Raw genomic sequence first — 54,713 nt, forward strand, 5'->3', positions numbered from 1 at the left:
GGTTTCAGCCAGCCGAAATGCTGCACAGCCTCCTGCGCGACATAGGCAAGTACGGCATAGGCCCCGCCGAAGGTGACGACCGCCATCTTGCTGAAGAACAGGCCGATCTCGGTAAAGACATTGTCAGCACCGAAGGTTACGTAGAGCGCTGCAAGTGGAGCTAGCCAAAGGGCGATCAGCACGGCCGACATACGCAGCGACCAGGCGAGATTCGGCCGCGCATGCGCCGGTATGCCTTCGCCGAGCGCCGACTCGGCATCCGACAGCACCGGGCCGCTCCCGGCCTTGTGGCCGCCGCCCGTCTGGAAGGCGGCAAGCCCGAACCTGCCGCCGAGGAAGCCCGCAATGGCGGCCGCGAGCACGATCAGCGGGAACGGGACATGGAGAAAGAAGATGGCGATGAAGGCCGCGGCCGCGATGCCGACCATGACGCGATTCTTGAGCGCACGGCCGCCGATGCGGATGACGGCCTGCGCGACGACAGCAAGCACTGCCGCCTTCAGCCCGAAGAAGAGGCCGGCGACGATGCCGACGTTGCCGTAGGCCGCGTAGATATAGCTGAGACAGAGGATCGACAGGAAGCCTGGCAACACGAACAGCAGGCCGGCGACGAGACCGCCCACTGTTCGATGCATCAGCCAACCGATATAGATGGCGAGCTGCTGCGCCTCCGGTCCGGGAAGCAGCATGCAATAGTTCAGCGCATGCAGAAAACGGTGCTCACCGATCCATCGCTTCTCATCGACGATGATCCGGTGCATGACGGCAATCTGGCCGGCGGGGCCGCCAAAACTCAGGGCGGCGACGCGCAGCCACACCCTGAAGGCCTCGCCAAACGAAACGCCGTGGTGATGCCCCTCTCCCGCGTCTTCCTCCGCCATTTTGCCGCCGGGAGCACTATCCGTCATCTCGACCATCTCACACCCTCTTCTTTGGCGCGGGCCAATTGTGGGTTTCCTCGGTCGCATCGCGGCACCAGCGGAAAAAAGCGTCGTAGAGAAGCATCCCAGCCTCGAGTTGCTCCAGATCGTCGGAATACATCCTGGAGAGGCCGAGCGATGCCGCAAGCAGGCCCGCCGCCTCAGGCGCGAGGTCGAGCCTCGCTGTATCTGCCGCCCTGACGATCCGCGCCAGGCGCAGAAGCGGTTCCGACGCCAGTCCGAACTCTTCGATCATGACGTCGAAAGTGCAGAATTCGCCGCGATGACTCCAGAACACGTCTTCGATATCGAAGGGCGTCGCCCCGAAGCGCTCGCCGACGGCCAAAACCTCGGGCGCAGGCACGAACAGGAACACGGCGTTCGGATCGACGAAGCGCCGGATCAGCCAGGGACAGGCGATGCGATCGATTTTCGGCCGCGCCCGCGTCACCCAGACGGTGCGCTCTTCAGCGTCGCGCTGCGGCAGCTTTGCATCGGGCACGGCCGGTCCGCCTGCGATCCACGCCTCGAAGCCACCTTCGAGGCTTTCCGCGTCAATCCCGGCATGGCGGAGATAGGCGGCAACACCATGACTGAGCTTGCCGCCTCTCTGGCACACCACGACGACGGCTTCGGCATCGACGCCGCCACACCAGGACGCGACGTCGGCATGAGCGCGCCGGATCGAGCCCGGCACCAATCGCGGATCGAGCGCGAAGTCCTCCTCAGTGCGAACGTCGATAATGCAGGGCGCACCGGGGGTTCCGATGAGGCGGCTCAGCTTGTCGGGAGAAATTTCGAGAAATGACGGCATGACGCGTCCCTCCGTTGATCGGTTTTACTGGACGCGATTCTTCAGCATGACGCCTCGTGGGGTGATCGCGACCCCATGCAGAAATCATGCGCAAACAGACCCCGGCGTGTCAAGCGCGCTTGCATCGAACCGGCACGCACAATGTTCGTTTCGAGACGAAATGAACTTCCGTGGAGGCCCTTCGCCTCGGGAAGCCGAGCGGCATTGGCTGCCGATTCTGGCCGGTAGCAGCCCGGAAATCCCTGATAACAACCGCTTCCCTGCACCCATATGGAACAAAAAGCCAGCTCCGCCATTATTGTTTCACCGAAAGAGGAGAAAGTACCATGACGTACGACCCCAATAATGCCAACGATCCCAACCGCCCACTGAACCCAAATCTCGATCTGCGCACCACGCCGAGCGCGCGCAGCACTAACACGTGGGTTGTCTGGGTCGCTGCATTGGCCGTGATCGCTGTCGCTGCATTCGCCTATTCGCAGTGGAGCACCCCCGGCACATCGCCGGACACGACAGCCTCCACGACCCAATCCGAGCCGGCGCCGGCCAAGCCGATCGCTCCGACCGACAACAGCGCAACGCCCGCACCGGCACCAGCACCGGCCACTCCGCCGGCTGCCCCGGCCCAGCAGTAACGCCTGCTCGGCCGAAAGAAGCCGGCCATATGCCGGCTTCCTTTCTGCTGCGAGCTCTTGAAGATGTTTAAGCAAACCCTATTTAAGGGATATTGAATCTGTCTCTGACGGCTGACCACGGAGGTACTGGCAGTCGTTATCGAGACCGGTCGAGGAAGGTCGTGCGAATTTCGCCCGGCCTTTTTTCTTGTCCTCGTCATCCATGCCGAACAGCGCTTTGGCAACGCCTGGATCGGGATATTATTTGGGAATCCTGTTATAGAAGGACTGCGGATCGTACACGCACTCGTAGTCGAGGAGGCAAAGCTTGCCATTGGCATCCCTCACCCGTGCGGTGTCGTACTTGTCGCCGAGATTGCACCTGGCCGGCGGATAACGGAAGCTGCGGCCGCCAAAGCCCATCCGCACAAAAACCGCCTTGTCCTTGCGGATGATCTGCGCAAGCTCTTCGCAACTGTGATCCCTGGCATTGACCTCCACCGCCTCGACGGCAAGAGCTGCGGACGGAAACAACACTGCGACGGCCAGAACAACGCTTTTCATGGAAACTCCTGAATGTGAGAGAGCGAAGTTAGGGCATCGCACCCCATGCCGCCAGTCCAGAAACCCTCCGAACTGTACGCCTGGGCACAGCCGCATGCACTTCCCGCTCGCTCCCCGTCTCAACCGGAAGCGCCGAGAACCCCGTGCGTCCTTTCGGACGCACAAAGCACGATGCGCTAGGGAAAATTATAAGGCGACGCAGGGTCAAAAACGCAGGCATAATCGAGCATGCACTGCTTTCCCTCGGCATCGCGAAAACTGGTCGTGGTGCGTTTTTCGCCCATGCTGCATTGGGCCGGCGGATAGCGGAAGCTGCGACCGCCGAAGCCGACGCGGACAAAGACCTTTTTATTCTGACGAATGATCTGCGCGAGCTCGCCGCAGCTATGATCGCCCGCTTTGACCTCCATTGCGCCTGCGGCAAAGGCAGGCAACGGCAGAGACAATGCGACGGCAAAAACAACGCTTCTCATGGACCCCTCCTGATACGCGAGAGGGAGATAGGGCGCGCGGATCGACGCGGCCAGTCCTGCGGATAACGCGAACCATGCCGCTTGCTTCGCGACAGTTTCCCACAGACCGGAAAATCCGGTCTGTGTTCAAATATGTCAATCTTTTCAAGAGATTTGGTGGGTGATGTAGGGCTCGAACCTACGACCCGCTGATTAAGAGTCAGCTGCTCTACCAACTGAGCTAATCACCCGTTCGCGCTTGGCTGCGCGGTGTGACGGGGCGTATAAACAGGATCGGCCGGCTTGTCCAGCGCATAGGCGAAATTTCTTTGGTTAATCGCGAAGATTTTTCGGCATGGCTGAAATGCGGCGCACAACCCCGAAAATCCGAATCCATTTTCGGAAAGGATTATGCGCCGATTCAAAGTGATAGAGCGTCCTAAGCGCGTCCTGTCGGACGCGCGGCCTATCGCACGCGCGGCGGTCTGGTGAAATCAAAGKTCGAGCGTGCCGCTGGCCAGCCGCACTGCCTGGCCGCCGATCCGCGCGTTGGAGATCGCTCCGCCGTCGACATCGATATGCAGGTGGATGAAGGACGGCCGGCCCATCTCTACGCCCTGCTCGATCATGATCGGGTGATGCCCGTCCGTCAGCCGGTCGAAATGGTGGATCGCGCCGGAGAGTGCGGCCGCCGCCGAGCCGGTGGCCGGATCTTCGACGATGCCCATGCCGCTTGCGAACATGCGCGCATGGAACTTTGCCACGTGGTTGACGCCGCCGCGGCAGTACACATAAGCCGAGGCAAGAGCGCCATCGACGAAGGGCACGATCTTTTCCCAGAGTTGCGGATCGAATTCCACCCGCTGCGTGGCTCCGACATCGTGCACCGGAATGAGCAGGAAGGGAACGCCGGCGCTCCAGATCGACGGGACGTGATTTTCGAAGCCGATCTCGGTCACCTTCAGCGATAGCGCATCGGCGATGCCGAGCTTGTCGAGCGGCATGACGGCGGGCTGCGATTTGCGCGGCAGGTCGAATTCGGCAAAGCTCGCCTCGCCCTCCCTCAGCCGCACCGCGCAACRCACCGGCCCGACATTTTCCTCGAGCACCGTGACGAGATCGCGCGTCGCGGCACCGTGCGCCCGTTCGGCCAGCGCCACCGCCGTGCCGACCGTGGGATGGCCGGCAAACGGCAGCTCGCGCCCAGGCGTGAATATCCTCAGACGCGCCGCATAGGCGGGGTTGGTTGAAGGCTGCACGAAGACCGTCTCCGAGAGATTGATCTCCCGGGTGATCGCCTGCATTGCCTCGTCGCTGAGATCGTCTCCGTCGAAGATCACCGCCAGCGGGTTGCCCGCAAGCTTTCGATCGGTGAACACGTCATAGACGCTGTAGCTTCGCGCCACATCGGCCTCCCTGAATCGTCATCGCGCCGCCAACCTGCCCGACCGGACGAGCGAGTGCAAGGCGCTAAAACGCGTCACGCCAACCGGATTCACATGTCGCGCTTTCGATCTTTACGTGATGCATGTCGTTATCCCAAAACGCTACACGGCTTTAGGCGGCATAGATCAACTCCGCTCGACCTTGCCGAAATACCAGTCGATCACGGGCAGCATGGCGATATTATAGGGGTGCGCCGAGTGATCGGCCGAGCGGATCGCCGCTGCACCCGCGATCTCCTTATCCTCGGCGACGAGCATGTGGCTTTCGATCCGTTCGACCATCTCGTCCGCCGTCATATCGAAACGGAAGAGCCGCAACACCGTCACCGTTCGGTTGGAATGACTGGCAAAGAGCCCTTGCCCCGCCACCGAACGGCCAAGATCCAATCCGGTTTCTTCATGGACCTCGCGGCGCATGTTCGCCTCGATGTCGCAACGCCCGTCGACGATATCCTCCGGCTCCAGCGAGCCGGCGGCGAAATAGACCTGGCCGGGATTGGCGGTATGGGCGCCCATACGGATCGCCACCAGCGCGCCGTCCGAGGTTTCGAGCACCGGATAGGCGAAGATGTGAACGCCGCCCTGACGCTGCGGCTGTCGGCGCCACCACATGAAGGCGGAAAAGGGAATGACATGGCCCTCGCCCGCAATCCCGTTTTCACTGAGCGAGAGCCGCTGCTGAAACACCATGCGCCCGTCGAACAGCGCCGGATTGGCGGCGGTCTCCCGCGCCCAGTTCTCGCGGATCGCTGCTTCCTCGGCGGCGACCAAAGGATGGGGGCCGGGCAGGATGCGCAGATCCACCCCGGCAATCGGGAAGACCGTCGCCTCCGGCGGCCAGCCGGCGAAATCATCGGATATATTGCTGTTGTTGAAATTCGCGTTCAAATTCGCATTCATGGGAGATCCAGTGTCATGACGACGGGGCAGTGATCGGACGCCTTCGGCCTGTCCCAGCCGGTACGCGGATAACGCTCCACCTCCTGCCCCGGCGGGAAGATGGTGCGGTAAGGCTGGCCACTGCGGATGATTTCCGGCAGGCGGCCGACATTGTGGGCGGCGAGTGCTGGCGAGAGCCAGAGATAATCGAGTTGGCAGAGCCACTGCTCCTGCGGCCCGCGTGCGTGATAGAGCGTCCAGCGGTCGAGGGCGGTGCGACGCCGCATCACATTTTCGGCAAAGCCATCGCGGCTGAAAACGTCGAGTGCGCTTTCGGCCTCATCCTGATGCTCGAAACGATAGCCAGCGCCCCGGCGGCCGATGACATCGACGCGCTCCTGATAATCGTTCATGTCGCCACAGATAGCGAAGCTCTTCGTGCCGGCTTGATCTGCCCCGAAGCGGTCCTCGATGATGCGGCGAACGGCGCGCGCCTCGGCGCGGCGGATCGGCATGGTCGATTGCCGCCCGTCCAGTCCGTCGCGCGGATTGCCCATGGACTTGAAATGCACGACGTAGAGCGAAAACGGCCGGCCGCCGATCAGAAGATCGAGCTCCAGGCAATCGCGTTTGAAGATCTTGTCGTCGATACGGTTGGTGAGCGCCAGCTCCTCGTCGAAAAGATCGAGATCGCGATAGGTCGTCATCGCATGGCTTTTGATGTCCCTGAGCTCGATCTTCTGGCCGTCGCGCGTTTCCTCGCGCATCAGGACGGCAACATCGATGCCACGGCTGTCATTGCCTTCGACAAGGTATTTCTGCCGGTAACCATTTCCGACCATCCGGAAGAGATAGCCGTATTCGAAAGCCTGAAGGGCGGCCATGTTGTCGATTTCCTGCAGGCAGAGGATATCGGCATCCGCGTCGGCAATCGCAAGCGCCGTCATCTGCCGCGTGTCGTCGGTCGCCGCGATCACGCGGGCCTGCTCGAGCTGCTGATAGACGCCCTCGCTCGACACCTGGAAAAGCTTGATGACGCGGTCCTGGCGCAGCTGGTTGCGAAAGCCGGTGAAATCGAAACGGGTCAGGAGATTTTCGACATTGAAGGTGGCGAGGCGAAGCGACATGGGAAGGATCCGGTTGCGGGGAGTACCTTAACCAGCAGAAGCCGCAGGAAAAGATGGCGAGGCCAAGAAATATGCGGACAACCACCCCTCTTGCAGCCCCGGACGCGATTGCCTGTGACTTAGGCCGCTGACATTCTCCCGCAAGCCCCGAATAATTCGTCCCGGACGACATTCACCAGTTCCGGCGGGAGGCATTTCATGAAACGGATTTCTGCATCGCTGGCGATTCTGACCGTCCTCGCCGGCGCCGGCCCGGCACTTGCCGACAGCTACGGTGCCATCGCCTATTCGCCATCAACAGGCGCTCTCGGCTGGTCCTATGCCCATGACAATCGCGGCGACGCCGAAATCGTTGCCCGGCGCAATTGCGACAGCAGCGCCAATGACTGCCGGATCGCCATCTGGTTCCGCAATGCCTGCGGCGCGGTGGCCGTCGGCCATCGCGGCGGCTGGGGCTCCGGCTGGGGTTACGACAACCGTGAGGCCCAGCGTCAGGCAATCCGCAGCTGCCGAAAACAAACCGGCAGCTGCCGCGTCATCCGCTGGCAATGTTCGGAGTAGGAATGATTCTGGTTGAGTGCGGCGCCTCAAAGCCGCCACGCCGCGCGCACCGATAGCCGGAGGCTGTCACCCGTTCGGACGGGAAAGCGGGTATAGGCCCGCAGCACCTGACTATCGGCGAGGACCAGCTTCAGCGCGTAACGCTCACCCTCGAAGAGAACGGACTCGACCGTCGCCGCGATCCCCTCGCCGGCGGCGATATTCTCGCCGGAGACGACATCCTCCGGCCGGACGAGGACATCCACCCTGTCGCCACTGGCTGCCCCGGCAGCAGCAGCAAATATCGGCTCCAGCGCAGGCCAGTCGAGCGCCCTGGCATCGCCGAAGGGACGAGGCAGCGTCACGATCGCGCCTCGCCCGATCAGCCCGCCAACGACGCGGCCTTCCGGCCGGGCATAGATTTCAGCGGGCGGGGCCACTTGCAGCAGCCGACCCTCCGACATGACGGCTACGTCGGTCGCAAGCGCCATCGCCTCGCTCTGGTCATGGGTGACGTAGATCATCGTCGCGCCCGAGCGCTGGTGGAATTCGCGGAAGGTTTCCTCCATCTCCTGTTTCAGGTGCCGGTCGAGATTGGCAAGCGGCTCGTCGAGCAGCACCACGTCGGGCGATGTCACCAGGCAGCGGGCGAGCGCCACGCGCTGACGTTGACCGCCGGAGAGATCGGCCGGCCGCCGTTCGGCATAATCGGCAAGCCGCACCGTGCCGAGCGCGTCGCGCACCTTCGCCCGGTAGACCTCGCCCGAGATGCCGCGCACCTTGAGGGGGTAGCCGACATTGTCGGCGACACTCATATGCGGCCACAGCGCATAGGACTGAAAGACCATCGCCATGTTGCGCTTTTCCGGTGGCACCGACTGCGCGGCATCGGCAAGCAACCGCTCGCCGAGATGGATCGAGCCATCGCTCGGCGTCTCGAAACCGGCGATCATGCGCAGCACCGTCGTCTTGCCGCAGCCGGAAGGCCCGAGCAGCGCGAGGAAGCCGCCCTCGCGCACCTCGAGCGAAAAGCCGCTGACGGCGGCCCGCCCGCTGCCAAAATCCTTGCCGAGCTGGTTGAGGATCAGCCTCGCCACGGGACCACTCCTTTCGGCAGTCGTTTGGCCAGAAGCTCAAGCAGCAGCATCAGCACGACGACCATGAGGACGACGAGCACCGAGAGCGCCGACGCAAGGTCGGAACTGCCGCTGTCGTCGAGATTGTAGATGGCGACGCCGAGCGTCTGGGTGCCGGCCGACCAGAGCAGCGCCGAGATCGTCAGCTCGTTGCAGGCGATCAGGAAGACCAGGATGACCGAGGCGCCGGCGGCCGGCGCAATCAGCGGCACGATGATATCGGCAAGCCGGCGGAAAAAGCCGGCGCCGGAAAGCCGCGCCGCCTCCTCGAGCGCCGGATCGAGCTGATGGAAGGCGCTGACCACCGGCTTCAGGCTGACGGCGAAGAACGATGAGAAATAGGCGATCAGGATGATCCAGATCGTGCCGTAAAGCGAGACGTGCAGGATCGGGATGGGTGCAGCGAACACCAGGATGAAGGAAACGGCCATGACGATGCCGGGCAGCGAATAGGGTATTTCGATCAGGCTGGAAACGATACGGGAAACCACATCCTTGCGCCGCGTCAGCGCATAGGCTGCAAGCACCGTCACCACAAGGAGACAAAGCGCAGTGGCACCGGCAAGCGACAGCGAATTGATAAAGGCCGTGCGCGTCACCGCCTGTCGGAACAGGATCTCCTCAAAAGCATGCAGCGACATCGTCTTGAAGGTGAGCGGCACGCCATAGGCCGGCACCAGCGCACCGGCAAGGAGCGCGAAGAACGGCGCGGCCAGCATGAAAAACAGGATCACCCAGACGAGCGGCGTGAAGGCAAACCGCCAGATGCCGAGTTCGAAGGCAGCACTCGCCCCGGATAACCCGATGACGCGGTAGTCACGGCCGCGCAGCGCCCGGTCCTGGATCATCAGCCCGACGACCGAGATGACGGCGATGATCGCCGAGAGCACGGCGACGTCGCCGAAGGTACGGCTGGTGAAGGCGGAAAACTTGGTGAAGATCAACGTCGGCAGCGTGAAGATCGAGGCCGGAATGCCGAGAATGGCGGGAATACCGAAATTGCCGGTGCAGGAGACGAAGGAGATCGCCGCTCCCGCGATGATGCCGGGCAGCGACAGCGGCAGAATGATATCGCGGAACACTCGCAAGCTGGAGGCGCCGGAAAGCCGTGCTGCCTCGACGCCGTCGCGGGGCAGCGTCATCAGCCCGGCCCGAAGCGCCAGGTAGACCAGCGGCGCATGCTGCACGCCATAAAGCAGCGCGATGCCACCCACCGAATAGAGCGGCTGCGGCGAGCCGAGCGGCGGGGCGATATGCAGCGCCTTCAACAGCGGGCTGGAGGGGCCTGACATCTGCACCCAGGCAAGCGCCGTCACCTGCGGCGGGATCATCATCGGCAGCACGAAGAAGAAGCTGAGCAGCCCCTTGGCGCGGATATCGGTCAGCGTCAGCAGGAAGGCGAAGAGGCAGCCGATAACAAGCGAGATCACCGTGCCCAGAATGGCGGTGACGACCGTGTAATAGGTCATCGACCATAGCGAGGCTTCGCCGAGAACCGTCATCACGCCGCCATCGGCAAAGGCCGCTATCCCGACCATGGCGAGGYGGGCGAGCGGCAGCACGCTGAGGATCAGGACGACGATGACGACAAAAGGAAACAGCCAGGCGGGCTGGCTGTTTCCGGTTTTGATATATCCGTGCATGAAAGGATCAGTTCGAGCCGTAGATGCCCGAGAAGGTCTTGAGATCCTGATCGGTATTCTTCAGAGCGTCTGCGGCCTTGATCGGCAGGACCTTGATGGTGTCGCGCGCGGGGAAGCCTTCCGGCAGCTTCATGCCGTTGCGGGCTGGGATGTAGCCGAGCTTCAGGAAGCCTTCCTGGCCCTTTTCGGAGAGCACGTAATCGACGAATTTCTTGGCGGCATCGGCGTTCTTCGTGCTGGCAAGGATACCGACCGGCTCGGTGACGGCCGAAACGCCTTCGCTCGGGAACACGAATTCGACCGGCGCGCCCTTGGCCTTCTCGCGGATCGGCAGGTAGTCGACGACCATACCGTAGGCCTTTTCGCCCGAGGCGACGGACTTCAGCACGGCGCCGTTGCCGCCGGCCGCGATCGCACCGTTTTCGGCAAGCGACTTGTAGAAGTCCCAACCGAGGCCGGGAACGGCGGCAAGCGTCTGGGCGTGGATCAGGGCCGCACCCGAGGCAAGCGGGCTCGGCATGGTGACGAGGCCCTTGGCTTCCGGCTTCGTCAGGTCCTTCCAGCTCGCAGGCTTCATCGCGGCCGAGGTGTTATACATGATGCCGGTGGTGATCAGCTTGGTCGAGTAGTAATAGCCGTCGGTGTCATAAAGGGCGGCGTCGTATTGGGCAGCTTCTGGCGACTTGTAGGCCAGGAGCTTGCCGTCTTCCTTGAGGCGCTCCAGCGTCACCACGTCGGCGATGAGGAGGACGTCGGCGACCGGGTTGCCGGCCTGAATCTCGGCCTGGAGCTTCGCCATGATCTTCGGCGTGCCGTCGCGTACCCAGTCGACCTTGATATCGGGATTGGCGGTCATGAAGCCGTCGACCGTCGCCTGCGCGTCCTCGTTCGGCTGGCTGGTATAGAGAACGAGGTTTGCGGCCGAAGCCGGAATGGCAAGGAGGCTCGCAGCGACAAGTGCTGCGGCGGAAACGATCGTTTTCATGGGAAGGATCCTCGATTTCGATACCCCTCCCTTATTAGGGGTCGTTGACAGAGATGTGACAGTGCGCCGCAGCCCACCAGGCTCCGGTTTCACAACCCTCCTTGATCTCTACCGGCTTTGCCGACAATCGGGGCGATCGCCTTTCCCGCAATCTCGCCGGCGTTGTCTTCAACCCTGTGAAAGAGGCGATCATCTGGTATCCTCGCGCGCAAGCGATCTCACACAGGCGTGAACACCCGGCGATTTGCCATTGCCGGGCGTTGCGCTACGTCACTCACGTTTCGATGAAGGAGGAATTTCAATGGAATATCGTCTGCTCGGCCGTTCCGGCCTGAAGATTTCGACTTTGACCATGGGCACGATGACCTTCGGAGGCGTCGGCTGGGCGAAGACCGTCGGCGACCTCGGTGTCTCCGAGGCCCGCAAGATGATCGATATATGCATCGATGCCGGCATCAACCTGATCGACACCGCCAATGCCTATTCAGCAGGCGAATGCGAAAACATCATCGGCGATGTGCTCTCCGGCAAGAGGCCGCAGGGCGTGCTGCTCGCCACCAAGGCCCGCTTCGGCATGGGCGACGGCCCGAACGACCAGGGCCTGTCGCGCTACCACCTCATCCGCGAATGCGAAGCGAGCCTCAAACGCCTGAAGACCGATGTCATCGACCTTTACCAGGTGCATGAATGGGACGGCCAGACGCCTCTGGAAGAGACGATGGAAGCGCTCGACACCCTGATCAGGCAGGGCAAGGTGCGTTACGTTGGCTGCTCGAACTATTCCGGCTGGCACATTATGAAGGCGCTCGGCATCGCCAAAGAGCACAGGTACCAGCGCTTCGTCAGCCAACAGATCCACTATACGCTGGAAGCCCGCGACGCCGAATACGAGTTGCTGCCGATCTCGATCGACCAAGGCCTCGGCGTGCTGGTCTGGAGCCCGCTCGCCGGCGGCCTGCTGTCCGGCAAGCATCGCCGCAACCAGGCAGCGCCAGAAGGCACGCGTCAGTTCGCCGGTTGGACCGAACCGCCGATCCGTGATGAGAACCGCCTCTGGAACATCGTCGAGACACTGGTCGCGATCGGCGAAGAGCGCGGTGTCTCGGCCGCCCAGGTGGCGCTCGCCTGGCTGATCGGCCGCAAGGCGGTCACCTCGGTCATCATCGGTGGCCGCACCGAAGCCCAGTTCCGCGACAACATCGCCGCCGCCGAGCTGAAACTGACGGACGAGGAGCGCAAGCGCCTCGACGCGGTCAGCCTGCCGCCGGTGATCTATCCCTATTGGCACCAGCTGAACACAGTTAGCGACCGGCTTGGTGAAGCCGATCTCGAGCTTTTCGGTCCGCATCTCCAGCAATAGCCGATCATGGATCAAGCATTGCACGGCGAAAGGCAGACGTCACAAAAGATGCACTTTCGCCGTGTTATCCTGAAACCCCGCCACCCGCTGCGAGGTTCTCCATGCTGAAGAATTACAAGGTCCTGAAGGGTACGGCGAGCGCCCTTGCCCTCGACGACGACAACGATCCCCATATCGAAATCCGCATCGAGGCGAACGGCATCAGCTACCGTATCGCGCTCAACGTCCGCTCCAAGGAATCGCCGCACGACCTGCTCTACGCCAATATCGTCGACTTCAAGCATTCGTCGCTGACGGAGGCACTCGAAGCGCTGCCGATGGGCCTGACCGACATCCGCAACGACCGTCCGGAGCTCGCCATCGATTATGTCCGCGGCGGGTTGATCGAGCGCGAGGACATGAATGTCGCGCCCTTCCAGCTCTCCGGGCCGAAGAACGACCTGCGTGACTTCATCGAGCCGATCGTCCAGGAAGGCATTGCCGATTCCGACGTGCATTTCTACGCCTTCGGCGAAGCCTGGGGTCCTGAGAACAACAAGCCGGACCAATATTTCCGTTTCGAGCCGGGCAACGGCATCCACGACATCCACATGAACCAGGGCGACGGCGGCAGCTTCAAGGCCACCAACGGGCCGAACCAGGACGGCGCCCTGCTCGTCCATTTCAACGATACCGACGAATGGGCGGCGATCTTCCTCTGCTTCCAGTCGCAGAACTGGAACACCGATGCGGCGACCGGCCATCCGGTTTCCGACAGTCGCGGCGGCCAGGGCCGCGGCGAAGGCACACGCCGGCCGCAGCCGATCGTCGCCTCGTCGCTGCGCATCGTCGCCGCGCTGATCAACCCGGTGAACGGTGAAGGCGGCACCGAGGCCGAAACGGTGACGATCATCAACCGCTCCGACATGCAGGCGTCGCTCGACGGCTGGAAGCTGGAGGACGAAAACGGCAGGACCCAGACGCTATCGGGGTCGTTGAGCGCGGGCGAGCTACGCACCATAGCGCTCGATGCCGCAGCCGGCGGCCCGCAGCTTGCCAACAGGGGCGGCGACATCATCCTGCGCAATGCCGACGGTGCCGTGGCCGACCGGGTCGGCTACGGCAAGAGCGAGACGGCGAACGAAGGCTGGACGACGATCTTCTGATCGGCGCCAGCCTGGATCAGCCGCCGATTTCGGCCGAGATCAGCGCGCCGAGGCGGCCGATGCCGTCCTCGATCATCTGCTCGTTGGCGCAGGAGAAGCTGACGCGGAAGGTGTTGGCGCCGGAACCATCGGCGAAGAAAGCCTTGCCGGGCACGAAGGCGACTTTGGCGGTTTCGAGTGATTTCGCCAGCAGTTTGGCGCCGTCCATGCCCTCCGGCAGCGTGATCCAGATGAACATGCCGCCTTCCGGCTTCGTCCAGCTGATGCCTTCAGGCATGTATTTTTCGAGCGCGGCCAGCATGCAGTCGCGGCGTTGACTGTAGGYGGTTTTGATCTTGGCGACCTGCGCATCGAAGGCGCGCTCGGCGACATCTGATATCGCCATTTGGTTGATCGTCGAAGAATGCAGGTCGGCCGCCTGCTTCATCAGCACCAGCTTGCGGATGACGGGCGCGTTGGCGACGATGAAGCCGACGCGAAGGCCGGGCGCCAGCGTCTTCGAGAAGCTGCCGCAATAGATCGTGCGCGTATCGTTGATATGGCCCTTCTCGGCGATTTCGAGCGCCAGGATCGGCGGGATCGGATCGCCGTCGTAACGCAGCGACTGGTAGGCCGCATCCTCGATGACGGCGATGTCGAGATCTTCCGCCAGTGCCAGGACCTTCTTGCGGCCGTCAAGATCGACGGTCTCGCCGGTCGGATTGGAGAAGTCGGCGGAGAGATAGGCGAACTTCACTTTGCCGCCGGCAGCGGAAGCGGCCGCGCGGTAGGACTCGGGCGTCCGGTTGCCGTTCGGCGTCAGTTGGTCGTAGGCCGGTTCATAGGCGTTAAAGGCCTGCAGCGCGCCGAGATAAGTCGGCCATGTCACGAGCGCGGTGTCGTTTGGTGACAGGAAGAGCTTGCCGAGATAATCGAGGCCCTGCTGCGAACCGGAGACGATGAAAACATTGTCGAGCTCGCAGGGAATGCCGAGAGCGGCCATCTGCCCGACCAGCCATTCGCGCAGCGGCTTGTAGCCTTCGCTGACCGAATATTGCAGCGCCGAATTGACAGCGGCGCCGTCGAAGATGTCGGCATAGGCCTGCTTGAACTCCCGATCCGGAAAGAGCGCCGGATCCGGAATGCCGCCGGCAAAAGAGATGATGTCGGGCCTGTCGAGAAGCTTCAGGAGTTCACGGATTTCGGATGCGCGCATGCGCGACGAGCGCGACGCAAACATGGTGTCCCAGTTCAGCATGGGGTTTCCTCGTATTTTCTATACCGTCGACAAACCATGCGGTGGAAATTATGTCAATAATGCTGACCTAATTTCTTGTTATGGTGACAAGTTGGAAATCTTATATTCCAAAGTCTTGGTGCGAGATTAGCGAACGTCTTTGCGACGGCGCTCGATCCCGAATTTGCTGCTCGACGTCAGCCACATCAAGCGATTATTCCTCTGATCAAAGCCGAAACCGGCTGATTCAGACCTTTCCAAGACCAGCTCGGCGGCGGTAGTGTCGCCGCCACTATTCAATTTACTATCAAGGTGCCAGCAATGACCGTAACGTCGGCCTCTCCTGAAATCAAAATCGAACTCCACAAGTCTCCCGTGTCGGACGCCGATCGCATCCAGGCACTGGAGACGCCCGGCTTCGGAAAGGTCTTCACGGATCATATGGTCCTGGCACGATGGACTGCCGACAWGGGCTGGCACGATGCGAAGGTTACGCCGAGGCGCCCCCTGGAGCTCGATCCTGCGAGCGCCGTGCTGCACTACGCTCAGGAAATCTTCGAGGGCATGAAAGCCTACAAGGCGGATGATGGCCGGATCCTGCTCTTTCGGCCTGAAGAGAACGCACGCCGCTTCGCGCAGTCGGCGACCCGCATGGCGATGCCTCCTGTGCCCGAAGAACTCTTCCTGAAGGCGGTCGAAGAACTGGTCCGCGTTGACAAGGCCTGGATTCCGTCCGGCGACGCCAGCCTGTACCTTCGCCCCTTCATGTTCGCCAATGAGGCGTTTCTCGGCGTTCGTCCGGCTCTGGAATATGTCTTCTGCATCATCGCCTCTCCGGTTGGCGCCTACTTCAAGGGTGGCGCGAAGGCCGTCTCCCTTTGGGTCGAGACCGAATACACCCGTGCGGCCAGCGGCGGCACTGGCGCTGCAAAATGCGGCGGAAACTACGCAGCCAGCCTCGTGGCGCAAGCCGAGGCGTCGAAGAAGGGTTGCGATCAGGTCGTCTTCCTGGACGCCGCAGAGCATCGCTGGGTCGAAGAACTCGGCGGCATGAATGTCTTCTTCGTGATGAACGATGGATCAGTGGTGACCCCGCCCCTTGGCGGCACGATCCTGCCGGGCATCACCCGGGCCTCCGTGATCGTGCTCGCCGAAGAAAGGGGCTTGCGCGTCGAGCAGCGCCCCTACTCGTTCGCGGAATGGCAAGAAGACGCTGCCAGTGGCAGGCTCGTCGAAGCCTTCGCTTGCGGCACTGCCGCAGTCCTGGCGGGCATCGGCCTGGTTCGACATGCCGGCGGCGAGTTTCTGGTCGGAGACGGACAGACCGGCAAGTTGACCAGCGAACTGCGCCAGCAGCTCGTCAGTCTGCAGAAGGGCGTAACGAACGATGAGCACGGCTGGACCCGCCTCATCCCGACCTGAACTCCAGACGTTCCACGCGAACGGCGGCGTCAACACCCACATGGTGGGCGCCGCTCTCCGCCTCGCCCGCAAAGTCGTCGGGCTGGCGATATATTCCGCGCGAGCTTTCCAAATGGCTGGCACGCGAAAAGGACGAAGAAGCCGTCGACAGCTTCATCGCCTATACCGCAATATGCATGGTTGTTTCGCTCGACACGACACTTGCCCGCCGTGCTGCCGAAATAACGGCAACTCATAAATTCGCCACTGCCGATGCGATCATTTATGCGACCGCGGAACGCCATGATGCCGATATCCTGCCGTGCGACGCCCATTTCAAGGATCTCGAACGCGCCATCCCTATCGATAAAAAGACTTATCCTCATGTGACCCAAGCCCTCGACGGCGCAGCACAACGCTTCTATCACAACATGGAAAATGGTAATCTGGCATCTGAAATGGCTGAAAACCGGCATGTGCGGGCGGCACGAATCCAATGGCGAAAATGACGATCTCGCTTCCGGATCATCTGGCGGAATACGTCGAAAATCGTGTCGCAAGCGGCAGATACAGCAGTGCCGGCGCATTCCTGGCGGAGCTCATTCTGAAGGATCAGCTCCATCACAAACTAGACGACGAAGAACTGCGCAACATCCTGAGGCAGGCTGAGGAAAGCGGCCCGAGCGATCGACGCATTCCCGACATCCTGTCGGAAACGAAGGCCAAGCTGCGTGACAACAACCTATAGGCTGACCCGAACCGCGGACGCCGTGCTATCAGGCATCGACGAATATGCTTGCCTCAACTTCGGCGAGGCGCAGGCAGACGCCTATCTTCTCGACTGGGACAGGATTTTCGTGCTTCTTTCCCACGCTCCCTCCATGGGAGAAGAGTGCGACGAACTCGGCGCTGGCCTTCGCCGGCTCCTCCACATGCGCCACGTCGCCTTCTACCGGGTGGCATCGGAAGGGATTGTCGTCATTGACATCATCGACGCGGACCGGCTTCCCGAAAAACATCTTCAATCCAACCGACGCCCGCGATCGGCCGAACAGCATGCCTCCTGACTGCACCTCCGCCTTCTACGAGGAAAATGCCGAGACGTATGCCAACCGGGCGCGCAGCCTGCCAAAGCAGCGGCTCGATGCCTTCCTCGCTGGTCTTGCACCCGGTGCGGCAATCCTCGAACTCGGCTGCGGCGGCGGGCAGGACAGCGACTACATGCTGTCGCAGGGTTTCGACGTTATGCCGACGGATGGCTCGGCCAAGCTTGCAAGACAAGCGGAAGTTCTGATCGGCAGACCGGTCAGGGTCATGCTGTTCCAAGAGCTCGACGCCGACAGCGCCTTCGACGGCGTCTGGGCGCAGGCAAGCCTTCTCCACGTCCCGAGGCCCGAGTTGCCCGATGTCTTCGCCCGCACCCGGCGCGCCCTGAGGACAGGCGGCATCATTCATGCGACCTTCAAGGCAGGCGATGCGGAAGGCCATGACGGCTTTGGGCGGTATTACAACTATCCCTTGGCTGTCGGAGCTTTTGACGAACGGCGGCTGGGGGAACATCGCCATCAGCGAGAGCGACGGCGGCGGCTATGACGGCAAGCCGACCCGCTGGCTGACCGTGAGCGCAGAACGGTAAAGGCCGGAGCTTTCGCCCCGGCCTCCAACCGCAGAATCTTGAAACCGCTTAGTTGACGGACTTGTCGACCAACTTGTTCTTGCCGATCCAGGGCATCATGCCGCGCAGCTTGGCGCCGACTTCCTCGATCTGGTGGCTGTCGTTCATGCGGCGGATGCCCTTGAAGCGCGAGCCGCCGGCACGGTATTCCTGCATCCAATCGGAAGTGAACTTGCCGGTCTGGATGTCCTTGAGCACGCGCTTCATCTCGGCCTTGGTCTCGGCGGTGATGATACGCGGACCGGAGACGTATTCGCCCCATTCGGCCGTGTTCGAGATCGAGTAGTTCATGTTGGCGATACCGCCTTCATAGATCAGGTCGACGATCAGCTTCACTTCGTGCAGGCACTCGAAATAGGCCATCTCAGGCGCGTAACCGGCCTCAACAAGCGTTTCGAAACCGGCGCGGATGAGCTCGACCAGACCGCCGCAGAGAACGACCTGTTCGCCGAAGAGGTCGGTTTCGCATTCTTCGCGGAAGTTGGTTTCGATGATGCCCGAGCGACCGCCGCCGACGCCGCAGGCGTAGGAGAGCGCCAGTTCAAGCGCATTGCCGGACGCGTTCTGGTGAACGGCAACGAGGCAGGGAACGCCGCCGCCCTTCTGGTATTCGCCGCGAACCGTATGGCCCGGACCCTTCGGCGCGATCATGACGACGTCGAGCGATGCCTTCGGCTCGATGAGGCCGAAATGAACGTTGAGGCCGTGTGCAAAAGCGATCGCAGCGCCGTCGCGGATGTTGCCGGCGATGTCGGCCTTGTAGATGTCGGCCTGAAGTTCGTCAGGCGTAGCCATCATCAGGAGGTCACCCCATTTGGCAGCGTCGGCAACGGTCATGACCTTGAAGCCGTCGGCCTCTGCCTTCTTGATGGTCGGCGAGCCGGCCTTGAGAGCGATGACCACGTTTGCATGGCCGCTGTCCTTGAGGTTCAGCGCGTGCGCGCGACCCTGGGAGCCGTAGCCGACGATGACGACGTTCTTGGACTTGATGAGGTTGAGATCGGCATCACGATCGTAATAGACGCGCATTTGAAGTTCCTTCCCTTTGCTTGTCTTGTTGACTGTCATTAAAGCGGAATCAACCGAGAACCGGCATCTCCGCCAGAACCTTGTCCGTGCCATAAAGCCTGAGGAAGGCAGTGACCGCCCTCTCCGCCTGGCGCGCGGTATCCTTGAGGCCTGGCTCACCGAGCAGCATGCGCACATGCAGGTCGGAAACGATCAAGCCGTAAAGCGTGTGATAAGCCTCGTCGGCATCGGAAAAACGCAGGAGCCCTGCTCTCTTCCCGGCATCGATCAGCGCCATGGCGCGCCGGTCGATCTGGCGACGGCCGCGCTCGAGCAGCAGCTTGCCGAGCTTCGAGCCGTCACGGTTCGACTGGCCGATCGCCAACCGGTTCAGTGCCAGCGAGACGTCGCCGGCGAGCACCTCGAGCAGGTCACGCGCGAAAATGACGACATGGTCGTGCAGGCTCGCCGCCGTCAGCCGCTCTCCATTGCGCTCGAAGGTGCGCACCTTGCTCGCCTGATAGGCAATCATCGCCGATAGCAGACCGTCGCGATCGCCGAACCACTTGTAGAGGCTTTCCTTCGAGCAATTGGCGGCGCGCGCGACGCCCGAAGTCGTCAGCGCCTTCTCGCCGCCATCGACGAGCAATCGCAGCGCCTGCTCCAGAACGGCGTTCTGGCGCGGCGAAAATTCGCTCGGCTCTGCGGTATCGACAGACACGGTCATGACTCCCATATACGTACCGTACGGTACGGTTCGCGAGGTTTATGCGATAAACCGATCAGGTCGTCAAGAAGTCCAGATAGATTTTTTTAATACGGGAAACCGCGATGAAACACCAGAATTGGATAGGCGCGAATCCTCGGCGACCGCATAATGTCGCGCTATACCATTTGCCCGGAGGCTTCGATGTCACGCCTGTCTGCAGCTCTTCTGCTCGGAGCAATCCTCCTTGGCGGCTCAAGCGCTGTCGCGCAGTCCGACAGCGACGTCTATAACCGCATCGAGGAACTGCACGGCGATGCCGCAAGCTTCGACCGGCCGCTGCGCCAACTTGTTCGGGCGATGCGCTCAGGCGACGCCGAGACCATCGCCGGCCTTGCCGAATACCCGCTGACGGTCAAGGCCAACGGCGAGACCTACGACGTCGAGAACGCTGAGGATTTCATCGACAATTTCGACGATCTCGTGACGCCCGAGACCCGCCGCGCCGTCGGACGCCAGCAATACGAGGATCTCTTCGTCAACAGCGACGGCGTCATGATGGCCGGCGGCGCCGTCTGGATGGGCGCGGTCTGCGACGACACCGCCTGCGAGGCGAGCCATTGGGCGATCATCGCGATCAACAACTGAAATCTGGTGATGAGGGAAAGCCGATGAAATACCAGATAACAGCCGCAGTCATCGCCGCAGCTCTCACGATCGCCGCAAACGCACAGGCCGCCGAAACGCGCTGCGGCTGGATCGAGAATCCGACGCCCGCCAACTGGTGGCTGGAGGACGCGGAGAACACCTGGACGATCATGACCCAGGGCGACGATGCCGGCGAGGTGGAAGGCATGGAGCTGATCTCCGACATCTCCGAACATGAGTATGTGAGAACCAACGGCAATTACGGCTACGCCTGCGCCTGCATGAGTGTGGAGACCGATGGCACGGAGCGCATCACGAAAATCCTCTCCTTCCGCCAGCTAAAGCTCGCCAAATGCCGTGCCGACAAGGCGCTGAAATTCCCCGGCTGATGAGCCGCGGCTTATAACGCCGTGGCGCAACCTGCCGGGATGGCGAAAGGCTCTGCCGGCACCGCCTTGTCGATCGCGTAAAGCTTCGCGAAACCCGCATCTTCGACGAGCGTCAGGCCGGCCGGCATGAAGGTGCCGACATAGCGGTCGGGAATATCGGCATTGGCGACGAGGACGAAATCGAATCGACTGCGCCAATCCGACAGATAGGGCGTGAAGTCTCGATATTGCTGCATCATTGTCGGGCATGAAAGCACACCAATCGACAGCAGATTGCCCTCGGGAATCGCGATCTCAGACCATGGCGACAGAACGGAAAGCGGCTGTTTACCCTTTGCCGTGAAGAGCGTCGGAACGAAAGCATGCGAGAAAGGCACGGCAAGCGTCGGCAGGTGCCGGAAAGTATCCAGTCCCCAGGCAAAATGCCGGTTGGAATGGGAAAGACCGTTCACCGTCTCGGGTTCGTGTCCCAAAGGCAGCACGGCGGCACCGGCCGGCACCCTTTTGAGCGCGGTCTCGAGGGCACCAACGTCCTCCTGTGCCAGCCACCAGTTCCAGCCGACCCAGCCGGTGCGGCAGGAGACCGCGAGATTGATGACCAGCGCTAGCAGCAGCGCATGCCGGCGCGTGAGATTGGCAAAGGGGCACACCATCGCCATGGCGACCAGCGCCGTCATGATCGGAAAGCGCCAACTGATCCATCCGGTGCCCAGCATGTGGCGCGGTGAAACACAGGAGAGCAGCAGCAGGCCACAGGCGGCGACGGCAAGCCCCGCATGCATGCGGATATCGCCCGCGCGTATGGCGCGTGTGCAGATGAGGATCAGCGGCAGAACCAGGACGACATCCACCACCGGGACATAGGTTGTGATGGCGGAGAGCAGATTCATGACGATCAGGACAACGCCGTCATTCCATGCAAGCCCAAGGCCGTTGCCGCCGGCGTTGGGCAGAGCTGCCGTGTGAAGGTAGAGCGCGAGCGGCGGCAGGACGCAGGCGCCAAGCGCCAGCACCAACCGGCCGACGAGCCTCATCAGACCCGCCTTCGATCGCACTATGTCGATGCGCCAGGAAAATTCTAGGCCGCAGACGATCGCCATATAGAAGCCAAGAGCGAAGATGTGCATGACTGTCAGCAGCAGCGCGGCGGCGAGCCGCCAGGCAAAAAGCAGCGTGGGATTTCCGCCCTGCAGACGGAGATCGATGCAGGCAAAGCCGAGCGCCATGCCGAGGCCGATCTGGAAGTTGATGAAGCCGCCGATCATAGTGGCACACCAGCCGAGCGACAGCATCGCGGTCTGCCAGTGGTGCCGGCCACCGAAAAGCGCGCGGTGCAGGCCGATCGCCCCGAGTGGCGGCAGCACGATCGCCAGGAAAAGCAAAGCCCGCGCAAGCCTGTCGGCGCCGACAAGCGGCCCCAGCCAGGTGGCCAGAACATCGATCCCGACATTGGTGAAGGTGCGGCTCCAATCGACCGTATAGATCTTGGGAAACGGTTGCTCGCCTATCCCGCCCGAAAGGAGCCAGATACGGGCGTAGTGATTGGCGTAATCGAGAACTGGCGGAAAAGGAAACAGGAGGACCAAAGCCGCGGCAAGCCCGACGAAAGCAACGATCGCAACGGTGGAATCCTGCCTGGCAATCAATTTCTCAGGCCCGGCAGCGGCCAAGGCAGGCGCAGCAATCCGGTCCATTATCCGATCCGACTGCTCCTTTGCGACCGCGGCTCACCGGATGCAAAGGCCGCATCCAGCGCCGTGCGCCTGTCGCTGGCGCTCATCTCCGAGAAAGCGATCGACAGTTCTGCGTGTTCACTGCCGCGCACGATCGTCTCGACCATGAACATCGGCCGCTTCTTGCTCTCCTGTACCAGCCGTCCGAGATACTCGCCGATGATGCCGATGCAGATCAGCTGGATGGCACTGAAGGCGCTGACGGCGGCCATGATCGACGACCAGCCGGTGACCGTTTCGCCCTGCAGCCAACGAACGAAGGTGTAGACGAGCAAAGCGATCGCGACGCCGGCGCTCATCATGCCAAGCCATGTGCTGATGCGCAGCGGCGTCGTCGAAAAGCTGGTGATCGCATCCAGCGCGAAATTGATCATCTTGCGCAGCGGATATTTCGTCGTGCCGGCAAAACGGGCGTCGCGCTCGTAGGGAAGCGCCACCTGCCTGCCGCCGATCCAGCTGACCATGCCACGGATAAAGCGATCGCGCTCCGGCATCGCCAGCAGGATATCGACGACGCGACGGCGCATCAGCCGAAAATCACCGGTATCACGGGGGATGGTCACGGAAGCGAGCTTGGACAAAGCGCGATAGAAAAGCGAAGCGGAGGCGAGTTTGAACCAGGTTTCGCCCTGGCGGCGCGTGCGCTGGCCGTAAACGACGTCGGCGCCGCGCTCCATGATCGGCATCATCATCAAAAGCAGCTCAGGCGGATCTTGAAGATCGGCATCGATTAAAAGCACGCGCTCGCCCCGCGACGCGGAAAGACCAGCCGTTGACGCCAACTGGTGGCCGTGATTGCGCAGAAGACGTATACCGAGCACCTGCGGCACATCAGCCGCCAGACTGGAAATGATCTCCCAGGTGCGGTCGGACGAGCCGTCGTCGACGAGAATGAGCTCGAAGGCGTCGCCGGCAACGCTGTGAGCAGCAGCAACGGCGCGGCGGCAGAACTCGCGCAGGCCCTCTTCCTCGTTATGACAAGGCGCGACGATGGAAAGAAATGGTATTTGCGTCATGCGGACATCGGCGCCTGCTTGATGGTGGCGCCAGACTAGCGACGAAAGGTCAAACATCCTTTAACGATTGGATGCCTGTCGCAGAGCTATCCTGTCCGCAGCCAGCGGAATGTCGCTTTGCTTCGACCGATCAGACGACAAATCTCGACAATACTTGGCTTCCAGACGCGCGCCGCGCTACTCCGCCGCCATGATGTCGCGAGCGCCGTCGACATCGCGGGCCGGCGAGGCGCCGTAGAGGCGGCTGTATTCGCGGCTGAACTGCGACGGGCTTTGGTAACCGACGCGGTGGCCGGCCGTGCCCGCATCGAGGCGCTCCACGAGCATCAGACGGCGCGCCTCGTGCAGTCGAAGCTGCTTCTGATACTGCACCGGCGTCATCGCCGTGACCGACTTGAAGTGATGATGGAAAGACGACACGCTCATGCTGACGCGGTCGGCAAGGTCTTCGATGCGCAGTGGCCGGGCAAAATTCTCCTTCAGCCATGCGACGGCGCGCGCAACCCTGTTGCTGTGGCTGTCTGCAGTGGCGATGTTGATCAGCCGCGCGCCATCCGGCCCGGTCAGCACCCGGTAGAGGATTTCCTGTTCGATCAGCGGCGCCATGGCAGGAATGTCGCCTGGACGATCGAGCAAGCGCAACAGGCGGACGGCAGCATCCAGGAGCTCCGGCGGAGCGACGTTCACCGCCATCCCGCGCTGCCCGTCGGTATCGGCGGCTGGGCGCGGAATATCGATGCGGCTGAGCAACTCCAGCAGCTTTTCGGAATCGATTGCCAGCCCCAGGCAGAGATGCGGAACCTCAGGGCTCGCCTCCGTGACGCGCCAGGCGACCGGCAGATCGAGCGAGGTCAGCAGATAGTCGCCAGTCCCATAGCTGATAAGTTCCGCGCCGAGGCGCAGGCTCTTGGCCCCCTGCAGGACAAAGGCAAAACAGGGCCGATAGCTGCTGTGCAGCGGATCGCTGGGCTTGGACCGACGGCTGATGTGAAGATTGCCGATATCAGTCGCGAACTCGCCGTCACCGGTCGCGAAGCGCATCGCGATATCGACAATTTCCTGATAGGGGCTGAAGGGCAAGGTCATGCGGCAACTCTTTCTGTCAACTCTCTGACACCGGCGATACCGCTCTTATCTAGAGTGCCTTCGCCATTTCGCAAACAGGCTGGCGCCTCACTTTTGCAGGATCGTGCAAAAAGCTGAGAGGATCGCTCTAACCCTCAGCCGCCGTTCCGGGCAATAGTCCACCATCTCTTTCAACCCCTACCCACAATCGAAAAGGATGGTTCCCATGCCTATTGCAAGAGGCTACGCCGCGACCGATGCTTCCAAGCCGCTGACCCCTTTCACCTTCGAACGCCGCGATCCGAACCCCGATGACGTCGTTATCGACATCAAGTTTGCCGGCATCTGCCATTCGGACATCCACACTGTCCGCAACGAATGGAAGAACGCCGTCTATCCGATCGTGCCGGGCCATGAGATCGCCGGCATCGTCTCGGCCGTCGGCTCTGATGTGACCAAGTTCAAGGTCGGCGATCGCGTCGGCGTCGGTTGCTTCGTCGATTCCTGCATCGGCTGCGCCGAGCGCGACCTCGATCGGGAACAGTATATGCCCGGGCTCGCCGGCACCTACAATGACTTCGAAGCCGACCGCAAGACACGCACCCAGGGCGGCTATTCGGACTCGATCGTCGTCAGGGAAGGCTATGTCATGTCCATTCCGGACAATCTGCCGCTCGATGCCTCCGCGCCGCTGCTCTGCGCCGGCATCACGCTCTATTCGCCGCTGCGCCACTGGAATGCCGGCCCCGGCAAGAAGGTCGCGATCGTCGGCATGGGCGGCCTCGGCCATATGGGCGTCAAGCTCGGCGCCGCCATGGGCGCTGATATCACCGTTCTCTCCCAGAGCCTTTCCAAGAAGGAAGATGGGCTGAAGCTCGGCGCCAAGGAATATTACGCCACCAACGACCCGGAAACCTTCACGAAGCTTGCCGGCACTTTCGACCTGATCATCTGCACCGTCAGCGCCGAGATCGACTGGAATGCCTATCTCGGCCTCCTGAAGGTGGATGGTTCCTTCGTGGTGGTCGGCGCGCCGGAAAACCCGATCCCCGTGCATGCGTTCTCGATCATCCCCGGCCGCAAGAGCATTTCGGGCTCGATGATCGGCTCGATCAAGGAAACCCAGGAAATGCTCGACTTCTGCGGCGAGCACAACATCGTCTCCGAGATCGAGAAGATCAACATCCAGCAGGTCAACGAAGCCTATGAACGCGTTCTGAAGAGCGACGTCCGCTACCGCTTCGTCATCGACATCGCCTCGCTGGCGGCTTGAGGAACGAGGGGCGGCTCCTTCGGGGGCCGCCTGTCCATCCGGCCCGGACTACCCGCAACCGGTCGTCTCGAAGTGTAGGTCGTCAATTCTGGACAGCTAGATAGGCCTCCAACGAAGCCACAATTTTCGACCAGGGGTCTGTATCGAGATAGCAATGAGGTACGCCATCAACAATGACAGGGGTAAAAGGAATGCCACCAGGGGAATTGCGTCTCGATGGCATTCGCCGCCCCAGGAGGTGTTTCCGAGCCCGAGATAATTGCGCAAAGCAAAACAATCGCCCACTCCGTACGTTGCGAGAAGAATGAGCAGCGGTACGTGCACGAGATAGAGAGGGTAGGATATCTCGCCCATCCAGGTGGCGATGCGTTCAAACCGTGCATTTCTTGCCAGACACAAGCCAAACCACATGATCATTGGGTGAGCGGCAAATGTCAGGAGCAGATAGTATTTTCTCTCGGTGAGGACGAATCCCGAATAAAGCGCCGCAAGAGCAGCCACCAAAATCCAGCCAGACCAGGCTGCAAGCCTGATGCGGAAGCCTCGTCGCCAAAGACAACTGAGAAGCACTCCGCCATAGAAAGATGCCAGAACCCGGGGAAAGCCCCCGACAATATCACCCCAAACAGAGCCCGGCGGGTACCGAAAGTACCACAGCGCAACGACGAACGCCGGCGCCGATAACGCGACAATAGAAACGGCCACTCGGAGACGAGCCGCAGTGAATAAAAAGACTGCGTTGGCCACGACTTCAAAGAACAACGACCACGCCGGGCCGTTCAAGGGCAGAATGCCGAGAACAGTGTCCGACGGCGCGGGAAGCATGAGCAGGCTGGCAACGAAGGAAACGGCAAAAGTGCTGAAGCTCCAGTTTTCAAGATGACCAATCAGTGGGAAAACCGAAGCAGCGCCCAGCAATGTGCAAACCAGGTAGACGGGGTACAATCGCGCAATACGGTGGCTAATGAAGTTTCGGCAGCCGTCCGCCTGCAACAGGCTCTCGCCGTATCTTTCCGCCAAAACGAAGCCGCTTAACATGAAGAAAAGATCGACGGCAGCATAAGCGACGGGAAACGCACTGCTGGAGTGATAGATAAGCACGAGTATTGCGGACGCTCCACGCAATAAGTCGAGCATCCAGAAACGATGCTTTCCGTCAGCAGATACGTCGCTTGTCATGCAAAGATCTCACGCTCTCTTCCCGGCCAGCGAGCTATGGTTATTCGATGTAGAGACCTTTGGCGAGGGAATAGGTCTACATCTACGTTCTCTATGCGTCGCCAGACTACTGTACTTAAATGGGAACAACCCTTAGGCGCAGCAGATATTCGGTGCCGTTGAACGGATCTGGCCCCGAACGCCGCCGCAGGCGCGGCGGGCCGGCGATCGGGGCGTAGTGATCGAAAGAGGTTTCCATGGTCCCCGCCCCGCTGGTCAGGCCCGGCAATTGCTGCCGGACGCTTTGGACCATCTGAGACGCCATGGTGCCCTCGAGCCGTGCGACGCCATCGGCGATCACCGAATCCGTCGTCGCCGCCGCCGATTTTGCAAGCAGGGTGAGCACGCCGCTCAAGTTCTCCATGGGCGCGACGAGATGAAAGCGGTCGACCGGCTCGCAGAGGACGGTCTGTGCGGCCGATAACGCCGTTGCCAGCACCCACGGCGTCAGCTGCCGRAAATCGGCGGCGGTGCTTGCGGGCGAGCTGTGGCGGGCTGCCGTCATCGCCACGTGGCAATCGGCGACCTGCCAGCCGAAAATCCCCTGCTTCAGCGTCTCGAACACGGTTTCCTCGACCGCCCGGTAAAAGGCGACCGGCATCTGGCCGACATCTACTTCGAGCGCGAAGCTGTTGCCTGCTCCAGGGGCGCGCGGCTCGACGCGCAGGCCGACGGTCGCGAGAAACGGATTGGGCTCCTTGAAGAGGATCTGCAGGCCGCTCCCGGTCCCCAATGGCCTCTCGACCAGGATGACCGTGCTCTCCTCGAACCTTGCCTCGAGGCCGAAATCCGTCAGCAGGGTCGATTGGATAACCTCCTTCTGCACCTCGCCGTAAAGCGACACGTAGACTTCGTCCGCCTCCTCGTTCCGGCGCAGATTGATCAGGGGATCCTGTTCGGCCATCTGGTTAAGCGCCAGCCAGAGCGCCGCCTTGTCGGAAGGCCGACGGGCAAGAACGCGGGTTTCGAGCGCGGGCGGCGCGAAGTGAGCCCACTCGCCCAAAGGATTTCCGCCCACAGCATCACCGATGCGGGCGCCGGCAAGGCCGCTGACGCGCGCGATCTGCCCGGCGCGGAGGCTCTCGGCGCCATGAACCCGGCCGGCCTCGAACACATGGATCGCGGTAACCCGTTCCGGGCCCTTGGGCAGGCCCAGAGATTGCCGGAGCCGCACCGTGCCGGAGTTCAGGTAGATGTAGGAGAGCTTTTCCCCGCCCCAGCCGCGTTCGATCTTGAAGATCTTGCCCGCCACCGGACCATCCGGATCGGGGCGCCGCTCGGGCAGGATCGTCGCAATGGCCGATGCCAAAGCGGGGATGCCGGCGCCGGTCATCGCAGCGCCCGCGAAGACGGGATGCACGAGGCCTCTCGCCACTTGGTCAGCCAGGCAGCGCCAGAGCCTTGCCTCCGTCAGCCGATCGGGAGCGACGACATAGTCATCGAGCAGCGCCTCGTCATTTTCCCCGAGCGTCTCGCAGAGCGCCGAAAACAGCGGCTCGTCTCCCGGAGCGAGCGCCTCCACACGGGCAAGCTTGGCTCCGGCGTCGATCACCGAGGACATAGCGATGGGGCGGACCGCCAGCTGCGCGGCAAGAACCTCCATCACATCCCGATAGCGCGCGCCGGGACGATCGACCTTGTTGACGAAGAAGATGAAGGGAACGCCGAGCCGCCGCAGCGCCCGGACCAGCACGCGCGTCTGCGCCTGCACGCCTTCGACCGCCGAAACGACGACGACCGCAGCATCCAGCAATCCCAGCACTCGCTCGATCTCGGCGATGAAATCGGGATGCCCAGGTGTGTCGATCAGATTGACGACCCTCTCGCCGATCACAAAAGACACCACCGCGGCCCTGATCGTGATGCCGCGTTGCCGCTCGAGTTCGAGAGTGTCCGTCTGTGTATTGCCGGTATCGACGCTGCCGAGCTTGTCGATCACCCCGGCGTTAAAAAGCAGTCTTTCGGTAAGGCTAGTCTTGCCTGCATCCACATGGGCGAGGATGCCCAGATTCAAAGTGCGCATAAACCACCAACTTCTCGGAAATTCGGATGTGATTTTCGTGAGAAGTGAATCGGCGCATTGAAACCTCTACCCGTTGCTACGGCTGGATGCGTAACTCCCGGTGGTTGGGAGACGCGGGTGAAATGTTAAGGGTGTGTGCGGAGATATGTCAAGGTTGGGTGTATTGCATTTACGGTGCGGGCGCGCCGGGAGTGGTTTCCTGTGTCGGGGGCCGTGGAATACCCCTTTGCTTTGTCATGCCCGCGCCCTTAAGGCTTGCCCAAGATATGTCACAGGAATCCAACACCGTATTTGCACGGCGAATAAAAATCTCCCGTCTACCCCTCCTCCCGCATCGTCTCCCGCTGGGTGATCAGCCGGGCGCTGTGCTGGCCGCTGAGATAGATCCACAGCCAGCTCCAGGCGACGGAGAAGCGCGAGCGGGTGCCGATGAGGAAGTAGATGTGGGCGATGCCCCAGATCCACCAGGCGATCCAGCCCTTGAGCTTGATCCGGCCGAAATCGATGATCGCCGCACTCTTGCCGATTGTCGCCAGGCTCCCCTGGTGCCAATATTTGAAAGGCGCCGGCGCCGGTTTGCCGGATATGCGGGCGCGGATGACCTTGGCGACGTAACCGCCCTGCTGCTTGGCGGCGGGCGCAATGCCGGGCACCGGCTTGCCGTCCTCGCGCATGACCGACGCGGTATCGCCGACGACGAAGACGTCGGGCAGACCAGGCGCGCTCAGATCCTTCTCGACCACGACCCGCCCTGCCCGGTCGGCTGCAACATCAAGCCACCGCGCCGCCGGCGAGGCGGTGACCCCGGCTGCCCAGACGATCGTCCGGCTGGCAACGAAGGTCTCGCCGATCTTCACGCCGTCGGCGTTGCATTCGGTCACCGGCTTGCCGAGATGGATCTCGACCCCGAGTTTCTCCAGCGCCTTCTGCGCATAGGCCGAAAGCTCTTCGGCGAAGGTCGGCAGCACCCGCGGCCCAGCCTCGACCAGCACGACGCGGGTCTTGCGCGTATCGATGTTGCGGAATTCCTTGGGCAGCGTGAAATGCGCAAGCTCGGCAATAATGCCGGCCAGCTCGACACCGGTCGGCCCGGCCCCGACGATGGTGAAGGTCAAAAGCGCATCGCGCACGGCCGGATCGGACTCCATCTCCGCTTTCTCGAAGGCAAGCAGCACGCGCCGGCGGATCGTCGTCGCATCCTCCAGCGTCTTCAGGCCGGGCGCCACCGGCTCCCATTCGTCATGGCCGAAATAGGCATGCGTCGCTCCGGTGGCCAGCACCAGCGTATCGTAACCAAGAGTCATGCCGTTGCGTAAGGAAACAGTCTTCGCGCCACTGTCGACGCCCGTGACCTCGCCGAGCAGCACCGTCACGTCAGGCCGGTCTGCATAGAGGCGGCGGATCGGCCAGGCGATCTCTGAGGTGGAGAGAATGGTGGTCGCCACCTGATAGAGCAGCGGCTGGAAGAGATGGTGATTACGCCGGTCGACCAGCGTGATCCTGACGCCGGCACCCTTCAACCCGTTGACGAGCTGCAGCCCGCCGAAACCGCCGCCGACAACGACGACATGATGATCGCTCATGACCTGCCCCTTTGCGCCATTTCGCTCAAAGTCAATGTGGCCTTCGCCGCAAAGGTTGCAACTGACGTTTCGGCATACCTCCCCTGCATCCCGGTCGGTGGAGCTGACTCAATCGGCGTACCCCACAGGGATTGCCGTGCCGCCCTTCAGAAGCTCCATCGAGATCGAGGCCGAGACGTCGAAGAGCTCGATCTTGCGCACGATCTGCTTGTAAATCACATCGTAATGCTCGACGCGCGGCAGCACGATCTTCAGGATGTAATCGTGGTTGCCGGTCAGCCGGTGCGCTTCGACGATCTCGGGAATGTCACTGATGATCCTGCGGAAGGTCTCCGTCCATTCGTCGGAATGATGCGCCGTCTTGACCAGAGCGAAGACCGTTGTCGGCACACCCATCTTGTCCCGATCGAGCACGACGATGCGCCGGGCAATATGGCCGCTCTCCTCCAGCCGCTGGATGCGCCGCGAACACGCCGACACCGAAAGCGCCACGCGCTCGGCAAGATCGGTCACGGATATGCCCGCATCCTTCTGCAGCATGTCCAGAATGCGTCTGTCGCGATCATCAAGCATGTGTCGAACATAAACCTCTCGCCTCTTTTTTGCATGATTTCATAAAATGACGCAAAATCCCATCACCAATCTGAAACGAGAGACAAACAACGCAAACACGCCGCGCCGGGATTGCGGCATCATTTCCGAAGTTCAGAAGCATGGAGAGCATGAAGAAATGGAAACGATCGGCCTGATCGGCGGCATGAGTTTCGAAAGTTCGGCGGTCTATTACCGTATCGTCAACGAGATGGTGCGTGACCGCAGGGGTGGCCTCGCCTCGGCCGAACTCATCCTGCATTCGGTCAACTTCGAGGAGATCGTCGCCCTTCAGAAGGCCGGCGACTGGGATATGGCTGCCCGTCGCCTCGCCGACGTGGCTCTGCGCCTGCAGATCGCCGGCGCCGGCTGCATCCTCATCTGCACCAACACCATGCATCTGATTGCCGACAAGGTCGCGGAGAAGATCTCTGTGCCACTGATTCATATCATCGACGAGACGGCGAAATCGCTGCATGCGGCCGRCCGGAAGCGCCCGCTGCTGCTCGCCACTCGCTACACGATGGAGCACGGCTTCTACAGCGACCGCATGAAGAGCCTTGGTATTGATATTATGGTGCCAGATGCTGGCGACCGCACGACCGTGCACGACATCATCTTCAACGAACTCTGCGCCGGCAAGGTGCTCGATAGCTCTCGCGACAAACTCATGGCGGTGATTGCACACGCCATCGACAACGGCGCCGACAGCATCATCCTCGGCTGCACCGAGATCTGCCTGATCCTCGATCCCGACCATTTGCCGCTGCCGGGCTTCGACACCACAGCGATCCATGCGCGGGCGGCGGTCGATTTCGCGCTCGGTGCAGACGAGACCGCGGAAGAAGAAGCGGCCTGACATCAGCGAATTAGTTGACTCAGTCCATTAAATGCAGGAAAAGATCTCCATCTGGAGATTCTTGTCAGCTTGTTGACAAACCTCGTTCTTGACTCGGCCTCATGCCGAGGATCTGCTGCACCCGATGCAGATGCTCGGGACAAGCCCGAGCATGACGAGAGTAGTTGGCCGACTTTATCAGCGGTCTGACAAGATCTCCATTTGGAGATCATCATGTCTAACCTATCGCTCATCGAAACCGCCCGCGATTTCAACCGCTTCTATACGAACTTCCTCGGCCTCTTGAACAAGGCCTATCTCGACACGCCCTTCACGCTAACCGATGCCCGCATCCTCTTCGAGATCGGCTCGCATGGGGGCATCAGTGCTGTAGCGCTCGCCCGCGACCTGCAGCTCGACCCGGCCTATCTCAGCCGCATCCTAAAGCGTTTTCGCGCCGAAGGGCTGATCGAAACCAGCCCCGACCCGGCAGATCTTCGCAGCCAGGTCATCATTATCACCGATCAGGGACGAGAAACGTTCGAGGAACTCGGCCGACGCTCCAATGCGCAGATCGCCGCTCGTTTCGATCGCTTGGCGACTGGCGAACCGGAGGCCGCCGTCTCCGCCATGCACACGATCCGCGCGCTGCTCGACCCGGCGGCGAAGCCCGCCCCGGCCATCATCCGCGCCCACCGCGCCGGCGATATCGGCTGGATCGTTCAGAGCCAGGGCCGATTCTACGCAGAAGAGTATGGCTGGGATCTGCGCTTCGAGGCGCTGGTCGCCGAGGTCGCCGGAAAATTCCTCGTCAATTTCGATCCGGCCAATGAATATTGCTGGATCGCCGAACGCGGCGGCATCAATGTCGGTTCGGTCCTCGTCACCAATGGCGGCGACGGCATCGCCAAGCTTCGCCTGCTCTATGTCGACAAATCAGCCCGAGGTCTCGGGCTCGGCAAACTGCTGGTCGACGAATGCATCCACTTCTCCAGGCAGAAGGGCTACCGCGAACTCTCGCTCTGGACCAACGACATGCTGGAGACCGCCCGCGCCATCTACGTCAAGGCGGGCTTTCGTCTTGTCTCCGAGGAGAGACATAAGATGTTCGGCCCCGAGGCGAACGGCCAGAACTGGGTGCTCGATCTCTGAATTTGCTGCGTCGCAGAAATTTCACTTGATTTGGAAACGTTCATTCCCTAATTAGGCGCCATGACCGTTGCCACTCTCACACCAGAAGCAAAGACCCGCAGCCGTGGCCGTCCGCGTGAGTTCGATATGGACGCAGCACTCGATGCAGCGCTGCGCGTCTTTTCCGAACGCGGCTACCATGCCGCCTCCATCAGCGAATTGACCGAAGCAATGGGCCTTGCTTCGGGGAGCATCTACAAAGCATTCAAAGATAAGCGCGGCATCTTTCTCGCTGCTTTCGCCCATTATCGAAAGCTCGGCCGACGGCGGCTGGAAGCGATGATCGCGTCTGCGAAGACCGGTCGCGAGAAGGTCTTCCAGATGGTGATGTATTATACCGAGCTCTCCTATGGCGAAGCCGGCCGCAAAGGCTGTCTCGTCGTTGGCGGCGCCAACGACTTCGCCCTGCTTGACGAAGAAGCCGCTGCCCACGTCGTGACGGCCTTTGCCGCGGACGAAAAGCTGATGGCCGATCTCATCCGCACCGGCCAGGCAGACGGCACCATTCCGAAGACAGTAGACCCGGATGCCGCCGCCCTCGCCTTCCTCTGCTTTACCAAGGGCCTGCGCGTCATCGGCAAAACAGGACGCAGCAGAGAAGAGATGATGTCTGCGGCCGAGGCCGCGATGAAGCTCGTGACCTGAACAGTCCACACCGTGGACGAGAGAAATACCGGCATTCGGTCAAGGATCGGGTGGCCGCAGCCAGCATTTTTGCATTCAATCCTTTCAATCTTTGAATACCGGAGTTTCTGATGAGCATTTCAGCCACCACGCCGGATGAGGCCATTCCCAGGGCGCTATCCCCCTGGCTAACCTTCCTTTTCGCCGCCGCCTGCGGGCTGGTGGCCGCCAATCTCTATTACGGCCAGCCGCTGGCCGGCCCGATCAGTGCCGATCTCGGCTTCACGCCTGCCGCCACCGGTCTGATCGTCACGCTGACACAGATCGGCTACGGCCTCGGCCTGCTGCTGATCGTGCCGCTCGGCGACCTCACCGAAAACCGCCGTCTGGTGTTGATGCTGATCGCCGTCTCCGCAGTCGCGCTCATCGGCGCGGCGCTGTCGTCGACGCCCACGACCTTCCTCATCGCCTCGCTCTCTATCGGTCTTTCATCTGTCGCAGTTCAGGTCCTGGTTCCCTTCGCCGCCAATATGGCGCCGGATGCAACGCGCGGCCAGGTCGTCRGCAACGTCATGAGCGGCCTGCTCTGCGGCATCATGCTCGCCCGCCCCTTCGCAAGCTTCGTCGCCGAGGCCTCCTCCTGGCACGTGGTCTATTACGTCACCGCAGCGCTCATGCTCGTGCTCGCCGTCGTCTTGCGCATCAACCTGCCGGTTCGCGTGCCGAAAACGAAGCTGCGCTATGGCGAACTGCTCGCCTCCATGGGCCATTTGGCGCTCACCTCGCGCGTCCTGCAGCGCCGGGCGCTCTATCAGGCCGGTATGTTCGGCGCCTTCAGCCTGTTCTGGACGACGACGCCGCTGCTGCTCGCAAGCCCGGCCTTCGGCCTGACGCAGAACGGCATCGCCCTCTTCGCGCTTGCAGGTGCGGCCGGCGCCGTCGCTTCGCCGATCGCCGGCCGGCTTGCCGACCGCGGCATGACGAAGATCGCCTCGACGCTTGCCATGCTGCTCGGCATGGCTGCCTTCCTGATCGGCCATTTCGCCAGCGATGGCTCGCTTGGTGCTTTGCTGCTCTTGACGGCAGCGGCAATCCTTCTCGATTTCGGCGTGACGACCAATCTCGTCTGTGGCCAGCGCGCCATCTATGCGCTGAACCCGGAACACCGCAGCCGGCTCAACGGCCTCTTCATGGCAACCTTTTTTGCCGGCGGCGCGCTCGGCTCGGCGCTCGGCGGCTGGGCCTATGCGACCGGAGGCTGGACGATGACGGCCTGGATCGGCTTCTGCTTCCCGGCGTTGGCCTTCCTGCTGTTCCTGACGGAAGGACGCGGCAAGTAGAGGAAAGCGGTCTATTTGTCGGCGGAATCAAATTGAGAACGGGCGGCGCGAACGGCATCATGGTTCGCTTCCGCCCAGTTCAGAAGCTGCGACAGCGGCTGGTAGAGGGAGCGTCCAAGTTCGGTCATCGAATATTCGACGCTCGGCGGCTTGGTCGGGAAGACCTCGCGGTCGATATAACCATCCCTCTGCAGGTCGCGCAGCGTCTGCGTCAGCATGCGCTGCGATATATCGGGGATCATCCGCCGCAGCTCGCCAAAGCGATAAGGCCGATCCGCCAACACCTCGAGTAGCAGCGTCGACCATTTGCCACCGATCTGCTGCATCATGTCCCTGACCGGGCAATTGCCGAAATCGAGGCCCGCGAGATCGATCTCGCGCTTTTGGTAACGTAGAGCCTAAAAACTGCCTCCTTTACACAGCCAGGTCAATTCCTATTCTAGTGTTACTCTCTTTTTGAGACCACTGGCACAACACAGCCAGCACAACACAGAAGGAAACGACGTATGAGCGAAATCATCCTGGTCACCGGCGCTGCCGGGCAGCTCGGCCAACGTGTCATCCATCACCTCATCGAGACCTACAAGGTCGCTCCCGGCAACATTGTCGCGGCGACGCGCAGCCCGGAAAAGCTCTCCGAACTCGAAAAGAAGGGCGTCGTCACCCGCAAGGCCGATTTCGATGACGCGGCAGGCCTGGAGAAGGCTTTCGCCGGCGTCGACCGGCTGCTGATCATCAGCACCGATGCGCTGGACACTCCCGGCAAGCGCCTCGCCCAGCACAAGGGCGCCGTTGCAGCGGCCGTCAAGGCTGGCGTCAAGCACATCGCCTATACCTCTATGCCCGCGCCCGAGGATTCGCTTGTCACCTTCGCGCCCGATCATCTCGGCAGTGAAAACGCCATCAAGGCAAGCGGCATCGCCCATACGATCATCCGCGACGCCTGGTATCACGACAATTACCTGCACGGCATGCCGCACAACCTGCAGGGTGGCAAATGGTATAGCGCCACGGGCGACGGCAAGGTCTCGACCATCTCGCGTGACGACTGCGCCCTGGCGATTGCCGCAGCCCTTGCCTCTGGCACCTCGGAGAGCGCCACCTATACGCTGACCGGCGCGCAATCGCTGAACAACCGGCAGATCGCCGCCATCGTTTCCGAGGTCGCCGGCAAGCCGCTAGAGGTGATCGACGTCAATGATGAACAACTCGGCCAGGGCATGCGCGGCGCCGGCCTTCCCGGTTTCGTCGCCGACATGCTGGTTTCTGCCGACGCCAACACCCGTGCCGGCAAGTTCGACATCGTCACCGAAGACTTCACCAAGCTGACCGGCAAACAGCCGCAGCCGCTGAAGGATTTCTTCGTGGAGCACAAGGCGGCCCTGACCGCCTGAGGCTATGCCGCCCATTGAGCCTTTCGCTGCATCCCTGCGCTTGCTGCAGGGATGCAGCGCCACCGGACTTTTGACGCGAAAAACTTCTTCATTTCAGACTCTTCCTGCGCGGCGCACTGTGTGAATCGCGATCAGAAGCGTCGCGGTTCGATTCCAGTCAAAGCACTGAAAGAGACGCCCTAATCAGACCGCCTGCCCGCAGGCCCGGCAAAAGCGCCGCACCGTTTCCGCCATGCCATATTCCAGCGCATCGGCGGTCAGCCCGTGACCGATCGAAACCTCGGCAAGAGCGGGAATGCGCTTCACCAGCGCTGGCAGGTTTTCCACTGTCAAATCGTGGCCGGCATTGACGGCGAGGCCGATTGCGAGGGCTGCATCGGCCGTCCGTCCAAGCGCTTCAAGAATCGGGCCTGCCCGCTCCGGCGCGTCGAAGCAACCGCCATAGGGGCCGGTATAGAGTTCGATCCGATCGGCGCCGACCGCCTTGGCGATCTCAACCGCCTGTGCGTCCCCGTCACCATCGGCAAACAACGACACCCGGCATCCCATCGTCTTCAGCCGCGCGACGGCATCCGTCAGGAACGCCTGGTGCTTGCGGAAATCCCAGCCGTGATCGGAGGTCGCCTGGGCGGGATCGTCAGGCACCARCGTCACCTGCTCGGGTGCCGCCCCGGCGCAGAGTTCGAAGAATTCCTCTGTGGGATAGCCCTCGATATTGAACTCGGCCTTGGGGAATTCGTCGTCGATCAGGTTGCGGATCACAGGCAGGTCGGAAAAGCGGATGTGCCGCTGGTCGGGGCGCGGATGCACCGTCAGGCCGCTCGCACCAGATTTCAGCGCGATACGCCCGAGCGCTTCGACGCTCGGCCAGGGCAGGTCGCGCCGGTTGCGCAGCATGGCGACGGCGTTGAGGTTCACGGAGAGCTTGGCGGACATGGCGAGATCCATCGGTCACGGAAATGGGAGGCCCCTGCTTTTAAGCCAACTGCTCCGCGATGGCCAACGAGATTCACAAATGGATGCGATGCCAATCGCTGATGGGCACCGAAATTACGCTGAGCATTTGCCGCGCGCGTACCGCAGATAGTAAATCCCGTCGGCTTTGAAGAGGACCGCCAGATCCCGCAGTGCAGCACATGTTTTTGTGCAACACACCCAAGAACCCGGCAAAATATGCCGGTAAAGTTGCTATCCCATTTAAAAGAGATTATTTTTAGCACTTATAAAAAAGATCGTTCACGCATAACGTGGACATCGTATCGCGTAGAGTACGCCGCGTACTGCTTCTTTCCCACTGAGAAGAACGCCTAGAGGAAACCCCACTCGCCGCGCATGGGAAGCAACTGGCAAAACCGCATGAGGTGCAACAACATGCCCCAGGAGGGTTCATGCCAGACGGTTCCAAACGCCTGTTTGCCACCGCCGGTATCGCTTCGGAGGCCCGATCGAAATATCGGTTCCTGCCTTCAGCCGCGCTACCGCCGGATCTACCGGACGGTCCGGTGCCCATTGCCGACATGGCAAACGCATTCGGCGTCACGCACAGGACACTGCATTTCTATGAAGAGAAAGGGTTGATTTCAGCCAACCGCATCGGCCTGATGCGGGTCTACGGCCAGGATGATGTGATGCGCATGGCCGTCATCACAGTCTGCCGCGATACAGGCATGCCGATCGCCGTCATCCAGGAACTGATGGACGAACTCCGCAACGCTGATTCGCAGGAAACGGCCGAGGCGATGTTCCGCGAGGCCTTGCAGGTACGCAAGCGCGAACTGACGGCGGAGATGTCGACGCTGCACCGCCAGCTCCAGCAGGTCGGCGACCTCCTGGATTACGACGGCAGCGTCGAGGAGCCGCCGTTAAACGACAATCAGGACAGTGCAAGCCTGACCGCAGAGGAGCGGCGTTGCCTGGAACTGATGGCGGAGGGTTATTCCACCCAACGCATCGCCCGGGCGCTCGACCTGAAGCATGACGAAACCCGTGACCTGGAGGCCGGAATCATCCTGAAATTCCGCGCCAACAACCGCTTCCAGGCCATCGCCAAGGCAGTTCTGCTCGGAATCGTGCAGGCCTGAATCACGCCCCGACGGCCGCCACCGTCTCCTCTTTCTTCTGTCCGATCAGCAGATGCGACCTGCGGGTGCGATGGGATCAGCGAACGATCGTCAGCGTCTCCGCCGCGCGGGTGATCGCGGTATAGAGCCAGCGTTCCCGCGTGTCGCGAAACGCCCAACTCTCGTCGAAGAGCACGACATCATTCCATTGAGAACCCTGCGCCTTGTGAACGGTGAGCGCATAGCCGTAGTCGAACTCGTCATAGCGCTTGCGGGTGTTCCAGGGGATCTCGCCCTCGACGTCCTCGAAGGCCTGTTTCAGCAGCTTGATCTTTGCAGCCCCGCGGTCCATGTCATCGTCTTCGGGGCGGACGAGCAGATTGATGCCGGGCTTCGTCGTTTCCTTGGACGAGGTCATTACCTGCCAGAGCGAACCGTTGAGCAGGCCCTTAGCTGGATCATTCCGCAGGCAGACGAGCTTGTCGCCGGTCTGGGGATAATCGGCATTGAAGCCTTTCAGCTCGCGCAGGCGCTGATTGTAGCGCCGACGCGTCCTATTGGTGCCGACGAGCACCTGGTCGGCGTCGAGGACCAATTGCTGCGTCACCTCGTTCTTCGAGATCACCTTGGCCGTGCCGTAGTCACCGTACATCACCTCATTGCCTTCGCGCACCTGCATGGCGAGCTTGATGATCGGATTGTCGCGCGCCTGGCGGTGGATATCGGTGAGCAGGTAGTCCGGCTCCTGATTGGTGAAGTAGCCGCCACCGGTAACCGGCGGCAACTGGCCGGGATCACCGAGCACCAGGATCGGCGTGCCGAAGCTCATCAGATCCTTGCCGAGCGCCTCGTCGACCATCGAGCATTCGTCGACGATGATCAGCGCCGCCTTCGCGACCGGGCTCTGCCGGTTGATCGAAAACATCGGCGCGATCGAGGTCTTGCCTGTTTCCTCGTCTTCCACCGCCTCCTCGCCGCGCGGCCGATAGATCAGCGAATGGATCGTCCGGGCGTTGGAGGCGCCGCGCGAGCGCAGCACCTGCGCCGCCTTGCCGGTAAAGGCGGCAAACAGCACGTCGCCATCGACATTCTCGGCGAAATGCTTGGCAAGCGTCGTCTTCCCTGTCCCGGCGTAGCCGAACAGGCGAAAGAGCGGCGAGCGCCCTTCCTTCAGCCATTTCGAAACAGCCTTCAGGGCTTCGTCTTGTTGCGGCGCAAATTGCATGATCGCAGGACTTGGCAGGATTCGCCGCCTTTAGGCAAGGCGGAAACTGGCGAGCAAGGCACCAATGACGGCAAATCCGCCCGGCGCCAAACCCGCTGCAGCTTCCCGCCGTGCACGATAAGCCGCCGGCCGACAGTCATCCCTCCCACCGCCGGCCCGCGCTGCTCGCGCACATTGACGGGTCCTGCCCGATGGCATCGGTCAGAAAGTCCAGAACCGCTTTGACGCGCAACGGTATGTTTCTTCGTGAGGGATAGACGACATAGATCGGCAGCCGGGTCGGTTGAAAGTCGTTCATGACAGGGATCAGCCGACCGGCGACGATATCCGGCACGGCGACGATGTGGGAGAGCACCGCCAGTCCTGCGCCGGCAAGGGCCGCCCTGTGAATAGCGACGGCGCTGCACGCGGTCAGCCGCGGCGAGATCCTGACGGATATGTCTTCCGAGCCGTTCGAGAACGACCATGAACAGGCATCGCCGGCTCTGCTGTAGCACAGGCATTCATGGTCCTTGATGTCCTTCGGCGTCCTTGGAGACGCCTTGCGCGCGAGATAGGCGGGCGAGGCGACGAGGAATGCCGTCGTCCAGCCGATCCGCCGGCAAACGAGGCTGCTGTCTGCGACGGAACCCAGACGCACTTCGACGTCGAGGCGTTCCTCGATCATATCGGAGCTTTGTTCCCTGAGGAGCAGTTCCACAGAGAGTTTCGGATGGGCGGCAAGAAGATCGCCCAGCCGTTCGCTGAGATAGAGGCCGAGCGGCGCGGGAACGCTCAGCCTCACCTTTCCCGAAGCCATGGCTCCATCCGATCCGGCGGCATCGCCAAGCTCCTCCACGGCTTCGAGAATCCGGAGCGCCATCGGCAGCATGCGCTCCCCCTCCGCCGTCAGCGACAGGCCGCTCGTCGTGCGATGCAGGAGGCGGATGTTGAAATGGCCCTCGAGGGCCGCGACCTGTCGCGAGACCGCCGGCTGCGTCACATCGAGATCGTGCGCCGCCGCCGAAAACGAGCCCGTCTCGACGACGCGCTGAAAGGTCCGCAATGCCGAAACGATATCCATCCCTGCCCCCTCATACTTCTGCGCATAGGCTTTATGCCGCCAGACTAAGCGAGAATGGCTTTACAGTCCAGCAATTAAGGATATCTTTTATCCATAAGGATATCTAATATCCTTAATTAGAGGAGAAATGACATGACCCAGCGATTGAACTACGCCCAGCAGTCCCCCGAGCTTTTCAAGAAGTTCATGGAATTCAGCATGGCTCTGCGCAGCAGCGTGATCGACGAGAAGTTGCAGGCCCTCGTCGAAATCCGCGCCTCGCAGATCAATGGATGCGGCTTTTGCCTCGACATGCATGTCAAGCAGGCAAAGATCCACGGCGAGACCGAACTGCGTCTCTATCACGTCGCCATCTGGCGGGAATCGAACCTGTTCGTTCCCCGCGAGCGTGCGGCCCTTGCCTGGACTGAAGCGCTGACGAACCTTCCCGAGGGCGGCATTCCAGACGAGATTTACGAACGGGTTCGCGGCCAGCTTTCCGAGAAGGAAATCTCGGACCTGACCTTTGTCGTCATGGCCATCAATGCCTGGAACCGTGTCAATGTCGGTTTCAAGACCGTGCCCGGCACGGCCGACAAGGCCTACGGCCTCGATAAGGCCGGCCTGAACTAAACCGCGCAATTCCTTGAGAAGATTCACCTTTGACGCTGCCGCACCCCGGCGGCGAACGGAGATCCATTATGAAAATCGTTGTCATCGGCGGAACCGGCCTCATCGGTTCGAAGACTGTCGAACGCCTGCGCAAGCGCGGACATGACGTGATTGCCGCATCGCCGAACTCCGGCGTCAACACAATCACCGGGGAAGGATTGGCGGAGGCGCTCTCAGGCGCCGAAGTTGTGCTCGACCTCGCCAATTCGCCGTCCTTCGAAGACAAGGCCGTGCTCGAATTCTTCGAGACCTCGGGCCGCAATCTTCTCGCCGCCGAAAAACTCGCCGGCGTCAGGCACCATATCGCCCTCTCCGTCGTCGGCACCGAGCGTCTGCAGGAAAGCGGCTATTTCCGCGGCAAGCTCGCTCAGGAAAAGCTGATCAAGGCATCGGGCATTCCCTATACCATCGTGCATTCGACGCAGTTCATGGAATTCCTCGGCGGCATCGCCCAATCGGGGACGGTCGGCCAGACGGTCCGCCTGTCGCCGGCCTATGTGCAGCCCATCGTTTCCGACGACGTCGCCGATGTCATGGCGGATGTGGCTCTCGCACCGCCCGCCAATGCGACGATCGAGATATCAGGTCCGGAACGGGCGCGCCTCAGCGAACTCGTCGCCCGGTATCTGAAGGCCATGAAGGACCCGCGCACCGTCGAGGCCGATGCCGAGGCGAAATATTTCGGCGCGAGACTCAACGATCAGTCGCTCGTTTCCGACAACAACCCGCGGCTCGGCTCGATCACCTTCGAGCAGTGGTTCGCAAAGTCCGCCCAGCCAAAGTGATCCGACTTGCCCTGAGGACGCGGCCACTCGGGCGCATCCTGCCCCACCCTGCAACCATGGAGATTCCGATGATCAGAACATCATTCCTCGCCGGTGCGCTCGCCCTTCTGGCAGCCACGGGCGCTAGCGCCGATGAGGGCAGCAAAGCTGCCAAGGTGACGCTCGTCTATGAACACGAACTTCCAAACGTACCGGGCAAGAGCATCAAGGGCGTGCTGGTCGAGTACGGCCCAGGCGGCTTCTCCGAAGGCCACACCCATCCCGATACGGCCTTCATCTACGCCACCGTGCTCGAAGGAGCGATCCGCAGCCAGGTCAACGACGGCCCCGTCAAGGTCTATCATGCCGGAGAGAGCTTCTCCGAAATGCCGGGCGACCGCCATGGTGTCAGCGCCAACGGCAGCAAAACGAAGCCAGCCCGCTTGCTCGCCGTCTTTGTCGTCGATACCAAGCAGAAAGAGTTGACCTATCCGCTCAAGAAGTGATGATCCGCATTACAGCGCCGCGCGTCTTTCAGACGCGCAAAGGACGCTGTAACACTTTCAACCCTCGCATCGTGCTTTCCAAAAACCGGTTCCGATTTTCGGGCCGATGCGATACCGCCTGCGCAAGCCCCGATGCTTGCGCGGGCGGTCTAGATGCTGAATCATGGGCGGCTCGCCCCATTCCGGAGACAGAGAGATGATTGACGACGCGCTCTTCGGTAAACCTCTGATATCCCTCATTACGATAGGTTTGGCCGGTATCGTCGTCTGGCATCTTCTCTCCCGCCAACGGCCGACGACGCGACTGGTGGTGCAAATCCTCTTCTTCGCGATGATGACGTTGATCCTCGTCGTCAGCGGCATCGAACCACACCGGTTTCAAGGATATGAGTCCGAGGATCMGCAGGCTTTGCTCGTCATCGTCGCGAAATCGCTCTGGTGGATCCATCTGGCATGGGCCGTCATCGGTTTCATCAGGCTGTATCTGGTGCTGGAGGGCAGTCCGCGAGAGGCCCGCCTGCTCCAGGATCTCGTCATCGGCGTCGTCTATATCGGCATGGCCCTGTCAGTTCTGGCCTTCGTCTTCGGCGTGCCGATCGGCACGCTCGTCGCGACCTCGGGCGTCGTCGCCATTATTCTCGGCCTGGCGCTCCAGAACACGCTCGCCGACGTCTTCTCCGGCATCGCGTTGACGCTCGGCCGGCCCTACATCATCGGCGACTGGATCCTTCTCAGCGACGGTACGGAGGGGCGCGTCGTCGAAAGCAACTGGCGCGCGACACACATCCTGACCAGCGCAAACAATGTCGTCGTTCTGCCGAACAGTTTTCTGGCAAAGCTCGGCCTGACGAATGTAAGCCGGCCGGACGAGACYCATCTCCTGGTCCTCACTATCCGCATCGCTCCGACGCGGATGCCGGCATCAGTCCGGCACGTCATGGCAACGGCGCTGGCGAGCTGCAATTCGATCGTGCGCGAGCCGCCGCCGGTCGTGGCGCTCAAGGGGCTGGATGCCACGGCGCTGGAGGTCGAGCTGCAGTTCCGGGTGACGAGCCCGAGCCAACGGGTGACAGCACGAAACGAGGTGCTCGATCTCGTCTATCGTCACTGCAAATCGGCCGGACTGCTTTTGGCTGTTCCGGCCGCGGCCTCAGTCCTGACGGGCGATCTGCCGACCGAAGAAAGCGCACGACCGCCCCGTGTAACGCCGCTCGAACTGATCGAGGCCATTCCGATCTTTGCGACGCTGACATCAGATGAAAAGCAGAAACTCGCCGAGACCACGGCCGTGCGGGAATTCCGCAAGGGCGATGTCCTCGTGCGGGAGGGCGAAATGCTCCCGTCGCTGATGATGGTGCGGGCGGGCATCATCGCGGCGCGGCACGGAGATGAGGAGCGCGGGCGGCTCGCGCCGGGTGATTTTTTCGGAGAGACCGGCCTGCTCGCGGGCATGCAGGAAGCCTGCACCCTGGAAGCTCTGACCTCCGTGACCGCGTATGAGATCGATCAAGAGGCCTTCGCGCCGCTGGTAAGCGAACGCCCGGCGCTGGCGGAAGAAGTCGCCGACCATCTCGCCAGCCGCGCCGAGCGTTTCCGCAACGGCGCCTCCTTGCCCCCGGAACATGCCCGCAGTGCGCATGCCATCCTGAAGACCATCAGGACCATCTTCAAGGCGTAGAGATCGGCACCCCCGCTCAGCCGGCGCGCTTGAGCACCCATTCGAACGTGCTCCGCCAAATGTCGGCCGGCACTTCCTCGGACAAGGTGCCGACCAGATCGGAAAGCCGGACGCGCCTCAGCGTATCCCGCCAGGCCTCGTCGGCCTCCCACATGATGCGCGCGACCGCGCATGGCTTGCTGTCGCAGTATCCTTCCGGCCGGCAGGGATTGTTCGCCCGGATGTTCGTACAGGTGAAGCTGCGGGCCTTCCCCTCGACCGCCTCGACGATCTCGAGAAAATTGATATCCGAGGGGGTCTTGGCAAGCCTGTAGCCGCCACTCGGGCCGAGCGTGGTCTCGACAAGCGATGCCTGCGAAAGGCTTTGCAGTGCTTTGGAGAGATATTCCTTCGGCAGACCATGAAGCTCGGCGAGCGCCTTGGTGGAAAGATACCTGCCCTCTGGCAGGCCCGCGAGAATGGCGCAGCAGTGAAGCGCCCACTCGACCTGGCTTTTCAGGATCATTCAGCAACTCGTGTGATGGCTGGCTCTGCCAATGGAATTAAGGACATATCATATCCGAAAACCGACACGATGTAAATGAGCCGCAAAAGCAGCGTGTTGTTGCCTGAACGGCGATGCGGGCTCCGATCTCCACTCAGCCCGCGTTCTCATCCTCTCCCCGCGCCTGCTCATTTTCAATTCCGGCGATCAGCTTGCGCAGCAGCGCAGCGAGCGCCTCGCGCTCCTTTCCGTCAAGAGCCTGCAGAAAAGAAGCTTCGCTCGCCATGTCGGTGCGGAAAGCCTTTTCGGCGAGTGCCGCACCCGCTTCGCTCAATGCCACTAGCACGCTGCGCCCATCGCGTGGTGATTTCTCCCGGCGGATCAGCCCCGCCTTCTCCAGCCGGTCAAGCCTGTGGGTCAGGCCTCCCGAGGAGATCATCAGCGCCGAATACATCTCCGTCGGCGTCAGCCGGTAAGGCGTTCCGGAACGGCGAAGCGTTGCAATCACGTCGAATTCGCCACGGTCGAGGCCAAAATCGGCAAAGGTCGCCTCGATGCTGGGGCGCACCAGGTTCGACAACCGAAAGGCCCGCCCCAGGATCGCCATCGGCTCCGTGTCGAGGTCCGGCAGTTCCACCGCCCATTGCCGGCGCAGCCGGTCGACATGGTCATCCCCAGGGCGGTCCTCGTCCCCCGGGCGGTCGCGGTCCCCTTCAGTTCCATTCATCATTCTCTGCCTCATATCAACACAAGCGAGACATACACCTTCCACGCGAGTCACGGAAGATATCTTGACAAGAAGATAGTTTTAAGAATATATCTTCTCGAGAAGATAGTTTTGTATTCATAGACAGAACGAGCGGGAGGCACGTGATGTTCAGGATTCTTCGCCACCAGGAAGTGCGACCCAATCACAGCCGCACTGTCCGATTCGAAGGCCGCGACTATGGCGGCGAGATATCGCTCTTCCTCGTCGACAACGAGCCCGGCCAGGGGCCCGACCTGCACGTCCATCCCTATTCCGAGACATGGGCGGTCAGGAAGGGTGAAGCCGAGTTCACCGTGGGCGACGCCAAAACCCGCGCCTTTCCAGGCGATATCGTCGTCGTAGCCGCCAACATTCCCCACCGTTTCGAGAATGTCGGCACGGGACGGCTCGAAATCGTCTGCATTCATGCCAGCGATACGATCGTGCAGGAGTTTGTGTGAGAAGAAACCGTCGCCCCGAAAGGGGAAGGAAGAGGAGGAAACTGCCATGCCCAAGATGATCTTCGTGAACCTGCCGGTGAAAGACCTTGCCGCTGCCACCCGCTTCTATGAAGCGATCGGGTGCAGCAAGAATGAACAGTTCAGCGATCACCAGGCGTCGAACATGGTCTGGTCCGAAGCGATTATCTTCCACTTGCTGACGCGCGATTTCTTCGCGAGTTTCACGCCGAAACCCGTTGCCGAAGCGCAGAAGACGAGCGAGATGCTGATCGCGCTGACGATAGACAGCCGTGAAGAGGTGGACGCCATCGTCGAGGCGGCCGGAGTGGCCGGCGGCAAGGCCGATCCGCGCGCGCCGACGGACATGGGCTGGCTCTATAATCGCGCCTTCGAGGATCCCGATGGCCATATATTCGAAGCAGTGTGGGTCGACATGGCGGCGGCTGCGGCCGCCACCGGAGAATAGCCGGCAAGGCGCCGGGCGCGATGTGCGCGACGAAACCGGCTTCGGCCTACCACGCCCGCCATCAAAACTTTTCCGGCGCTATGGAATAAAACCGCCTCGCCTCGTGTCTCATCTCAGGTATCGCAAGACTGCGTGCCCAATCTGAGGAGAGACACCATGAAATCCGTGAAATTTCTGTCCGTCGTGGCGGCTGCCACCTTTGCCGCGACCGCTGTTTTCGCCGCGCCTCCTGTCAAAACAGTCGAATCCGAAAAGGGCAAGGTGCTTGCCGGCGAAAACGGCATGACGCTCTACACCTTCAAGAAGGACGTCAAGGGCGTTTCCAATTGCAACGACGACTGCGCCAAGAACTGGCCGCCGCTGATGGCCGCTGGTGATGCCAAGGCCGATGGTGCATATTCGATCGTCGATCGCAAGGATGGCACGAAACAATGGGCCAAGGACGGCATGCCGCTCTATTTCTGGGTCAAGGACAAGAAGGCCGGCGACATCACCGGCGATGGCGTCGGCGGCAACTGGGATCTTGCCAAACCTTGATCGCGAAGTCCCCGATCACAAGAAAGCTGCCGGCGTGAAACCACCCGCACCCGAAACCTTCGAGGGCCAGATCCTGGCCCTCCTGCCCTCGCTCAGGCGCTATTCGCGCAGCCTGACACGCTCGGATACTGATGGCGAGGATCTGCTCCAGGATTGCGTCGAAAAGGTTCTCACGCGCCGCGGCCAATGGCGCGGCCTCAACCTGCGCGCCTGGGTCCTGACCATCATGACCAATCTCTACCGCAACGGCCGACGCGGCAAGGCGCGCGACGGCCTCGTCGAGCTTGACGCCGCAGAGGATCTGGCCGCGTCCGAACCGCCGGCCGATCCGCTGGAGCGCGCCCGCCTGGATGATGCGCTGAACAGCCTTTCAGAGGAGCACCGCGCCGTGCTGATGCTCGTGGTCATCGAAGGATACACCTATGGGGAGGTCGCCGCCGCGCTCGATATCCCGATCGGCACCGTCATGTCCCGCCTGTCACGCGCCCGCCGGCGCGTCGCCGAGCGATTGAAGGCCGACAACATCATTACGCTTCGGAGACCGAAATGAACGAGACCAATCCGAACGTCACCGAAGCCGACCTCCACGCCTATGCAGACGGCCAGCTGCCGGAAACGGCGCGCGCCCGCATCGAGGCCTTCCTGGCCGACAATCCCGACGAGGCGGCGATGGTTACCGAATGGCAGGCGCAGAATGGGGCCATCCGGTCGCTGTTTGCCGGTTATGAGAAGGCGAAGGACAGCGATCCTCTGCTCTTCGCCCCCCCGCGCGCCGTCTCATCGGGGCCGAAACGCTGGGCGATCGCCGCATCAGCCCTCCTCGTCTTCACGCTCGGCGCCGTCAGCGGCCATTATGGCCCGGCACTTCTGGAAAAGCCGGAGCTGCAGCTTGCCGGCTCCGAAACCCTGCCGAAACAGGCTGAGACCGCCTTCACGGTCTATGCCGCCGAGGTTCGCCACCCCGTCGAGGTCTTCGCCGACGAGGAGGCTCATCTTGCCACCTGGCTCGGCAAGCGTCTGGCAATCCAGAATCTCAAGATCCCGAACCTGCAGCCGCTCGGCTTCAAGCTGGTTGGCGGCCGCTTGCTGCCGGTCGATGGCCAGCCAGGCGCCATGTTCATGTACGAGAACCAGGCTGGCGAGCGCCTGACTGTCCTGGTTGGCCGCAACACGGAAAATAGCACGACGAGCTTCCGCTTCGCCTCATCAGGCAATATCGAGACCTTTTACTGGATCGACGGCGAACTCGGTTATGCCGTCACCGGCGAAATCTCCCGCGAGACGCTGCGGGAGGTAGCAGAAGAGTGCTACAAGCAATTCCCGTCGTGAGGATCAGCGTGAGGGATCGTTGCCGAGCTCGATCGGCCGGCCGTGCGGCGTCGCTTCCGCCGCCCGCTGCCAACTCTGTTGCAGTGCCTGGATCGTATCCGCATCGGCGATGCCGCGGTTGACGATGAGGTCCGAGAGAGCAGCCACCCAGCAGTCAAAATAGTCGCTGCCATCTTCGGCCCGGCCAGGCTTGTGCAGTTGCGCGGAAAGCGTTTCAGCCCATTCGCTCCAACTGAACAGGCCTTTTGCGTGCAGGTGCACGGTCATGGCAAAAGCTTCCGCCGCCCACGGCTCGGGAAAGACCAGCTCGCCCTTCGGCGACCTCGGCAGCCCGGACGATTGCGTCAGCGGCGATGTCTCATGCCGGCTCAAGATAGCCCTCCCAGGCATCGATCGACACCGTCAGCGTTGGATCGGCATCCTCGCCCCAGATCTCCGCACCGTCGAAAACGACCGTATAGAGCCATTGCGGGTTCTCGCCCTTGCCATGCGCATTGTCGTCGGGAAAGACGAACGAACCCTGCACCGCCTCGACCACGCCAGTCCTGGCGCGGGCATAACGCGGCAGGCGCGTATGCGTCGCCGGATTGAAGTTCTTCGTCCTCACCGCCTCACCGACCACGAAGAGCGGCGCGGTCTCGACAAGACGATCACAAGGCCCGCCCTTCGCCAGCACGGCGGGCACCATGTCCGCCTTCAGCACCCGTTTTGGCGCCGCGCCGTCCTGCAGCTTCCGCCCCGAAAGCAGCTCCTCACGCGTCGCAAAGCCGTGCCGTTCGAGCAGCTTGTCGATGCCGCGGATCCAGATCTCGTAATAGCTGGCAGCGAGGTAATTGGCCGGCGGAATATTCTCGCGCGCATGCCGGCTTTCATCGATCGTCCATGCGCCGAAAGCGCCGCAGGAAAGCGTGATGCCGAGTGCCCGCTTTTCCCAATCGGCATGGAAACAGAGCTCGTCCTTTTCGGGCGCGACAGGCCCGAAGCCCATCTGCCCGCCGAGATCGTGCGGTCCGTTCATGTGGCGCTCTCCGGCTTGCGGGCAACGGCCGTGCCGATCATCGCATCGCGGCTGACGAGGCTGGCGAGCGTCCGCTCGTCCATTCCCTCTGTCCCTTCGGGCCGCTCGGGAATGACGAGGTAACGCAGCTCCGCCGTCGAATCCCAAACGCGGATCTTCTGGTTCTCAGGCAGCATCAGCCCGAATTCGGCCAGCACGCCGCGCGGATCGATGACGGCGCGCGAGCGATAGGCCGGCGCCTTGTACCAGACCGGCGGCAGGCCGAGCACCGACCAGGGATAACAGGAGCAAAGCGTGCAGACGACGAGGTTATGGGTCTCGGCCGTGTTGAAGACGGCACGCATGTGCTCGCCCTGCCGGCCGGTGTAACCGAGGCTTGATATCGCCGCCGTCGCATCGCGCTTCAGCCAGTCGGCGAAATCGGCATCGCTCCAAGCCCTGGCGACGACATGGGCGCCGTTTCTCGGTCCCACCTTGGTCTCGTAAGTATCGACGATCGCATCGATCGCCGCCGGATCGATCAGCCCCTTCTCCGTCAGCAGCGTTTCCAGCGCCTTCACGCGCGCCTGCATGTCGGAATAATGATTGTCATGATCGTGCCCGTGGGCGTGCTCATCTCCGTGAGCATGGTCGTCGTCATGGTCGTGCAAGGCGATGCCCTCCCGAAACTGCCCGCTCTTTCTAACATATGCCGCAGGCCCGCCAAGCCCTTCTATGTCTCATCCGCTTTTCCGCTAATCTCCTGCCATGAATATCCTGATTCTCGGCGCAACCGGCTTTATAGGCTCCGTCGTCGCGGCCCGGCTCGTTGCCGACGGCCACGTCGTAACCGGGCTCGGCCGCAATCCCGTACGTGCCCGTTTGAAACAGCCGGCGATCGAATGGCGGCGCGCAGATCTATCGCGCATGACGAAACCCGCGGATTGGGAGGATATCCTCAAGGACCAGCATGTCGTCGTCAATTGCGCCGGCGCCTTGCAGGACGGCCTGTCGGACGATCTGGCGGCCACCCAGGCAGAGGCGATGCTGGCGCTCTATGCTGCTGCAAAGTGCTCGTCGCGCCCGCTCATCGTGCAGATATCGGCAAGGACGGCAGGAGCGGCCGGCGACCTTCCCTTTCTCGCCACCAAGCGCCGCGCCGACGAGGCGCTCGCGGCAAGCGGCCTGCCTTACCTCATCCTGCGCCCTGCCCTCGTGCTCGGCCGCAATGCCCATGGCGGCTCGGCGCTGCTACGGGCGCTTGCCGCCTTTCCCCTGGTGCTGCCACTGATCCATGCCGAAAGCCCGGTCGAAACACTTTCGGTGGACGATGTGGCGGAAGCCGTGTCGCGGGCAGTCTCCGGCGGCCTTCCTTCAAAGGATATCGATCTCGCCGCCAATGAAGTCCTGACGCTCGCCGATCTCGTTCACCTGCACCGGCAGTGGCTGGGCCTGCCGCCCGCCCGCGTCTTCGCCCTGCCCCCCTGGCTGGCCAGGCCAGTGACGTGGCTGGCCGATCTATCGGGCCTGCTCGGCTGGCGTTCGCCGCTGCGTTCGACAGCGCTGACAGTGATGTCGGAAGGCGTGCAAAGCTCGAAAGCAGGAAGCGGCCTCGTCGCGACACCCGCGGCCGCAGCGCTCTCGGCCAATCCCTCCGGCGTCCAGGATCTCTGGTTTGCCCGGCTCTATCTCCTGAAGCCACTCGTCATATCGGGCCTATCCGTCTTCTGGCTGCTGTCCGGTCTGATCCCGCTGCTGGCACTGGAGAAGACGTCTGCTCACTTCTTGCCGTTCATGCCTGAGGCCTCGGCAACGGCGCTGACGCTTGCGACCTGCCTGATCGACGTCGTCCTCGGTGCCGCCGTCCTTGTCCGTCCCCTGGCGAAACGCGCCCTTCTCGGCATGCTTGGTGTATCGCTCGCCTATCTCGCCGGCGCCAGCCTGCTCGAACCCGCGCTCTGGTTCGATCCCCTCGGCCCCCTCGTCAAGGTTCTGCCGTCGATCCTGTTGACGCTCGTAGCCCTTGCCACCCTGGATGAACGCTGATGCTTGAAGAATGGCTGCTGCTCGCCCATGTCATTGGCGCGACCGTACTCTTCGGCACCGGCGCCGGCATCGCCTTCTTCATGGTGATGGCGCACCGGACGCGCGATCCCAGACTGATTGCCCATGTCGCCGGCACCGTCGTCATCGCCGACACGATCTTCACCGCGACCGCGGCCATCCTCCAGCCGGTGACCGGCTATCTGCTGGCCCGATCGATCGGCTGGGACCTGTCGGAGGGCTGGATTGCGCTGTCGCTGCTGCTCTATGTCGTCACCGGCCTGTTCTGGCTGCCGGTCGTCTGGATCCAGATCCGGCTGCGCGACCTCGCCCGCGCCGCAGCAGCGGCGGGAAAAGCCCTGCCGCCAGCCTATTTCAGCCTCTACCGCTTCTGGTTTGCTTTCGGATTTCCAGCCTTCTCAGCCGTCCTCGGCATTTTCTGGCTGATGCTGACAAAACCGGCGATCACTCTATTTTAGCATCGGCCAGAGGCTTAGCACCAAGAGTATCGCCATGCTGATATTGAACCACTTCAACCGCACCGGATCGGAAAGCCATTCCCTCAGCGCCGAGCCGAAGCCTGCCCAGGTCGAAACGCTGGGCACATTGACCGCCGCGAAGGCGAGACCGACGATCAGCACGCTCACGAGGTAGAGTTGCGGATTGGTATAGGTCGCCATCGCCGTGACCGCCATCACCCAGGCTTTCGGATTGACCCACTGGAAGGCAGCGGCCGACAGGAAGGACATCGGCTCGACGCCGCTCCTGCCTTCGCTGAGCGAGCGCGACGAGGCTATCTTCCAGGCGATCCAGACGAGATAGGCGCCGCCCGCAAATTTCAGCGCGGTATAGACCACAGGCACCGTGTGCAGCAGCGCGCCGAGCCCAAGGCCGACGCCGATGAGCAGCGAGAAGAAACCGACGCCGATGCCGAACATATGCGGGATCGTCCTGCGGAAGCCGAAATTCACGCCCGATGCGAAGAGCATCATATTGTTCGGCCCCGGCGTGATCGAGGTCGTGAAGGCGAACAGAACGAGGGCGAGAAATGTATCCAGTGGCATGCGACCTCCCGAAGCCAGCTTTTCCGCGGCCTGTTTATTTAGGTCAGCCTAACTGTCCTAAACCGGCGATACCATCGCATCATTGTCATGGTGACAGGATTACTTGAAAGATGGCGACCCGGCCCAATCTCTTGCCGACTGCATAATTCCTTAAATCGGCATCGATTTAAGGATAAAATCATGCAGCAATTCAAAGTGCTACAGCGTCCATCTCAAGGACGCGCGGCGCTGTAGGAAGAAACCCATGCAGAACGACCCGATTCCATCGATCACATTTCCGAACGGCACTGAGGTGCCGGCGCTCGGCCAGGGCACCTGGGCCATGGGCGAGGATGCCGGCCATGCCAAGGCCGAGATCGAAAGCCTCAAGGCCGGCATCGATCTCGGCATGACGTTGATCGACACCGCCGAAATGTACGGCGACGGCGGCGCCGAGGAGATCGTCGGTCAGGCGATCAGGGGACGGCGCGACGAGGTCTTCATCGTCAGCAAAGTCTATCCCTGGAATGCCAGCCTGAAAGGCACGGTCGAAGCCTGCGAGCGCAGTCTCGAACGGCTGGGCACCGACTGCATCGATCTCTATCTGTTGCACTGGCGCGGCAACTATCCGCTCACTGAGACCGTCACGGCCTTCGAAACGTTGAAGGCATCGGGCAAGATCGGCGCTTGGGGCGTCTCTAACTTCGACACCGACGACATGGAGGAACTGCTTAGAGTGCCCGACGGCGCCAATGTCGCCGCCAACCAGGTGCTCTATAACCTTTCCCGCCGGGGCATCGAATTCGATCTGCTGCCCTGGTGCCAGAGCCGCGGCATTCCCGTCATGGCCTATTCCCCGATCGAACAGGGCAATATCCTGCACCATCCCGAACTGATCCGCATCGCCAAGGCCTATCAGGCGACACCCGCCCAGCTGGCGCTCGCCTTCCTGCTGGAACGCGACGGCGTCATCGTCATCCCGAAGACCTCGAATGYCGAACGCGCGGCAGAAAACCGCGACTGCGTCTCGCTCGATATCACCGACGACGACTGGGATGCGCTCGACGCCGCCTTTCCGCCGCCTACAAAGAAAAAACCGCTGGAGATGCTCTGACCTTCAGCGGCTTTCCCAATGATTACAGCATCTGCCTTACATGCCCGGCCTGTAATCTTTACATGCCCTGCACGCCGCGATTCATCGCCGCGATACCGGTACGGCAGACCTCGATGAGGCCAAGCGGCTTCATGATCGCCACGAACTGGTCGATCTTCGACGATTTGCCGGTGATCTCCAGAATGAAGTGACCGACCGTCGCATCCACCACCTTGGCATGGAAGGCATCGGCAAGGCGCAGGGTCTCGGCGCGCATCTCGCCCTCGCCGATCACCTTGATCAGTGCCACTTCGCGCTCGATCGGCCGGTCCTGGCCGAGTTCGCGGGCGCGCACCGTCAGGTCGACGACGCGATGCACCGGCACGATGCGCTCGAGCTGCGCCTTGATCTGTTCCAGCACCTGCGGCGTGCCGCGAGTGACGACCGTGATGCGGGAAAGATGCGCCTGATGTTCGGTCTCGGAGACCGTCAGGCTCTCGATATTGTAGCCGCGGCCGGAGAACAGACCGATGACCCGGGCAAGAACGCCCGGTTCGTTGTCGACGAGAACCGAAAGCGTGTGGCTTTCGACGGCCGCCGTTTCCGGCGAAATGAAGTAAGCGGAGCCCGTGGGCTGTAGGTGAGCGTTCATTATCCTGGTTCCTCTTCCCTTTTAGACGAGCGCGCGGCCCTTGGCGTCGATCGCATTGGCGACCGCTTCGTCGGTGGCTTCGTCCGGCAACAGCATTTCGTTATGGGCCTTGCCCGAGGGGATCATCGGGAAGCAATTGGCGAGATTGGCGACGCGGCAATCGAAGATGACAGGCTTTCTGACCTCGATCATCTCCAGAATGGTGTCATCAAGCGCATCCGGCTTTTCGCAGCGCAGGCCGACGGCGCCATAGGCCTCCGCCAGCTTGACGAAGTCGGGCATCGCCTCGGTATAGGAGTTCGACAGGCGGTTGCCGTGCAGCAACTGCTGCCACTGGCGCACCATGCCCATATACTG

Annotated in this window: 60 protein-coding genes, 1 tRNA gene and 2 pseudogenes (1 of these 63 running past the window's edge); 30 read left to right on the forward strand and 33 right to left on the reverse strand. The window is 61.8% G+C overall.

What is annotated here, in order from left to right; all coding sequences use genetic code 11:
• A partial coding sequence (locus AC1D1Z_RS11230; RefSeq protein WP_477850525.1) for a chromate transporter occupies positions 1-917 on the reverse strand: 917 nt, incomplete at its 3' end.
• 1 nt (position 918) lies between these two features.
• Positions 919-1,734 (reverse strand): chromate resistance protein ChrB domain-containing protein, encoded by an 816-nt coding sequence (locus AC1D1Z_RS11235; RefSeq protein WP_130652721.1) that lies wholly within the window; start codon positions 1,732-1,734, stop codon positions 919-921.
• Between the two features lie 326 nt (positions 1,735-2,060).
• On the opposite strand from AC1D1Z_RS11235, the gene AC1D1Z_RS11240 reads away from it, so the two are divergent.
• Entirely contained in the window at positions 2,061-2,369 is a 309-nt protein-coding gene (locus tag AC1D1Z_RS11240) for a hypothetical protein (RefSeq protein WP_080764175.1), read from the forward strand.
• 240 nt (positions 2,370-2,609) lie between these two features.
• On the opposite strand, the gene AC1D1Z_RS11245 is transcribed toward AC1D1Z_RS11240, so the two are convergent.
• The 6 genes from AC1D1Z_RS11245 to AC1D1Z_RS11270 all read right to left on the reverse strand — a co-directional run bounded on the left by AC1D1Z_RS11245 (position 2,610) and on the right by AC1D1Z_RS11270 (position 6,815).
• Positions 2,610-2,912 (reverse strand): hypothetical protein, encoded by a 303-nt coding sequence (locus AC1D1Z_RS11245; protein ID WP_130652722.1) that lies wholly within the window; start codon positions 2,910-2,912, stop codon positions 2,610-2,612.
• Between the two features lie 176 nt (positions 2,913-3,088).
• Entirely contained in the window at positions 3,089-3,385 is a 297-nt protein-coding gene (locus AC1D1Z_RS11250; protein WP_047623359.1) for a hypothetical protein, read from the reverse strand.
• A 154-nt stretch (positions 3,386-3,539) separates the two neighbouring features.
• Positions 3,540-3,615: transfer RNA gene (locus AC1D1Z_RS11255), tRNA-Lys, on the reverse strand.
• A 243-nt stretch (positions 3,616-3,858) separates the two neighbouring features.
• The gene (locus AC1D1Z_RS11260) at positions 3,859-4,770 is read right to left on the reverse strand and encodes a PhzF family phenazine biosynthesis protein (RefSeq protein ID WP_477850529.1); all 912 of its coding nucleotides are present in this window, start codon (positions 4,768-4,770) and stop codon (positions 3,859-3,861) included.
• A 165-nt stretch (positions 4,771-4,935) separates the two neighbouring features.
• On the reverse strand, positions 4,936-5,709 hold the full coding sequence (locus AC1D1Z_RS11265; protein ID WP_130652724.1) for an NUDIX hydrolase: 774 nt from the start codon (positions 5,707-5,709) through the stop codon (positions 4,936-4,938).
• Positions 5,706-6,815, reverse strand: a complete 1,110-nt coding sequence (locus AC1D1Z_RS11270) for an endonuclease/exonuclease/phosphatase family protein (protein ID WP_047623362.1) — start codon at positions 6,813-6,815, stop codon at positions 5,706-5,708. Before AC1D1Z_RS11270 ends, AC1D1Z_RS11265 begins: the two co-directional genes overlap by 4 nt.
• 198 nt (positions 6,816-7,013) lie before the next feature.
• Here AC1D1Z_RS11270 and AC1D1Z_RS11275 point away from each other — a divergent pair, with 198 nt between their 5' ends.
• Positions 7,014-7,376, forward strand: coding sequence for a DUF4189 domain-containing protein (locus tag AC1D1Z_RS11275; RefSeq protein WP_018242754.1), 363 nt, complete (start codon positions 7,014-7,016; stop codon positions 7,374-7,376).
• Between the two features lie 26 nt (positions 7,377-7,402).
• On the opposite strand, the gene AC1D1Z_RS11280 is transcribed toward AC1D1Z_RS11275, so the two are convergent.
• Genes AC1D1Z_RS11280 through AC1D1Z_RS11290 form a run of 3 tightly spaced genes read right to left on the reverse strand, consistent with a single transcriptional unit; the run spans position 7,403 to position 11,119 of the window.
• Positions 7,403-8,452: an ABC transporter ATP-binding protein gene (locus AC1D1Z_RS11280; RefSeq protein ID WP_130652725.1), complete on the reverse strand. Its 1,050-nt coding sequence runs from the start codon at positions 8,450-8,452 to the stop codon at positions 7,403-7,405.
• Positions 8,440-10,134 (reverse strand): ABC transporter permease, encoded by a 1,695-nt coding sequence (locus AC1D1Z_RS11285; protein ID WP_477850533.1) that lies wholly within the window; start codon positions 10,132-10,134, stop codon positions 8,440-8,442. Before AC1D1Z_RS11285 ends, AC1D1Z_RS11280 begins: the two co-directional genes overlap by 13 nt.
• A 7-nt stretch (positions 10,135-10,141) precedes the next feature.
• Positions 10,142-11,119, reverse strand: a complete 978-nt coding sequence (locus AC1D1Z_RS11290) for an ABC transporter substrate-binding protein (protein ID WP_130652727.1) — start codon at positions 11,117-11,119, stop codon at positions 10,142-10,144.
• 301 nt (positions 11,120-11,420) lie between these two features.
• On the opposite strand from AC1D1Z_RS11290, the gene AC1D1Z_RS11295 reads away from it, so the two are divergent.
• Together AC1D1Z_RS11295 and AC1D1Z_RS11300 are read left to right on the forward strand one after the other, a co-directional pair.
• Positions 11,421-12,479 (forward strand): aldo/keto reductase, encoded by a 1,059-nt coding sequence (locus AC1D1Z_RS11295; protein WP_047623366.1) that lies wholly within the window; start codon positions 11,421-11,423, stop codon positions 12,477-12,479.
• A gap of 101 nt (positions 12,480-12,580) precedes the next feature.
• Positions 12,581-13,624, forward strand: coding sequence for a DUF2278 family protein (locus AC1D1Z_RS11300; protein ID WP_018242759.1), 1,044 nt, complete (start codon positions 12,581-12,583; stop codon positions 13,622-13,624).
• 16 nt (positions 13,625-13,640) lie between these two features.
• On the opposite strand, the gene AC1D1Z_RS11305 is transcribed toward AC1D1Z_RS11300, so the two are convergent.
• Positions 13,641-14,861, reverse strand: a complete 1,221-nt coding sequence (locus AC1D1Z_RS11305) for an aminotransferase-like domain-containing protein (protein WP_477850536.1) — start codon at positions 14,859-14,861, stop codon at positions 13,641-13,643.
• Positions 14,862-15,161: 300 nt separating this feature from the next.
• Here AC1D1Z_RS11305 and AC1D1Z_RS11310 point away from each other — a divergent pair, with 300 nt between their 5' ends.
• The 5 genes and pseudogenes from AC1D1Z_RS11310 to AC1D1Z_RS11330 all read left to right on the forward strand — a co-directional run bounded on the left by AC1D1Z_RS11310 (position 15,162) and on the right by AC1D1Z_RS11330 (position 17,877).
• Entirely contained in the window at positions 15,162-16,262 is a 1,101-nt protein-coding gene (locus AC1D1Z_RS11310) for a branched-chain amino acid aminotransferase (RefSeq protein ID WP_477850538.1), read from the forward strand.
• A gap of 101 nt (positions 16,263-16,363) precedes the next feature.
• A pseudogene (locus AC1D1Z_RS11315) lies at positions 16,364-16,615 on the forward strand (PIN domain-containing protein); the annotation flags it as partial.
• A gap of 122 nt (positions 16,616-16,737) precedes the next feature.
• A complete protein-coding gene (locus AC1D1Z_RS11320) occupies positions 16,738-16,989 on the forward strand; it encodes a ribbon-helix-helix domain-containing protein (protein ID WP_018242765.1) in 252 nt (83 codons plus the stop codon).
• Positions 16,973-17,308, forward strand: coding sequence for a type II toxin-antitoxin system RelE/ParE family toxin (locus AC1D1Z_RS11325; RefSeq protein WP_018242766.1), 336 nt, complete (start codon positions 16,973-16,975; stop codon positions 17,306-17,308). The genes AC1D1Z_RS11320 and AC1D1Z_RS11325 overlap by 17 nt, the downstream gene beginning before the upstream one ends.
• Positions 17,298-17,877, forward strand: a pseudogene (locus AC1D1Z_RS11330) (class I SAM-dependent methyltransferase). Before AC1D1Z_RS11325 ends, AC1D1Z_RS11330 begins: the two are co-directional and overlap by 11 nt.
• A 48-nt stretch (positions 17,878-17,925) precedes the next feature.
• Here the strand turns inward: AC1D1Z_RS11330 and ilvC are convergent.
• Together ilvC and AC1D1Z_RS11340 are read right to left on the reverse strand one after the other, a co-directional pair.
• Entirely contained in the window at positions 17,926-18,945 is a 1,020-nt protein-coding gene (gene ilvC, locus AC1D1Z_RS11335) for a ketol-acid reductoisomerase (RefSeq protein WP_026188461.1), read from the reverse strand.
• A 49-nt stretch (positions 18,946-18,994) separates the two neighbouring features.
• Positions 18,995-19,660, reverse strand: a complete 666-nt coding sequence (locus AC1D1Z_RS11340; RefSeq protein ID WP_183619152.1) for a TetR/AcrR family transcriptional regulator — start codon at positions 19,658-19,660, stop codon at positions 18,995-18,997.
• 141 nt (positions 19,661-19,801) lie between these two features.
• Here AC1D1Z_RS11340 and AC1D1Z_RS11345 point away from each other — a divergent pair, with 141 nt between their 5' ends.
• Both AC1D1Z_RS11345 and AC1D1Z_RS11350 read left to right on the forward strand, forming a co-directional pair.
• Positions 19,802-20,278, forward strand: a complete 477-nt coding sequence (locus AC1D1Z_RS11345) for a hypothetical protein (protein ID WP_183619154.1) — start codon at positions 19,802-19,804, stop codon at positions 20,276-20,278.
• Between the two features lie 23 nt (positions 20,279-20,301).
• Complete coding sequence (locus tag AC1D1Z_RS11350; RefSeq protein ID WP_130652730.1) at positions 20,302-20,667, forward strand: DUF4087 domain-containing protein; 366 nt, start codon at positions 20,302-20,304, stop codon at positions 20,665-20,667.
• Positions 20,668-20,678: 11 nt separating this feature from the next.
• On the opposite strand, the gene AC1D1Z_RS11355 is transcribed toward AC1D1Z_RS11350, so the two are convergent.
• The 3 genes from AC1D1Z_RS11355 to AC1D1Z_RS11365 all read right to left on the reverse strand — a co-directional run bounded on the left by AC1D1Z_RS11355 (position 20,679) and on the right by AC1D1Z_RS11365 (position 24,502).
• A complete protein-coding gene (locus tag AC1D1Z_RS11355; RefSeq protein ID WP_130652731.1) occupies positions 20,679-22,361 on the reverse strand; it encodes a hypothetical protein in 1,683 nt (560 codons plus the stop codon).
• Positions 22,361-23,416, reverse strand: a complete 1,056-nt coding sequence (locus tag AC1D1Z_RS11360) for a glycosyltransferase family 2 protein (RefSeq protein WP_130652732.1) — start codon at positions 23,414-23,416, stop codon at positions 22,361-22,363. Before AC1D1Z_RS11360 ends, AC1D1Z_RS11355 begins: the two co-directional genes overlap by 1 nt.
• A 177-nt stretch (positions 23,417-23,593) precedes the next feature.
• Positions 23,594-24,502: an AraC family transcriptional regulator gene (locus tag AC1D1Z_RS11365; protein WP_130652733.1), complete on the reverse strand. Its 909-nt coding sequence runs from the start codon at positions 24,500-24,502 to the stop codon at positions 23,594-23,596.
• 205 nt (positions 24,503-24,707) lie between these two features.
• Here AC1D1Z_RS11365 and AC1D1Z_RS11370 point away from each other — a divergent pair, with 205 nt between their 5' ends.
• Positions 24,708-25,754: an NAD(P)-dependent alcohol dehydrogenase gene (locus AC1D1Z_RS11370; RefSeq protein ID WP_018242772.1), complete on the forward strand. Its 1,047-nt coding sequence runs from the start codon at positions 24,708-24,710 to the stop codon at positions 25,752-25,754.
• Between the two features lie 96 nt (positions 25,755-25,850).
• Here AC1D1Z_RS11370 and AC1D1Z_RS11375 read toward each other — a convergent pair whose 3' ends face one another.
• The 4 genes from AC1D1Z_RS11375 to AC1D1Z_RS11390 all read right to left on the reverse strand — a co-directional run bounded on the left by AC1D1Z_RS11375 (position 25,851) and on the right by AC1D1Z_RS11390 (position 31,151).
• Positions 25,851-26,933 carry an acyltransferase family protein gene (locus tag AC1D1Z_RS11375; protein WP_130748007.1) on the reverse strand — a complete coding sequence of 361 codons (1,083 nt, stop codon included), beginning with the start codon at positions 26,931-26,933 and terminating at the stop codon, positions 25,851-25,853.
• A gap of 115 nt (positions 26,934-27,048) precedes the next feature.
• Positions 27,049-28,995, reverse strand: coding sequence for an elongation factor G (locus AC1D1Z_RS11380; RefSeq protein ID WP_130652735.1), 1,947 nt, complete (start codon positions 28,993-28,995; stop codon positions 27,049-27,051).
• Between the two features lie 317 nt (positions 28,996-29,312).
• Complete coding sequence (locus AC1D1Z_RS11385; RefSeq protein WP_018242775.1) at positions 29,313-30,578, reverse strand: NAD(P)/FAD-dependent oxidoreductase; 1,266 nt, start codon at positions 30,576-30,578, stop codon at positions 29,313-29,315.
• A 108-nt stretch (positions 30,579-30,686) separates the two neighbouring features.
• Complete coding sequence (locus tag AC1D1Z_RS11390; RefSeq protein ID WP_018446488.1) at positions 30,687-31,151, reverse strand: Lrp/AsnC family transcriptional regulator; 465 nt, start codon at positions 31,149-31,151, stop codon at positions 30,687-30,689.
• A gap of 157 nt (positions 31,152-31,308) precedes the next feature.
• On the opposite strand from AC1D1Z_RS11390, the gene AC1D1Z_RS11395 reads away from it, so the two are divergent.
• The 4 genes from AC1D1Z_RS11395 (at position 31,309) to AC1D1Z_RS11410 (ending at position 35,162) form a co-directional block, all read left to right on the forward strand.
• The gene (locus AC1D1Z_RS11395; RefSeq protein ID WP_477850576.1) at positions 31,309-32,028 is read left to right on the forward strand and encodes an aspartate/glutamate racemase family protein; all 720 of its coding nucleotides are present in this window, start codon (positions 31,309-31,311) and stop codon (positions 32,026-32,028) included.
• 213 nt (positions 32,029-32,241) lie between these two features.
• On the forward strand, positions 32,242-33,159 hold the full coding sequence (locus AC1D1Z_RS11400) for a bifunctional helix-turn-helix transcriptional regulator/GNAT family N-acetyltransferase (protein ID WP_112904056.1): 918 nt from the start codon (positions 32,242-32,244) through the stop codon (positions 33,157-33,159).
• Between the two features lie 60 nt (positions 33,160-33,219).
• Positions 33,220-33,843, forward strand: a complete 624-nt coding sequence (locus tag AC1D1Z_RS11405; RefSeq protein ID WP_028732791.1) for a TetR/AcrR family transcriptional regulator — start codon at positions 33,220-33,222, stop codon at positions 33,841-33,843.
• Between the two features lie 110 nt (positions 33,844-33,953).
• Positions 33,954-35,162 (forward strand): MFS transporter, encoded by a 1,209-nt coding sequence (locus AC1D1Z_RS11410; protein WP_477850547.1) that lies wholly within the window; start codon positions 33,954-33,956, stop codon positions 35,160-35,162.
• Positions 35,163-35,173: 11 nt separating this feature from the next.
• On the opposite strand, the gene AC1D1Z_RS11415 is transcribed toward AC1D1Z_RS11410, so the two are convergent.
• Positions 35,174-35,536: a winged helix-turn-helix transcriptional regulator gene (locus AC1D1Z_RS11415; protein ID WP_477850578.1), complete on the reverse strand. Its 363-nt coding sequence runs from the start codon at positions 35,534-35,536 to the stop codon at positions 35,174-35,176.
• A gap of 132 nt (positions 35,537-35,668) precedes the next feature.
• Here AC1D1Z_RS11415 and AC1D1Z_RS11420 point away from each other — a divergent pair, with 132 nt between their 5' ends.
• Complete coding sequence (locus AC1D1Z_RS11420) at positions 35,669-36,556, forward strand: SDR family oxidoreductase (RefSeq protein WP_018242782.1); 888 nt, start codon at positions 35,669-35,671, stop codon at positions 36,554-36,556.
• Between the two features lie 183 nt (positions 36,557-36,739).
• Here the strand turns inward: AC1D1Z_RS11420 and AC1D1Z_RS11425 are convergent, their stop codons facing one another.
• Entirely contained in the window at positions 36,740-37,492 is a 753-nt protein-coding gene (locus tag AC1D1Z_RS11425; protein ID WP_026230680.1) for a pyridoxine 5'-phosphate synthase, read from the reverse strand.
• A 452-nt stretch (positions 37,493-37,944) separates the two neighbouring features.
• Here AC1D1Z_RS11425 and AC1D1Z_RS11430 point away from each other — a divergent pair, with 452 nt between their 5' ends.
• Positions 37,945-38,637 (forward strand): MerR family transcriptional regulator, encoded by a 693-nt coding sequence (locus tag AC1D1Z_RS11430; RefSeq protein ID WP_018446495.1) that lies wholly within the window; start codon positions 37,945-37,947, stop codon positions 38,635-38,637.
• Between the two features lie 76 nt (positions 38,638-38,713).
• On the opposite strand, the gene AC1D1Z_RS11435 is transcribed toward AC1D1Z_RS11430, so the two are convergent.
• Together AC1D1Z_RS11435 and AC1D1Z_RS11440 are read right to left on the reverse strand one after the other, a co-directional pair.
• Positions 38,714-39,841 carry an ATP-dependent DNA helicase gene (locus AC1D1Z_RS11435; RefSeq protein ID WP_018074216.1) on the reverse strand — a complete coding sequence of 376 codons (1,128 nt, stop codon included), beginning with the start codon at positions 39,839-39,841 and terminating at the stop codon, positions 38,714-38,716.
• A 136-nt stretch (positions 39,842-39,977) separates the two neighbouring features.
• Positions 39,978-40,904, reverse strand: a complete 927-nt coding sequence (locus tag AC1D1Z_RS11440) for a LysR family transcriptional regulator (protein WP_018242785.1) — start codon at positions 40,902-40,904, stop codon at positions 39,978-39,980.
• 132 nt (positions 40,905-41,036) lie between these two features.
• Here AC1D1Z_RS11440 and AC1D1Z_RS11445 point away from each other — a divergent pair, with 132 nt between their 5' ends.
• The 4 genes from AC1D1Z_RS11445 to AC1D1Z_RS11460 all read left to right on the forward strand — a co-directional run bounded on the left by AC1D1Z_RS11445 (position 41,037) and on the right by AC1D1Z_RS11460 (position 44,503).
• The gene (locus tag AC1D1Z_RS11445; RefSeq protein WP_018242786.1) at positions 41,037-41,516 is read left to right on the forward strand and encodes a carboxymuconolactone decarboxylase family protein; all 480 of its coding nucleotides are present in this window, start codon (positions 41,037-41,039) and stop codon (positions 41,514-41,516) included.
• A gap of 68 nt (positions 41,517-41,584) precedes the next feature.
• A complete protein-coding gene (locus AC1D1Z_RS11450) occupies positions 41,585-42,340 on the forward strand; it encodes an SDR family oxidoreductase (RefSeq protein WP_130652736.1) in 756 nt (251 codons plus the stop codon).
• A gap of 68 nt (positions 42,341-42,408) precedes the next feature.
• A complete protein-coding gene (locus AC1D1Z_RS11455; RefSeq protein WP_018242788.1) occupies positions 42,409-42,825 on the forward strand; it encodes a cupin domain-containing protein in 417 nt (138 codons plus the stop codon).
• Between the two features lie 196 nt (positions 42,826-43,021).
• Positions 43,022-44,503 carry a mechanosensitive ion channel family protein gene (locus tag AC1D1Z_RS11460; protein WP_477850552.1) on the forward strand — a complete coding sequence of 494 codons (1,482 nt, stop codon included), beginning with the start codon at positions 43,022-43,024 and terminating at the stop codon, positions 44,501-44,503.
• A gap of 16 nt (positions 44,504-44,519) precedes the next feature.
• Here the strand turns inward: AC1D1Z_RS11460 and AC1D1Z_RS11465 are convergent, their stop codons facing one another.
• Entirely contained in the window at positions 44,520-45,008 is a 489-nt protein-coding gene (locus tag AC1D1Z_RS11465; protein WP_012758212.1) for an RrF2 family transcriptional regulator, read from the reverse strand.
• Between the two features lie 133 nt (positions 45,009-45,141).
• Complete coding sequence (locus AC1D1Z_RS11470; RefSeq protein WP_018242790.1) at positions 45,142-45,717, reverse strand: MarR family winged helix-turn-helix transcriptional regulator; 576 nt, start codon at positions 45,715-45,717, stop codon at positions 45,142-45,144.
• 143 nt (positions 45,718-45,860) lie between these two features.
• On the opposite strand from AC1D1Z_RS11470, the gene AC1D1Z_RS11475 reads away from it, so the two are divergent.
• The 5 genes from AC1D1Z_RS11475 to AC1D1Z_RS11495 all read left to right on the forward strand — a co-directional run bounded on the left by AC1D1Z_RS11475 (position 45,861) and on the right by AC1D1Z_RS11495 (position 48,528).
• Complete coding sequence (locus AC1D1Z_RS11475) at positions 45,861-46,196, forward strand: cupin domain-containing protein (protein WP_032980482.1); 336 nt, start codon at positions 45,861-45,863, stop codon at positions 46,194-46,196.
• A 46-nt stretch (positions 46,197-46,242) separates the two neighbouring features.
• A complete protein-coding gene (locus tag AC1D1Z_RS11480; protein WP_018242792.1) occupies positions 46,243-46,662 on the forward strand; it encodes a VOC family protein in 420 nt (139 codons plus the stop codon).
• 156 nt (positions 46,663-46,818) lie between these two features.
• Entirely contained in the window at positions 46,819-47,199 is a 381-nt protein-coding gene (locus tag AC1D1Z_RS11485) for a COG4315 family predicted lipoprotein (protein WP_130652738.1), read from the forward strand.
• A gap of 34 nt (positions 47,200-47,233) precedes the next feature.
• Positions 47,234-47,749, forward strand: a complete 516-nt coding sequence (locus tag AC1D1Z_RS11490; protein WP_026188465.1) for an RNA polymerase sigma factor — start codon at positions 47,234-47,236, stop codon at positions 47,747-47,749.
• Complete coding sequence (locus AC1D1Z_RS11495) at positions 47,746-48,528, forward strand: anti-sigma factor family protein (protein ID WP_130652739.1); 783 nt, start codon at positions 47,746-47,748, stop codon at positions 48,526-48,528. The genes AC1D1Z_RS11490 and AC1D1Z_RS11495 overlap by 4 nt, the downstream gene beginning before the upstream one ends.
• Before the next feature lie 3 nt (positions 48,529-48,531).
• Here AC1D1Z_RS11495 and AC1D1Z_RS11500 read toward each other — a convergent pair whose 3' ends face one another.
• From AC1D1Z_RS11500 to nthA, 3 genes are read right to left on the reverse strand one after another with little or no spacing between them, the layout of a single operon-like run.
• Positions 48,532-48,900 (reverse strand): nitrile hydratase accessory protein, encoded by a 369-nt coding sequence (locus tag AC1D1Z_RS11500; RefSeq protein ID WP_130652740.1) that lies wholly within the window; start codon positions 48,898-48,900, stop codon positions 48,532-48,534.
• On the reverse strand, positions 48,887-49,546 hold the full coding sequence (gene nthB, locus AC1D1Z_RS11505) for a nitrile hydratase subunit beta (protein WP_477850558.1): 660 nt from the start codon (positions 49,544-49,546) through the stop codon (positions 48,887-48,889). Before nthB ends, AC1D1Z_RS11500 begins: the two co-directional genes overlap by 14 nt.
• Positions 49,543-50,196 carry a nitrile hydratase subunit alpha gene (nthA, locus tag AC1D1Z_RS11510; protein ID WP_131605668.1) on the reverse strand — a complete coding sequence of 218 codons (654 nt, stop codon included), beginning with the start codon at positions 50,194-50,196 and terminating at the stop codon, positions 49,543-49,545. Before nthA ends, nthB begins: the two co-directional genes overlap by 4 nt.
• A gap of 97 nt (positions 50,197-50,293) precedes the next feature.
• Between nthA and AC1D1Z_RS11515 the strand changes: the two genes are divergently transcribed.
• The gene (locus tag AC1D1Z_RS11515; protein WP_130652743.1) at positions 50,294-51,571 is read left to right on the forward strand and encodes an SDR family oxidoreductase; all 1,278 of its coding nucleotides are present in this window, start codon (positions 50,294-50,296) and stop codon (positions 51,569-51,571) included.
• Positions 51,571-52,047 carry a DUF2269 family protein gene (locus AC1D1Z_RS11520; protein ID WP_130652744.1) on the forward strand — a complete coding sequence of 159 codons (477 nt, stop codon included), beginning with the start codon at positions 51,571-51,573 and terminating at the stop codon, positions 52,045-52,047. The genes AC1D1Z_RS11515 and AC1D1Z_RS11520 overlap by 1 nt, the downstream gene beginning before the upstream one ends.
• On the opposite strand, the gene AC1D1Z_RS11525 is transcribed toward AC1D1Z_RS11520, so the two are convergent.
• Complete coding sequence (locus AC1D1Z_RS11525; RefSeq protein ID WP_018242801.1) at positions 52,039-52,632, reverse strand: LysE family translocator; 594 nt, start codon at positions 52,630-52,632, stop codon at positions 52,039-52,041. The genes AC1D1Z_RS11520 and AC1D1Z_RS11525 overlap by 9 nt on opposite strands.
• 244 nt (positions 52,633-52,876) lie before the next feature.
• Here AC1D1Z_RS11525 and AC1D1Z_RS11530 point away from each other — a divergent pair, with 244 nt between their 5' ends.
• Positions 52,877-53,725: an aldo/keto reductase gene (locus AC1D1Z_RS11530; protein WP_477850561.1), complete on the forward strand. Its 849-nt coding sequence runs from the start codon at positions 52,877-52,879 to the stop codon at positions 53,723-53,725.
• Positions 53,726-53,783: 58 nt separating this feature from the next.
• Here AC1D1Z_RS11530 and ilvN read toward each other — a convergent pair whose 3' ends face one another.
• Together ilvN and AC1D1Z_RS11540 are read right to left on the reverse strand one after the other, a co-directional pair.
• On the reverse strand, positions 53,784-54,356 hold the full coding sequence (ilvN, locus tag AC1D1Z_RS11535; RefSeq protein ID WP_003541288.1) for an acetolactate synthase small subunit: 573 nt from the start codon (positions 54,354-54,356) through the stop codon (positions 53,784-53,786).
• Between the two features lie 21 nt (positions 54,357-54,377).
• On the reverse strand, positions 54,378-54,713 hold the 3' end of the coding sequence (locus AC1D1Z_RS11540) for an acetolactate synthase 3 large subunit (RefSeq protein ID WP_130652746.1). 1,455 nt of this gene lie beyond the right edge of the window; only the last 336 of its 1,791 coding nucleotides appear in the window; its start codon lies beyond the right edge, outside the window; its stop codon occupies positions 54,378-54,380.

This window comes from Rhizobium sp. P1_E1 (assembly GCF_056406015.1).

Bases quoted from the DNA above. Each gene is read 5' to 3' on its own strand.
- AC1D1Z_RS11400 (WP_112904056.1), top strand. From the start codon at position 32,242: ATGTCTAACCTATCGCTCATCGAAACCGCCCGCGATTTCAACCGCTTC.
- AC1D1Z_RS11420 (WP_018242782.1), top strand. From the start codon at position 35,669: ATGAGCGAAATCATCCTGGTCACCGGCGCTGCCGGGCAGCTCGGCCAA.
- AC1D1Z_RS11360 (WP_130652732.1), bottom strand. From the start codon at position 23,416: ATGACGCAAATACCATTTCTTTCCATCGTCGCGCCTTGTCATAACGAG.
- AC1D1Z_RS11470 (WP_018242790.1), bottom strand. From the start codon at position 45,717: ATGATGAATGGAACTGAAGGGGACCGCGACCGCCCGGGGGACGAGGAC.
- AC1D1Z_RS11445 (WP_018242786.1), top strand. From the start codon at position 41,037: ATGACCCAGCGATTGAACTACGCCCAGCAGTCCCCCGAGCTTTTCAAG.
- AC1D1Z_RS11340 (WP_183619152.1), bottom strand. From the start codon at position 19,660: ATGGGAGTCATGACCGTGTCTGTCGATACCGCAGAGCCGAGCGAATTT.
- AC1D1Z_RS11430 (WP_018446495.1), top strand. From the start codon at position 37,945: ATGCCAGACGGTTCCAAACGCCTGTTTGCCACCGCCGGTATCGCTTCG.
- AC1D1Z_RS11320 (WP_018242765.1), top strand. From the start codon at position 16,738: ATGGCGAAAATGACGATCTCGCTTCCGGATCATCTGGCGGAATACGTC.
- AC1D1Z_RS11370 (WP_018242772.1), top strand. From the start codon at position 24,708: ATGCCTATTGCAAGAGGCTACGCCGCGACCGATGCTTCCAAGCCGCTG.
- ilvC (WP_026188461.1), bottom strand. From the start codon at position 18,945: ATGCGCGTCTATTACGATCGTGATGCCGATCTCAACCTCATCAAGTCC.
- AC1D1Z_RS11465 (WP_012758212.1), bottom strand. From the start codon at position 45,008: ATGATCCTGAAAAGCCAGGTCGAGTGGGCGCTTCACTGCTGCGCCATT.
- AC1D1Z_RS11235 (WP_130652721.1), bottom strand. From the start codon at position 1,734: ATGCCGTCATTTCTCGAAATTTCTCCCGACAAGCTGAGCCGCCTCATC.
- AC1D1Z_RS11525 (WP_018242801.1), bottom strand. From the start codon at position 52,632: ATGCCACTGGATACATTTCTCGCCCTCGTTCTGTTCGCCTTCACGACC.
- AC1D1Z_RS11275 (WP_018242754.1), top strand. From the start codon at position 7,014: ATGAAACGGATTTCTGCATCGCTGGCGATTCTGACCGTCCTCGCCGGC.
- AC1D1Z_RS11265 (WP_130652724.1), bottom strand. From the start codon at position 5,709: ATGAATGCGAATTTGAACGCGAATTTCAACAACAGCAATATATCCGAT.
- AC1D1Z_RS11485 (WP_130652738.1), top strand. From the start codon at position 46,819: ATGAAATCCGTGAAATTTCTGTCCGTCGTGGCGGCTGCCACCTTTGCC.
- AC1D1Z_RS11240 (WP_080764175.1), top strand. From the start codon at position 2,061: ATGACGTACGACCCCAATAATGCCAACGATCCCAACCGCCCACTGAAC.
- AC1D1Z_RS11375 (WP_130748007.1), bottom strand. From the start codon at position 26,933: ATGACAAGCGACGTATCTGCTGACGGAAAGCATCGTTTCTGGATGCTC.
- AC1D1Z_RS11295 (WP_047623366.1), top strand. From the start codon at position 11,421: ATGGAATATCGTCTGCTCGGCCGTTCCGGCCTGAAGATTTCGACTTTG.
- ilvN (WP_003541288.1), bottom strand. From the start codon at position 54,356: ATGAACGCTCACCTACAGCCCACGGGCTCCGCTTACTTCATTTCGCCG.
- AC1D1Z_RS11495 (WP_130652739.1), top strand. From the start codon at position 47,746: ATGAACGAGACCAATCCGAACGTCACCGAAGCCGACCTCCACGCCTAT.
- AC1D1Z_RS11390 (WP_018446488.1), bottom strand. From the start codon at position 31,151: ATGCTTGATGATCGCGACAGACGCATTCTGGACATGCTGCAGAAGGAT.
- AC1D1Z_RS11250 (WP_047623359.1), bottom strand. From the start codon at position 3,385: ATGAGAAGCGTTGTTTTTGCCGTCGCATTGTCTCTGCCGTTGCCTGCC.
- AC1D1Z_RS11480 (WP_018242792.1), top strand. From the start codon at position 46,243: ATGCCCAAGATGATCTTCGTGAACCTGCCGGTGAAAGACCTTGCCGCT.
- AC1D1Z_RS11515 (WP_130652743.1), top strand. From the start codon at position 50,294: ATGAATATCCTGATTCTCGGCGCAACCGGCTTTATAGGCTCCGTCGTC.
- AC1D1Z_RS11405 (WP_028732791.1), top strand. From the start codon at position 33,220: ATGACCGTTGCCACTCTCACACCAGAAGCAAAGACCCGCAGCCGTGGC.
- AC1D1Z_RS11355 (WP_130652731.1), bottom strand. From the start codon at position 22,361: ATGGACCGGATTGCTGCGCCTGCCTTGGCCGCTGCCGGGCCTGAGAAA.
- AC1D1Z_RS11475 (WP_032980482.1), top strand. From the start codon at position 45,861: ATGTTCAGGATTCTTCGCCACCAGGAAGTGCGACCCAATCACAGCCGC.
- AC1D1Z_RS11520 (WP_130652744.1), top strand. From the start codon at position 51,571: ATGCTTGAAGAATGGCTGCTGCTCGCCCATGTCATTGGCGCGACCGTA.
- AC1D1Z_RS11245 (WP_130652722.1), bottom strand. From the start codon at position 2,912: ATGAAAAGCGTTGTTCTGGCCGTCGCAGTGTTGTTTCCGTCCGCAGCT.
- AC1D1Z_RS11290 (WP_130652727.1), bottom strand. From the start codon at position 11,119: ATGAAAACGATCGTTTCCGCCGCAGCACTTGTCGCTGCGAGCCTCCTT.
- AC1D1Z_RS11350 (WP_130652730.1), top strand. From the start codon at position 20,302: ATGAAATACCAGATAACAGCCGCAGTCATCGCCGCAGCTCTCACGATC.
- nthB (WP_477850558.1), bottom strand. From the start codon at position 49,546: ATGAACGGACCGCACGATCTCGGCGGGCAGATGGGCTTCGGGCCTGTC.
- AC1D1Z_RS11450 (WP_130652736.1), top strand. From the start codon at position 41,585: ATGAAAATCGTTGTCATCGGCGGAACCGGCCTCATCGGTTCGAAGACT.
- AC1D1Z_RS11365 (WP_130652733.1), bottom strand. From the start codon at position 24,502: ATGACCTTGCCCTTCAGCCCCTATCAGGAAATTGTCGATATCGCGATG.
- AC1D1Z_RS11385 (WP_018242775.1), bottom strand. From the start codon at position 30,578: ATGAGCGATCATCATGTCGTCGTTGTCGGCGGCGGTTTCGGCGGGCTG.
- AC1D1Z_RS11300 (WP_018242759.1), top strand. From the start codon at position 12,581: ATGCTGAAGAATTACAAGGTCCTGAAGGGTACGGCGAGCGCCCTTGCC.
- AC1D1Z_RS11455 (WP_018242788.1), top strand. From the start codon at position 42,409: ATGATCAGAACATCATTCCTCGCCGGTGCGCTCGCCCTTCTGGCAGCC.
- AC1D1Z_RS11345 (WP_183619154.1), top strand. From the start codon at position 19,802: ATGTCGCGCTATACCATTTGCCCGGAGGCTTCGATGTCACGCCTGTCT.
- AC1D1Z_RS11435 (WP_018074216.1), bottom strand. From the start codon at position 39,841: ATGCAATTTGCGCCGCAACAAGACGAAGCCCTGAAGGCTGTTTCGAAA.
- AC1D1Z_RS11440 (WP_018242785.1), bottom strand. From the start codon at position 40,904: ATGGATATCGTTTCGGCATTGCGGACCTTTCAGCGCGTCGTCGAGACG.
- AC1D1Z_RS11270 (WP_047623362.1), bottom strand. From the start codon at position 6,815: ATGTCGCTTCGCCTCGCCACCTTCAATGTCGAAAATCTCCTGACCCGT.